General features: G+C 71.2%; 47 protein-coding genes. 26 read left to right on the forward strand and 21 right to left on the reverse strand.

All coding sequences use genetic code 11. The features are described from left to right. Positions 1-50: 50 nt before the first annotated feature. A complete protein-coding gene (locus H9657_RS16555) occupies positions 51-686 on the reverse strand; it encodes a fasciclin domain-containing protein (protein WP_191784538.1) in 636 nt (211 codons plus the stop codon). Positions 687-1,123: 437 nt separating this feature from the next. On the opposite strand from H9657_RS16555, the gene H9657_RS16560 reads away from it, so the two are divergent. Beyond that, the gene (locus H9657_RS16560) at positions 1,124-3,307 is read left to right on the forward strand and encodes a hypothetical protein (RefSeq protein WP_191784539.1); all 2,184 of its coding nucleotides are present in this window, start codon (positions 1,124-1,126) and stop codon (positions 3,305-3,307) included. A gap of 102 nt (positions 3,308-3,409) precedes the next feature. Here the strand turns inward: H9657_RS16560 and H9657_RS16565 are convergent, their stop codons facing one another. The 5 genes from H9657_RS16565 to H9657_RS16585 form a co-directional block, all read right to left on the reverse strand. Continuing rightward, positions 3,410-3,889: a GNAT family N-acetyltransferase gene (locus tag H9657_RS16565; protein ID WP_225215520.1), complete on the reverse strand. Its 480-nt coding sequence runs from the start codon at positions 3,887-3,889 to the stop codon at positions 3,410-3,412. A 175-nt stretch (positions 3,890-4,064) separates the two neighbouring features. Then, entirely contained in the window at positions 4,065-4,415 is a 351-nt protein-coding gene (locus H9657_RS16570; RefSeq protein ID WP_191784541.1) for a Rieske (2Fe-2S) protein, read from the reverse strand. A gap of 89 nt (positions 4,416-4,504) precedes the next feature. Continuing rightward, positions 4,505-7,009, reverse strand: coding sequence for a nitrite reductase large subunit NirB (nirB, locus tag H9657_RS16575; protein WP_191784542.1), 2,505 nt, complete (start codon positions 7,007-7,009; stop codon positions 4,505-4,507). Between the two features lies 1 nt (position 7,010). After that, positions 7,011-9,599, reverse strand: coding sequence for a molybdopterin oxidoreductase family protein (locus tag H9657_RS16580; RefSeq protein WP_191784543.1), 2,589 nt, complete (start codon positions 9,597-9,599; stop codon positions 7,011-7,013). Between the two features lie 108 nt (positions 9,600-9,707). Further along, on the reverse strand, positions 9,708-10,931 hold the full coding sequence (locus H9657_RS16585; protein ID WP_191784544.1) for an RICIN domain-containing protein: 1,224 nt from the start codon (positions 10,929-10,931) through the stop codon (positions 9,708-9,710). A 232-nt stretch (positions 10,932-11,163) separates the two neighbouring features. Between H9657_RS16585 and H9657_RS16590 the strand changes: the two genes are divergently transcribed. The 3 genes from H9657_RS16590 to H9657_RS16600 are packed head-to-tail and all read left to right on the forward strand — an operon-like array spanning position 11,164 to position 13,863. After that, on the forward strand, positions 11,164-12,306 hold the full coding sequence (locus tag H9657_RS16590) for a 3-oxoacyl-[acyl-carrier-protein] synthase III C-terminal domain-containing protein (protein ID WP_191784545.1): 1,143 nt from the start codon (positions 11,164-11,166) through the stop codon (positions 12,304-12,306). Further along, a complete protein-coding gene (locus H9657_RS16595) occupies positions 12,303-13,010 on the forward strand; it encodes an iron-containing redox enzyme family protein (RefSeq protein ID WP_191784546.1) in 708 nt (235 codons plus the stop codon). Before H9657_RS16590 ends, H9657_RS16595 begins: the two co-directional genes overlap by 4 nt. A 1-nt stretch (position 13,011) precedes the next feature. Further along, on the forward strand, positions 13,012-13,863 hold the full coding sequence (locus H9657_RS16600; RefSeq protein ID WP_191784547.1) for a DUF6999 family protein: 852 nt from the start codon (positions 13,012-13,014) through the stop codon (positions 13,861-13,863). 420 nt (positions 13,864-14,283) lie between these two features. On the opposite strand, the gene H9657_RS16605 is transcribed toward H9657_RS16600, so the two are convergent. Beyond that, positions 14,284-14,505, reverse strand: coding sequence for a hypothetical protein (locus H9657_RS16605; RefSeq protein WP_089800112.1), 222 nt, complete (start codon positions 14,503-14,505; stop codon positions 14,284-14,286). 11 nt (positions 14,506-14,516) lie between these two features. Further along, positions 14,517-15,497: a DUF2599 domain-containing protein gene (locus H9657_RS16610; RefSeq protein WP_143082791.1), complete on the reverse strand. Its 981-nt coding sequence runs from the start codon at positions 15,495-15,497 to the stop codon at positions 14,517-14,519. A 159-nt stretch (positions 15,498-15,656) separates the two neighbouring features. On the opposite strand from H9657_RS16610, the gene H9657_RS16615 reads away from it, so the two are divergent. Then, entirely contained in the window at positions 15,657-16,340 is a 684-nt protein-coding gene (locus tag H9657_RS16615) for an MOSC domain-containing protein (RefSeq protein WP_089800116.1), read from the forward strand. 38 nt (positions 16,341-16,378) lie between these two features. Here the strand turns inward: H9657_RS16615 and H9657_RS16620 are convergent, their stop codons facing one another. Together H9657_RS16620 and H9657_RS19455 are read right to left on the reverse strand one after the other, a co-directional pair. Continuing rightward, positions 16,379-16,816: a GH25 family lysozyme gene (locus H9657_RS16620; protein WP_255366550.1), complete on the reverse strand. Its 438-nt coding sequence runs from the start codon at positions 16,814-16,816 to the stop codon at positions 16,379-16,381. Positions 16,817-16,823: 7 nt separating this feature from the next. Then, on the reverse strand, positions 16,824-16,964 hold the full coding sequence (locus H9657_RS19455; protein ID WP_255366551.1) for a hypothetical protein: 141 nt from the start codon (positions 16,962-16,964) through the stop codon (positions 16,824-16,826). A gap of 293 nt (positions 16,965-17,257) precedes the next feature. On the opposite strand from H9657_RS19455, the gene H9657_RS19770 reads away from it, so the two are divergent. Next, the gene (locus H9657_RS19770; protein WP_318241564.1) at positions 17,258-19,015 is read left to right on the forward strand and encodes a cellulose binding domain-containing protein; all 1,758 of its coding nucleotides are present in this window, start codon (positions 17,258-17,260) and stop codon (positions 19,013-19,015) included. A 200-nt stretch (positions 19,016-19,215) separates the two neighbouring features. Here the strand turns inward: H9657_RS19770 and H9657_RS16630 are convergent, their stop codons facing one another. Further along, the gene (locus tag H9657_RS16630) at positions 19,216-20,694 is read right to left on the reverse strand and encodes an NAD(P)-binding protein (protein ID WP_191784548.1); all 1,479 of its coding nucleotides are present in this window, start codon (positions 20,692-20,694) and stop codon (positions 19,216-19,218) included. Between the two features lie 241 nt (positions 20,695-20,935). Continuing rightward, positions 20,936-21,673 (reverse strand): GH25 family lysozyme, encoded by a 738-nt coding sequence (locus tag H9657_RS16635; RefSeq protein WP_318241565.1) that lies wholly within the window; start codon positions 21,671-21,673, stop codon positions 20,936-20,938. Positions 21,674-22,064: 391 nt separating this feature from the next. Between H9657_RS16635 and H9657_RS16640 the strand changes: the two genes are divergently transcribed. The 4 genes from H9657_RS16640 to H9657_RS16655 all read left to right on the forward strand — a co-directional run bounded on the left by H9657_RS16640 (position 22,065) and on the right by H9657_RS16655 (position 26,981). Further along, positions 22,065-23,171 carry a DUF3644 domain-containing protein gene (locus H9657_RS16640; protein WP_191784549.1) on the forward strand — a complete coding sequence of 369 codons (1,107 nt, stop codon included), beginning with the start codon at positions 22,065-22,067 and terminating at the stop codon, positions 23,169-23,171. Between the two features lie 443 nt (positions 23,172-23,614). Next, entirely contained in the window at positions 23,615-24,640 is a 1,026-nt protein-coding gene (locus H9657_RS16645; RefSeq protein WP_191784550.1) for an ABC-three component system protein, read from the forward strand. Beyond that, complete coding sequence (locus H9657_RS16650) at positions 24,637-25,113, forward strand: ABC-three component system middle component 2 (RefSeq protein WP_191784551.1); 477 nt, start codon at positions 24,637-24,639, stop codon at positions 25,111-25,113. The genes H9657_RS16645 and H9657_RS16650 overlap by 4 nt, the downstream gene beginning before the upstream one ends. Continuing rightward, on the forward strand, positions 25,110-26,981 hold the full coding sequence (locus H9657_RS16655; protein WP_191784552.1) for an ATP-binding protein: 1,872 nt from the start codon (positions 25,110-25,112) through the stop codon (positions 26,979-26,981). Before H9657_RS16650 ends, H9657_RS16655 begins: the two co-directional genes overlap by 4 nt. Before the next feature lie 933 nt (positions 26,982-27,914). Here the strand turns inward: H9657_RS16655 and H9657_RS16660 are convergent. Next, on the reverse strand, positions 27,915-29,525 hold the full coding sequence (locus H9657_RS16660) for a TniQ family protein (protein ID WP_191784553.1): 1,611 nt from the start codon (positions 29,523-29,525) through the stop codon (positions 27,915-27,917). A 148-nt stretch (positions 29,526-29,673) separates the two neighbouring features. Between H9657_RS16660 and dnaK the strand changes: the two genes are divergently transcribed. The 4 genes from dnaK (at position 29,674) to H9657_RS16680 (ending at position 33,773) form a co-directional block, all read left to right on the forward strand. Further along, positions 29,674-31,533 (forward strand): molecular chaperone DnaK, encoded by a 1,860-nt coding sequence (gene dnaK / locus H9657_RS16665; protein WP_191784554.1) that lies wholly within the window; start codon positions 29,674-29,676, stop codon positions 31,531-31,533. Continuing rightward, the gene (gene grpE, locus H9657_RS16670; protein ID WP_191784555.1) at positions 31,530-32,159 is read left to right on the forward strand and encodes a nucleotide exchange factor GrpE; all 630 of its coding nucleotides are present in this window, start codon (positions 31,530-31,532) and stop codon (positions 32,157-32,159) included. The genes dnaK and grpE overlap by 4 nt, the downstream gene beginning before the upstream one ends. A 130-nt stretch (positions 32,160-32,289) precedes the next feature. Beyond that, on the forward strand, positions 32,290-33,276 hold the full coding sequence (locus H9657_RS16675; RefSeq protein WP_191784556.1) for a DnaJ C-terminal domain-containing protein: 987 nt from the start codon (positions 32,290-32,292) through the stop codon (positions 33,274-33,276). 71 nt (positions 33,277-33,347) lie between these two features. Beyond that, a complete protein-coding gene (locus H9657_RS16680; RefSeq protein ID WP_191784557.1) occupies positions 33,348-33,773 on the forward strand; it encodes a heat shock protein transcriptional repressor HspR in 426 nt (141 codons plus the stop codon). Between the two features lie 24 nt (positions 33,774-33,797). Here the strand turns inward: H9657_RS16680 and H9657_RS16685 are convergent, their stop codons facing one another. Then, entirely contained in the window at positions 33,798-34,241 is a 444-nt protein-coding gene (locus H9657_RS16685) for a hypothetical protein (protein WP_191784558.1), read from the reverse strand. A gap of 217 nt (positions 34,242-34,458) precedes the next feature. Here H9657_RS16685 and H9657_RS16690 point away from each other — a divergent pair, with 217 nt between their 5' ends. The 8 genes from H9657_RS16690 to H9657_RS16725 all read left to right on the forward strand — a co-directional run bounded on the left by H9657_RS16690 (position 34,459) and on the right by H9657_RS16725 (position 44,386). After that, on the forward strand, positions 34,459-36,312 hold the full coding sequence (locus H9657_RS16690; RefSeq protein ID WP_191784559.1) for an AAA family ATPase: 1,854 nt from the start codon (positions 34,459-34,461) through the stop codon (positions 36,310-36,312). A gap of 139 nt (positions 36,313-36,451) precedes the next feature. Then, complete coding sequence (locus H9657_RS16695; RefSeq protein ID WP_191784560.1) at positions 36,452-36,679, forward strand: chemotaxis protein CheW; 228 nt, start codon at positions 36,452-36,454, stop codon at positions 36,677-36,679. 562 nt (positions 36,680-37,241) lie between these two features. Continuing rightward, positions 37,242-37,487 carry a glutaredoxin-like protein NrdH gene (gene nrdH / locus H9657_RS16700; protein ID WP_191784561.1) on the forward strand — a complete coding sequence of 82 codons (246 nt, stop codon included), beginning with the start codon at positions 37,242-37,244 and terminating at the stop codon, positions 37,485-37,487. A gap of 199 nt (positions 37,488-37,686) precedes the next feature. After that, complete coding sequence (gene nrdI / locus H9657_RS16705; protein ID WP_191784562.1) at positions 37,687-38,103, forward strand: class Ib ribonucleoside-diphosphate reductase assembly flavoprotein NrdI; 417 nt, start codon at positions 37,687-37,689, stop codon at positions 38,101-38,103. Beyond that, positions 38,073-40,220: a class 1b ribonucleoside-diphosphate reductase subunit alpha gene (nrdE, locus tag H9657_RS16710; RefSeq protein ID WP_191784563.1), complete on the forward strand. Its 2,148-nt coding sequence runs from the start codon at positions 38,073-38,075 to the stop codon at positions 40,218-40,220. Before nrdI ends, nrdE begins: the two co-directional genes overlap by 31 nt. 51 nt (positions 40,221-40,271) lie before the next feature. Further along, positions 40,272-41,252: a class 1b ribonucleoside-diphosphate reductase subunit beta gene (gene nrdF / locus H9657_RS16715; RefSeq protein ID WP_191784592.1), complete on the forward strand. Its 981-nt coding sequence runs from the start codon at positions 40,272-40,274 to the stop codon at positions 41,250-41,252. Between the two features lie 386 nt (positions 41,253-41,638). Further along, a complete protein-coding gene (locus tag H9657_RS16720) occupies positions 41,639-43,273 on the forward strand; it encodes an FAD-binding protein (RefSeq protein WP_191784564.1) in 1,635 nt (544 codons plus the stop codon). A gap of 216 nt (positions 43,274-43,489) precedes the next feature. Beyond that, positions 43,490-44,386, forward strand: coding sequence for a sulfurtransferase (locus tag H9657_RS16725; protein ID WP_191784565.1), 897 nt, complete (start codon positions 43,490-43,492; stop codon positions 44,384-44,386). Here H9657_RS16725 and H9657_RS16730 read toward each other — a convergent pair. Both H9657_RS16730 and H9657_RS16735 read right to left on the reverse strand, forming a co-directional pair. After that, entirely contained in the window at positions 44,326-44,691 is a 366-nt protein-coding gene (locus H9657_RS16730) for a carboxymuconolactone decarboxylase family protein (protein ID WP_191784566.1), read from the reverse strand. The genes H9657_RS16725 and H9657_RS16730 overlap by 61 nt on opposite strands. Positions 44,692-44,785: 94 nt before the next feature. Continuing rightward, complete coding sequence (locus H9657_RS16735; protein ID WP_191784567.1) at positions 44,786-45,592, reverse strand: SDR family NAD(P)-dependent oxidoreductase; 807 nt, start codon at positions 45,590-45,592, stop codon at positions 44,786-44,788. Between the two features lie 99 nt (positions 45,593-45,691). Here H9657_RS16735 and H9657_RS16740 point away from each other — a divergent pair, with 99 nt between their 5' ends. Beyond that, entirely contained in the window at positions 45,692-46,234 is a 543-nt protein-coding gene (locus tag H9657_RS16740; RefSeq protein ID WP_191784568.1) for a TetR/AcrR family transcriptional regulator, read from the forward strand. 63 nt (positions 46,235-46,297) lie between these two features. Here H9657_RS16740 and H9657_RS16745 read toward each other — a convergent pair whose 3' ends face one another. Beyond that, positions 46,298-47,152: an SDR family oxidoreductase gene (locus H9657_RS16745; protein ID WP_191784569.1), complete on the reverse strand. Its 855-nt coding sequence runs from the start codon at positions 47,150-47,152 to the stop codon at positions 46,298-46,300. Positions 47,153-47,304: 152 nt separating this feature from the next. Between H9657_RS16745 and H9657_RS16750 the strand changes: the two genes are divergently transcribed. Both H9657_RS16750 and H9657_RS16755 read left to right on the forward strand, forming a co-directional pair. Further along, positions 47,305-48,165 carry a helix-turn-helix transcriptional regulator gene (locus tag H9657_RS16750; RefSeq protein WP_191784570.1) on the forward strand — a complete coding sequence of 287 codons (861 nt, stop codon included), beginning with the start codon at positions 47,305-47,307 and terminating at the stop codon, positions 48,163-48,165. A gap of 101 nt (positions 48,166-48,266) precedes the next feature. Then, positions 48,267-49,412, forward strand: coding sequence for an FUSC family protein (locus H9657_RS16755; protein WP_191784571.1), 1,146 nt, complete (start codon positions 48,267-48,269; stop codon positions 49,410-49,412). Positions 49,413-49,457: 45 nt separating this feature from the next. Here H9657_RS16755 and H9657_RS16760 read toward each other — a convergent pair whose 3' ends face one another. The 4 genes from H9657_RS16760 to H9657_RS16775 form a co-directional block, all read right to left on the reverse strand. Continuing rightward, on the reverse strand, positions 49,458-49,835 hold the full coding sequence (locus H9657_RS16760) for a cupin domain-containing protein (protein ID WP_191784572.1): 378 nt from the start codon (positions 49,833-49,835) through the stop codon (positions 49,458-49,460). Between the two features lie 148 nt (positions 49,836-49,983). After that, the gene (locus H9657_RS16765) at positions 49,984-51,807 is read right to left on the reverse strand and encodes a family 43 glycosylhydrolase (RefSeq protein WP_191784573.1); all 1,824 of its coding nucleotides are present in this window, start codon (positions 51,805-51,807) and stop codon (positions 49,984-49,986) included. Then, complete coding sequence (locus tag H9657_RS16770) at positions 51,804-53,486, reverse strand: glycoside hydrolase family 27 protein (RefSeq protein ID WP_191784574.1); 1,683 nt, start codon at positions 53,484-53,486, stop codon at positions 51,804-51,806. Before H9657_RS16770 ends, H9657_RS16765 begins: the two co-directional genes overlap by 4 nt. 276 nt (positions 53,487-53,762) lie before the next feature. Beyond that, the gene (locus H9657_RS16775) at positions 53,763-54,311 is read right to left on the reverse strand and encodes a TetR/AcrR family transcriptional regulator (protein ID WP_191784575.1); all 549 of its coding nucleotides are present in this window, start codon (positions 54,309-54,311) and stop codon (positions 53,763-53,765) included. 112 nt (positions 54,312-54,423) lie between these two features. Here H9657_RS16775 and H9657_RS16780 point away from each other — a divergent pair, with 112 nt between their 5' ends. Next, complete coding sequence (locus H9657_RS16780) at positions 54,424-56,349, forward strand: oxidoreductase (RefSeq protein WP_191784576.1); 1,926 nt, start codon at positions 54,424-54,426, stop codon at positions 56,347-56,349. Positions 56,350-56,402: the final 53 nt, after the last annotated feature.

The raw sequence follows: 56,402 nt of genomic DNA on the forward strand, positions 1-56,402 counted from the left end.
CCCGCGCTGCGACGGCGCCCGCCCGGCCGGCACCGGGCGGCGCCGGTGTGTCACAGGTCGAGCGGGCGCAGCACGAACGAGATCCCGTGCGCGATCTGCGCGTTGCCGGCGTTGATGTCGAGCTGGCTGCGCACCAGCAGCGGGTTCAGGTCGTTGCGGTCGGCGTCGCGCAGCACGACGATCGGGATCCGCTTGGACAGGACGTCGACCGTGAAGGTGCCGCCCTGGGCAGTGGTCAGCGCGGCCCCGTCGGAGGCCAGCGCGGTCGCGGAGTCGATCGTGGCGCCGGGGACGACGTGGTACAGCAGCACCTGCTCGATCGCGTCGATGCCCACCGCCTGCGCGAGGGCTCCGAACACCTTCTCCTCCGAGCCGTACCAGCGGTGCGTCAGGTCCTGGGTGAGCACCTGGAACGCGCGGTCGTTCGGCAGGAACGCGGTGAGCGGGACCGTGCCGTCGGCGAGCACGGCGACCGGGCTGTCGGGCTTGGCGGCGAGCACGGCGTTCACCGCGTTGTCGACGATGTCGTAGTCGTACCAGTTGCGGTCGAAGCCCGCGCCGTCGGCGGCGAGCACCGAGGCGAGGCTGGTGGTGCCGGCGGCGGACGCGGCGGGTGCGAGCCCGACGACCGCACCGCCGACGAGGGCGGTGGTGGCCAGGGATGCTGCGAGACGGCGGATCCTCATGGGACGACTCCTTGCGGGAGGTCGGGCGGCACGCGGTGCGCACCGCAGGGCCTCGTCGTCGACGCCCTGAACCTTCTTCCCCTCGAGGAGCGTTCTTGGATGCACCTGAGGTCGTGCGATCGCGCCGACGACGCGCCGCGGCCGTATCTGTCGGGGTGCTGGTCGTTCCGCCGGTAGCCGATCAGTCGCAGGGGCACGGTCCTCTCGTGCTCGATCCGCACACCCGCAGCGTCGTACTCCGCTGACCCGGTCGTGTCCACCGACTGGGGGGTGGCAGGCGCGGAGACGAGTAACGAGCTGCCGTCACCCGTGCGGCGGAAGCACGGTCCGCGTGGCGCGCGCCGCGGTGGGGTGGCCCCTAGGCTCTGGCGCGACCTCAGCGGGACGGCCACGCGTGCCCTGCCGCCCGGCAGCAGCACGGACCCCGGAAGGACCCGATGCGCAGCACACCTACGGACGGCCCCCACGCCCCCGCGGGTGACCCCGCTGCCCTGACGACCGGTGCCGGGGTGGACCGTGCCGACGCCGACGGCTCGTCGCCCGTCACACCGAGCCTGCTGTTCGGCTCGGTGGTCGACGGGAGCGTCGGGGAGGTCCGTCGGCGTCCGGTGCTCCTGCTGCCGGTGGCGCTGGCCTTCGTCGCCGCAGCGCTCGCGGGCGCGGTCGGCGCCGTCGTCCGCGCCTGGACGACGCCGACGTTGCTGAAGGACGGCGTCCTGGTGCACGCGGGGGAGTCGGGCGCGGCGGGCCTGACGTCGCTGCTGCTCGGTGTCGTCACGGGCGTGCTCACGGTCGCGGCACTGGGTGGTGTCGTCCTGGCGGCGCCGGCCGTCCTGTTCGGCCGCGACCTGCGCGTGCGGGACGTCGTGCGTGAGCTCGCCCGCCGGTGGGCCGTGCTGCTGGTGAGCCTGGTCGGGCTCTCCCTGGCGACGTTCGTCCCGGTGCTCCTGGCCGTGCGGGTGCCGTGGCCGCTGGCAGCGTTCGTCGCGGTCCCCGCGATGGTGGCGGCGGTGCTGCTCGTCGCCGGCGGCGCCCACGTGGCCGTGGCCGCCCTGCTGCACGGGGTCGGCCTGCGCACCGGCGTGCGTCGGGTCCGCGAGCTGCGCCGCTGCGACGGCGCCCGCGTGCCGCTCCGTCGTGGGCGTGTCCTGGTCGTGGTGGTGATGGCGGTCGCGGCAGCCCTGGTCGTGGCAGTGCGGTGGCTCGTCCCCGACGCCGACGGCCCGTTGTGGCCGGCGGCACGGGACCTGCTGCAGGCCGTGGTCGGCTCGCTCGCCCTGACGGTGGCGGCTGCGGGACTGACGTGGGCCCATGTCAGCGCGACGTCCGTCGCCGAGCGGCAGGGGGTGCCGCCGCTCGCCTGGCGCGGTCTGGCACGCGTGACGGACGCGCCCGGACGTGGGGAGCAGGGACGCGCAGCCGGGCCGGGGAGGTCCGCGGCAGCCGGCTGGGCGAGCGCGGCCGCGGCCTGGGCGCTGGTGCCGTTGCTCGCCGTCGCCCCGACGCTGCCCCAGGTCACACCCGCCCTGCGCCCGCAGATCCTCGCGCTGCCCGGCTCCGTGACTGCCCCGACGATCACCGGCACCGCGGACGGGTTCCTCCTCCTCGACCACGTCGACCGCGGCATGGACGCGTTCCTCTGCTCACCGGAGGAGGGCTGCGAGCACGGTGAGGGCATGGCCGAGGGCGGCAGGTTCCAGTACGCCGCGGTCGCCGCGGACCCCGACGGTCCCGGCGTCGTCATCCTCGCCGGGGTGTTCCCCGACGACGGGGCGAACGCGCGGTACGACCTCGTCACCTGTGCGCCGACCGACTGCGCGGGCCCGGGGCTGCGGACGACCCAGGTGGGGATCGCGGAGGAGTCGGCGAGCCACAACCCCGCGCTCCACGCGGTGGCGGCACGCGACGGCGCCTACGCGGCCGTCCACCCGGTCGGTGGCCCCCGCGACCGCGAGCTGGCGCTGACCCTGTGCGCGACCGCCCGGTGTCCCGAACCCGTCACCGTCCCGCTCGGGTCGACCTCCGGGGACGACGTCGTGGACGTCGCGATCGCGCCCGACGGCACCGTGTGGGTGCTGCGCTCACAGGGGGCGGTGCTCCACCTCGCCCGGGTCGAGCCGGGGAGCAGCGCCCTCACGGACGTGCAGGTGCTGGAGCCGGACACCGAGCACGACTCCCTCTACTACGGGCAGGGAGGTGACTACGGGTACTCGCGCGTGCTCGCGCTCGCGCTGCGCGACGACGGCAGTCCCGTCGTCCTGCACCGTGACCTGTCGGACGGTGGGATCGAGCTGCTGGGCTGCGTCGACGCCGCGTGCTCGACGACGACGTCGACGCGACTGCCCGGTGGCGACGCCCGGGGCGCGCAGCTCGTCGTCGACGGCACCGGGTGGCCGCTGGTCGCGACAGCGGGGCAGGGCGTGCAGCTGCACGCCTGCACGGACAGCGCCTGCTCGGACGTGCGGTCCGCTCTGCTGTCCACGTGGACCCCACCGACGTCGTCCAGCGAGTACGTGCCGTTCCTGGCGACCGACGCGCAGGACCGTCCCGCGGTCCTCGTCCAGCGGCAGTACGGGGACGCCGTGATGGTCTTCTGTAGGGAGCCGCGCTGCGTGTCGTAGTCGGCACCCGTGCAACGAGGGGCCATCAGCGAGCGTCCAGGGTCTAAGGGCGACGGGCATCGCCGCGATCCTGCGATGCGTGCAGGGCGGGTTCCGCGGTGCTCAGAGCTCGCGCAGCATCGTGTCGGAGTCGCCGTTGCGCCCCACCGTCACGAAGCCGTGCCGGGCGTAGAGCGCGCGAGCGGCGGCGTTCCCGTCCTCGACGCTGAGGCTCACGGCCCGCCACCCGAGGTCGCGGGCCTGCTCGAGATGGCCGGCAAGGAGTGCGGATCCCACGCCCCGGCCGTGGTGGGGACGGGCGACGGCCATGCCGAGCTCGGGGACGTCGTCCGCCACGTAGCCGTAGCCGGGCGTGGCCGCGGGCAGGGCGCGCGCCCAGACGGCTCCGAGCGGGGAGCCGTCGTCGTCGGTCGCGACGAGCCCGAAGTCGTCCGGGCGCTTCCACCCGGCGAGGTACCGCTCGGTGTGGGGGTCCGCGACGACCTCGGCGCGGGTGAACCGCGGCGTCCCGTCCCAGTTGAACGCCTCGAGGAGCAGGTCGAGCAGCAGGTCGAGGTCGTCGCCGGTCGCGTCGCGGAGCATCACGCCCGCGATCGTCGCACGGCGCCCCGGATGCGGCGACAAGCATTCTGAGCGTCCAGCACGTGCCAGTGCTCGGACCTGCGTGGCCGAGCTCAGTGATCCGTGCGCTCGTCGATCGCGCCGTCCGTGAGGTCGGGCCGCTCGAGGAGCTCACCGAGCCCCTGTCGGACGAGGTCTAGCCGGGCAGCACCACGACCACCTGGTCCTCCTCGAGGTGGACCGCGTAGGACGCCACGTCGCCCTGCCCGGAGCGGCATGCACCGCTGCCCAGGTCGAACACGTGCGCGTGCAGGGGGCAGACGACGACCTCGGCGTCGATCTGCCCGTCGGCCAGCGGACCTCCCCGGTGCGGGCACACCGCGTCGAGCGCGCGCAGGGCGCCGCTGCGCAGCCGGAAGACCGCCACCTGCCGGCCGCCGACCGCGTAGGCGCGGCCCTCGCCGACCGGGATCTCGGACAGTGGTCCCACCACGTGCGGCCCGCCGCCGCCGGCGGTCGTGACGCGTGGGGCGGGGGGTCCCGCCACGGTGTCGAGCGGACCCGCACCGGGCTCGCCGCCGACGGCCCGTGCGTCCGTCCCTGCACTCGTCGGACCTGCGCTCGTCGGACCTGCACTCATCGGACCGGGACCTGCGGCAGGACGGTCAGCGGCAGCGCGGTGCGGAACTGGCCGGGTTCGGCGGGGTCGTCGCGCTCCTTCCACGGGTCGCTGTAGGCCTCCACGGAGGCCTGCACGGCGGCGTCGAGCTCCGCGGCGTTCCCCTCGCTGTCGTCCACCACGACGGCACGGACGTGCTCGATCCCGAGCCGGGGCACCCACGCGTAGGTCCGCTCGAGCCAGTTCGCCGTCTCGCGGTAGTACTGGATGAAGCGGCCGGTGAGCGTCATGACCTCGTCCGGGGTGTCGACCGTCGTGAGCAGGTCACCCTTGCGGATGTGCGCACCGGCGGCGCCGCCCACCCAGATCTCCCAGCGACCACCGTCGACGGCCACGACGCCGACGTCCTTGACGTAGGACTCCGCGCAGTTGCGCGGGCACCCCGACACCGCGAGCTTGAGCTTGGCCGGGCTCTCCAGGCCCTGGTACCGGGTCTCGATCGCGATGCCGAGCGCGGTCGAGTCACCTAGCCCGAACCGGCAGAAGTCGCTGCCGACGCACGTCTTGACCGTCCGGAAGGACTTGCCGTACGCGTACCCGGACGGCATGTCGAGGTCCGCCCAGACCTTCGGCAGGTCCTCCTTGGGCACGCCGAGCAGGTCGATCCGCTGGCCACCGGTGAGCTTGATCAGCGGGATCTGGTGCTTGTCCGCGACGTCGGCGATGCGGCGCAGCTGGTCGGCCGAGGTGACCCCGCCCTTCATCTGCGGCACCACCGAGAACGTGCCGTCACGCTGGATGTTGGCGTGCACCCGGTCGTTGATGAAGCGCCCGTCGCGCTCGTCGACGACCGCCGCGCCCCAGAGGGTGCGCAGCAACGAGTTGAGCCCCATCTTCGACTTCGCGTCCTCGACGCCGCCGGGAGCGAGCGCCGCGAACACGGCCGAGACCGAGCGCAGCTCCTGCTCGCGGATCAGCGCCACCAGCTCGGCCTTGGCGTAGGGGATCCCGGGGACGTACCAGGAGGCGGACTCGTCGACCTCGAGCGTGCCGCCCGCCGCCCACTCGACCACCTGCCCGACGAGCGTCTTGCACGACCCGCAGCCCTTGCCCGCACGGGTCGCGTCCATGACACCCGTGACGGAGGTGACGCCGCCGCGGACGCACGCGGCGATCGTCCCCTTGCTCACGCCGTTGCAGTTGCACACGGTGGTCTCGTCGGGGAGCTCGGCCACGCCCACCGCGGCGGGCGCCGTGCCCAGGTCGAACAGCAGCGCGATCCGGTCCTCGGGCAGCGGCGAACCGCGGTCGAACGCCTGGATGAGGGGAGCGACCTTCTCGAGGTCGCCGACGAGCGTCGCACCGACGAGCCGGTCGTCGCGCACCACCACGCTCTTGTACAGCCCGCGGCGCGGCTCGGAGATGACGATGTGGTCGTCGTCGGGACGCTCGGGCGTCGTGATGCCCATCGACGCGACGTCGATGCCCGCGACCTTCAGCTTCGTGGCGGTGCGGGAGCCGTGGTACTGCGCCGACGGGTCGGCGCCCGTGAGCACGTCCGCGAGGACGCGCGCCTGCTCCCACAGCGGCGCGACGAGACCGTAGACCTGGTCCCGGTGCTGCACGCACTCACCGACGGCGAACACCGTCGGGTCGGGCGTGCCCTGGTCGTCGAGCGCGTGCATCTGGTCGTCGACGACGATGCCGCGCTCCACGAGGAACCCGCTGGCGGCCGCGATCGACGAGTTGGCCCGGATGCCGGCCGCCACCACGACGATGTCGCACGGCAGGACGCGCCCGTCGCCCAGCTGCACGCCCGTGATCTCCGTGTCCCCGAGCACCCGGACCGTCCGGCCCGACGTCACCACCGAGATCCCGAGTGCCTCGACGCCTCGCCGCAGGACGTACCCGCCCGCGGCGTCGAGCTGCTGGTTCATCAGGTGCCCGGGACCGTGAACGACCGTGACGTCGACCCCGTGGGTCTGCAGCCCGCGGGCCGCCTCGAGTCCGAGCAGGCCGCCGCCGATGACGACCGCCTGCTTGTGGGTGCGCGCGTACCGGATCATCGCGCGGGTGTCGTCCAGGGTGCGGAACCGGAACGCCCCCTGGTGGAAGCCGCGCCCGGCCGTGCGCATGCCAGGGATGTCGGGGACGAACGCGCTGCTGCCGGTCGCCATGACGAGCGCGTCGTAGGGCGTGCGGCTGCCGTCGTCGGCGCGGACGGTGCGGGCGTGCCGGTCGATGCGCGCCACCCGCACGCCGGCGTGCAGCGTGATCTCGTTCTCGTCGTACCAGGCCATCGAGTTGAGGAAGATGGCCTCCTCGCTCTCGAGGCCGGCCAGGACGTTCGAGAGCATGATCCGGTTGTAGTTGCCGTACGGCTCCTCGCCGAACATCGTGATCCGGAACTGCGCGGCGCCGCCGCGCTCGAGGATCTCCTCGACGGTGCGCGCACCCGCCATGCCGTTGCCCACGACGACGAGGTCGCGCCGGCCGTCGTCCCCCTGCCGGCGCCGGGCCACCTCACACCTCCACGAGGCCGAGGTCGATGACGACGACGCCGGAGACCCCCGCGGCGCCGGCCGCGTGCAGCTCGATCGTCGTACCCGGCTCGAGGTCCTCCACGACGCGCAGCGGCACGTGCACGTCGCTCTTGGCGCCGATGGGGAAGTACCGCATCGGCTCCCCGTCGCGGACCAGCACGACGACGACGAGCTCGTCAGCGCTGTTGCCGCCCCGGAAGTACACCGTCTGGGCCACCGCGCCGTCCGGCACGGTGTACGACAGGCTCGGGTCGATCAGGGTCGGTGCGGCGAGTCCTTTCCCGGTCAGCGCGTAGACGCCCTGCAGGAAGGTCGGGTGACTGTCCAAGGCGAGCCCCTTCGGTCGGGCCGGCGGCCACGGCGCACGGACGTGCTCCGCAGGCGAACCGGTCGGTGGTGTGGCGGGTACGGCGACGGGGGTGACGGCCACGGCGCACGCCTTGAACGCCGGCATGCGGGAGATCGGGTCGAGGGCGTCGTCGGTCAGCGTGTTGGCGCGGGACCCACCGCCCCAGTGGAAGGGCGCGAACACGGTGTCGGTGCGGATGCCCGTGGTGAGCCGCGCCCGGAACACCGCGGTGCCCCGGCGGGTCCGCAGCCGGACCGCCTCGCCGTCGACGACGCCGCACAGGCGCGCCAGGTCGGGGTGCAGCTCGGCGTGCGGCACGACGGACCCGTCGGGACCCACCTCGTCGCCGGCGAGCGCCGCGACCCGGCGGGTCTGCGTGCCGCTCTGGTACTGCCGCATCAGCCTCCCGGTGGTCAGCACCCAGGGGAACTCGGCGTCGGTGCGCTCGGCCGTGTCGCGGTACTCGGCGCGGAAGAACCGGGCCAGCCCGTCGGGGTGGGCGAACCGCGTCTCGAACAGCCGGGGCGTGCCCGGGTGCTCGGCGTCGGTGCACGGCCAGAACACGCCCTGCTCGTCCTCGATGCGCTCGTAGGTGATGCCGCCGTAGTCCGCCACGCCGCCGGAGCTGGCGCGGCCCAGCTCGTCGAAGGCGGCCGCCGCGTCGGTCGTCATGAGGTCCCCGTGCCCGAGCCGCTCGGCGACGCCCGTCAGGACGTCCAGGTCGGTGCGCACGCCGGGCGGCGGCTCGAGCGCCCGGTGACGTCGCAGCACCCGTCCCTCCAGGTTGGTCACCGTGCCGTCCTCCTCGGCCCACATCGCGACGGGCAGCACCACGTCCGCCCGGGCCGCCGACTCGGAGAGGAACAGGTCCGCGACGACGAGGAAGTCGAGGGCGTCGAGCCGGTCGGTGACCCGGCCCGCGTCGGGCGCGGAGACGCTGACGTTCGACGCGAGCAGCAGCAGCGTCCGCACCCCGCCGGGGGTTCCGAGGGCACGCAGCATCTCGGTGGCGGACACCCCCGGACCCGGCAGGCGCGTCGGGTCGACGCCCCACACGCCCGCGACGTGGGCGCGGTCGGCGAGGTCGGTGATCTTGCGGTACCCGGGCAGCTGGTCCGCCTTCTGCCCGTGCTCGCGCCCGCCCTGCCCGTTGCCCTGACCCGTGAGGGTCCCGTAGCCCGAACCCGGCCGGCCGGGCAGTCCGAGCGCGAGGGCGAGGTTGATGAACGCCTGTGCCGTGGCCGTCCCCGACGCGTGCTGCTCGGCGCCGCGTGCCGTGAGCACCATCGCCGTCGCCGCCGTCCCGAGCAGCTCCGCGACGGTCTCCAGGTCGCGGGCGGGGACGCCGGTGATCCGCTCGACGCGGTCCGGCCAGTAGCCGGTCACCGCCTCGCGGACCGTCTCGAACCCCGCCGTCCTCGTCGCGACGTAGTCCTCGTCCACCCAGCCCCTGCGCGCCACCACGTGCAGCAGACCGTTGGCCAGGGCGGCATCCGTCCCGGGGCGGGGCTGCAGGTGCAGGTGCGCCGTGCGCGCCGTCGCCGTGGTGCGCGGGTCGACGACCACGTGCCGGGCACCGCGCTCGCGGCCTGCCTCGAGGTGCTGCATGAGCGGTGGCATGGTCTCCGCCGGGTTGGCGCCCACGAGGAGCAGCACGTCGGCCAGGGCCAGGTCCGCGACGGGGAACGGCAGCCCGCGGTCGATCCCGAACGTGCGGGTCGCGGCAGCCGCGGCCGACGACATGCACCAGCGGCCGTTGTAGTCGATCGAGCGCGTCCGCAGCACCGTCCGGGCGAACTTGCCCAGCAGGTAGGCCTTCTCGTTGGTCAGCCCGCCGCCGCCGAAGCACCCGACCGCGTCCCGGCCGTACCGTCGCTGCGTCGCCCGGACGGCCGCGGCCACGGCGTCGAGCGCCTCGTCCCACGTCGCCGGCCGCAGCGGCGAGGAGCGGTCACCGGCGATCGTGCGGACCAGCGGGGTCGTGAGCCGCTCGGGATGCGCGAGCAGGTCGGCCGCCGACCAGCCCTTGGCGCACAGGCCGCCCCGGTTCGTCGGGAAGTCCGACGGCGTGAGCCGCACGTCGGGCCGCTCGTGCCCCGCGCGGTGCGTGACGTGCAGCTGCATGCCGCACTGCAGTGCGCAGTAGGGGCAGTGCGTCGCGACGGTCCGGGCCGTGTCGGAGCCCGGCACGGCCGTCGGCGACGCGAGCTCTGGCCCCATCACTCGATGGTGTGATGTCCCGGTTACGCACGATCTGCCGCCGGGTAACCGCCTCGTTTCGAGGAGCGCACAGGGCTGACGGACGGCGGCCCGGGACGAGCCCAGACCTCAGCCCGTCGGGACCAGCTGCCACTGCTGGTTGGAGCCGTTCCAGTCGGAGTACTGGACGATGTTGCCGCCGTCGGTGGTGGAGGCGCCCTGCACCTCGACCGCCTTGCCGCTGTGCCGGGCGATCAGCTGGACGTAGCCGTCGATCGTCTGGATGCTGAACTGCTGGTTGTTGCCGCCGTGGGAGCCGTACTGCTGGATCGCCGCGCCGTCGGCGGTCGAGTTCCCGCTGACGTCGAGGACCTTGCCCGACAGTCGCGACTTCAGCTGGTAGTAGCCGTTGCCGGTGCTGACGAACTGCCACTGCTGCTGGTTGCCGCCGTTGCGGGACCACTGGGTGATGCGGGCGCCGTCCGCGGTGGACAGGTTGTACACGTCGATGGCCTTGCCGCTGTTGCGGTTGACGAGCGAGTACCAGGCCGAGGTGTCCACCGGGCCGTTGCCGGGGGTGGAGGTCGGGCTGGGCGTCGGGGTGGGGGTCGGCGTGGGAGTGGGGCTCGTGCCCCCGGACGGGTTGCCGATGCTCCCCGGCACGGCGCGCAGCGCGGCGTACCAGACGGCCGCCATCTTGTCGTAGCCGTTCGCGTTGGGGTGCACGCCGTCGGGCAGGTCGGAGAGGCTGACCGCCCGGTACATGTCGACGAGGTGCACGCGCTTGCCGGCGGCGGCCCTGCTCGACACGATGCCGGGGATGGCGGAGTTGTAGGACTGCACCTGCGAGTTCGCGTACGAGACCGGGATGAGGGTCGCGACGAAGACGTCGGTCTGCGGCGACGTGCTGGTGATCTTGTCGATGACCCCCGCGAGCCGGTTCGGCGCGTTCGCCAGGTCGCGGTTCTGGCTGATGTCGTTGGTGCCGATGTGCAGCAGCACGGTGCGCGGCTGGTACGTCCGCACCCAGTTGACGACGTTGGCGTCGATCTGGTCGATCCTCCAGCCGGAGTGCCCCTCGTGGTCGTGGTCCCACAGGCTCGACGGCCCGTTGAAGCCCGAACCCACGAAGTCCGTGGTGTAGCCGCCCTGGGCGAGGCGCTGCCAGAGGCCGACGCGGTAGCCGCCGCCTCCGGACATGCCGATGCCCTCCGTGATCGAGTCGCCCAGGGGCATGACGCGGGTGCCCCCGTTGCTCTCGGCGGAGGCGGGCGCGGACTGGGTCACGACCCCTCCGGCCAGTGCGAGGCAGAGCGTGACGGCGAGCAGCAGCCGTCGGGCCGTTCGGTGCATGTCGTCAGCCTCCTGGAGCTGGCCGCGCGGCGCGACTCCACGTCGTTGTGAACGTTCACGCGGCGCGTTCAAGGTCAGCCTGGCACGGAGGCCGGGCAACTGCGACGGCACAAACGATTAGGTGGGTGCCTGGCACCGCAGGTCGGTCGCGGACGCGCGGCGCGCCACGACGCAGTCAGTCGTCACCCGGGCAGCGGGCCCCGGAGCGGTGCGTCGCACCTAGGCTCCCGCCATGACGACGACCGCGCGCGCGTACCTGACGGGCTTCGGTCGCTACCTGCCCGGCCCTCCGGTGGACAACGACGGCATGGCGGCTCGGCTCGGCGGAGACGATGCCGTCACCGCACGCATCCGCGGCAGCATCCTGCAGTCCAACGGCATCAAGCAGCGGCACTACGCCCTCGACGAGCAGGGCGAACCCACCGAGCTCAACGAGGAGCTCGCGGTCAAGGCGCTCAACGCGGCGCTCGGTGATCGCGGCATCCAGGCATCAGACCTGAGGATGCTGGCGACCGCGACGACCATGGGCGACGTGCTCGTGCCCGGCTTCGCCAACATGGTGCACGGCCGGCTCGGTGGCGGGCCGATGCAGCTGCTGTCCGCGTCGGGCGTCTGCGCCTCGAGCATGGCGGCGCTGGACGCGGTGGTCAGCAAGGTGCGGCTCGGCGACCACCCGCGCGGGGCGGTCGTGGCCTCCGAGCTGCCGAGCCGCAGCCTGCGGCAGCGTCGGTACGAGGGGTTCCGCGCCGGCATGGACGCGCACTTCCTGCGGTGGATGCTCTCCGACGGGGCTGGGGCCGTCGTCGTCGAGTTCCAGCCGCACCCCACGAGGCTCTCGTTGCGGGTCGACTGGATCCGGCAGGTGTCGCTCGCCCACGACCACGCCGTGTGCATGCGCGCCGGCATGAGCGGTGACGAGACCCGCGTCGGCGGCACCTGGCAGGACGTCGCCGTCCCGGACGCGCAGGCCGCGGGGATGTTCGTCCTGCGGCAGGACGTCGGCATGCTCGACGACCTCGCGCAGGCCGGGATCGCGCAGTTCGAGGAGCTCGTGGACATCGGGCTGGTCGACGTCCGCCACCTCGACCACGTCATCTGCCACTACAGCACCAACGTCTTCCGGGACGTCGCGTTCGACGCGCTCCGCCGTCGCATCCCCTCCCTCGACACCGACCGGTGGTTCTCCAACCTCGAGACCCGCGGCAACACCGGGTCGGCCAGCATCTTCATCGCACTGGAGGAGGCGGTGCGCACGGGTCGGTTCCAGCCGGGGGAGACCGTCCTGCTCGCCGTGCCGGAGTCCGGCCGCTTCTCGTTCGCCTTCGCCCAGCTCACCGTCGTCGCCCCGACCCGCCCGCAAGGAGCATCGTCATGACCAGTGCCACCTCGACCGTCCCCTCGACGGCCGACGGGACCGACCCCACGGGCGCCTCGCTCCTCGAGCGCCTCGGCGAGGTCTGGCTCGAGCTCGAGGACCACCTGGCCAAGGTGCCCGTGCTGCAGCGCCTCGACGACGGCACCGTCACGCTCGAGGACTACATGCGGCTGCTGTTCAACCTGCGCCAGCAGGTCATCGACGGCTCGCTGTGGATCGCGCGTGCGGCGTCCAGCTTCGACATCGACCACTTCGAGCTGCGCGCGGCGGCCATCAAGCACGCCGAGGAGGAGCACCGGGACCACTTCCTGCTCGAGGCCGACTACGTCGCGCTCGGTGGGTCGCGCCAGGAGCTGCGTGACGGTCGCAAGAACGTCGGCTCGGAGGCCCTCTCGGGCTACCTCTTCACCTACGCCAGCAAGCCGAACCCGGCGGGTCTGCTCGGCGCGATGTTCGTCATCGAGGGCCTGGGCGCCCGCCGCGCGGCGCAGTGGGCGGCCCGGTTCCAGGAGGTGCTGGGCCTCGCCGACAACCAGGTCCACTTCATGACGTACCACCAGGAGGCGGACGGCGCGCACACCGGCGACATGGAGGCGATCCTGACGTCCGGCCTGATCGACGACGCGACCGCCGACGAGATCGTGCGGTGCGCGCAGGTCGTCGCCCGGCTCTACGCGCTGCAGCTCGAAGAGCTGGATCGCTGACGTGGCGGAGTTCGTCCGCTCCGACCCGAGCATGTGGGAGGCGATCTTCGCCGACCCCTCGGTCCCGCTCGACCGGTCCGTGGTCCGGCAGATCATCGACGACCAGCGACGTCCGTCCCGGCGCTGGCTCTACCCGATCGCGATGGTGCTCTCGCGGGTGCTCGTCACGATCATCCGCGTGCTGAAGCGCGTCCTGCCCTTCCGGTGGATGCCGCTGGGGACGATGGACTTCCTCTGCGTCTGGTTCCTGCGGCGGTGCGTGTCACCCGACGCCGTGGACCTGCTGCTGCGCCACTTCGTCATCGAGACGAACCTGGTGAACTTCATCATCCGCAACACCCCGGTGGGCATCGAGCCCGTCACGCTGCGTCCCGAGTCGTTGTCCGAGCTGGGCGACCAGGCCGTCGTCGAGCACGACGTCAACGTGTACGACGTGCTCATCGCGCTGGACGTCGTGCCGCTCGTCGCCCGTGACCCGCTCGACTTCCGTCAGCTGGACATCCCGCCGCTCGACGCCGAGCGGCATCGCCGGCGACTGGTCCGCCTCGACATCCAGACGGCGCTGTGCTTCATGAACATCCCGTTCTCGCTGGCGCTCAGCTCGGAGGAGTACCGCCGAGCGGTGCACTCGATGCGGTTCGACGACTCCTTCCTCGAGATCCTCGCCGTCATCACCGGCGACGACACCTTCCGGCACTGGAAGCTCGCCGGCATGAGCCTGTGGATGGACTCGAACGTCGACGTGCCGCGCATGGTGTACCGCCATGCTCTCGTCTGCGAGTACGCGCACGCGCAGCTGGTGAAGCTCGCCGGCGGCCAGTACCCGCGGGACACGGCGGTGGAGTTCGACTGATCCGACCGGAGCTTCAGTGACGGGCTCGTCGGATCTCGGCGACGCACTGCGCCACGACCGTCTCGACCTCGAACCCGCCCGGGGCGCTTCCCTCCCACAGGGCGTCCGGGCCCGGCTTCGACTCGGTCGCCCGCCACGCCCGCCGTCCTGGGACGCGCGTGGCGCTACGCGACCCCTACCCACCACGGCGCAGGAGAGGTGAGATCGTTCGGGACCGCCGCGACCGTGAAACCGTCCGCCCGAGCTCGGAACCTGCACCGGGGCGGGCATCAACACCAGGGAGGCCCTGTGGCGGACGTTCGGATGATCGTCGTCGCAGCCGGCACCGGCGCTGAAGAGCGATCGCGACCCGGCGCCGATGAGGGATCTCAGCGGCGCCGGATCGGATGTGTCGAGCTCGACGGGGGTACGGAGGTCAGGTCAGGCCGTGCCCGCAGCGGCACGACGGATCGCGGCCACGCCGCCCAGCACGATCGAGACGACACCGAGGCCGCCCAGGACGAGCTGGAGGGGACTGGGCGAGTAGGGCAGGTCGAGGGTCTCTTCCGCCGCACTGAAACCGAAGTAGAAGAGCGAACCCGCGGTCAGTAGCAGGGCGGCTCCGAGGAGAGTGAGGGCCAACGGGATATGACGAGCGGACATGTCGACAGCTCCTAGTTGCAGCCTGAGGCGATGAAGCCCAGATAGCCCTTGTCAGCGCGGTTCGTCTCCAGGTTCCATGTGGACTTGAACGGGGCGCCCGCGACGTGGCAGATGTACTGGTTCCGCGCGGAAGACCCGAGCCGGTTGCGGTACGTGCTCGACGTCTGCTTGGCGCGCAGCTCGTCGAAGCCGGGGTTCCCCGCAATCGGGGCTCCGGCGACGTTGCCCGGGTAGACGGCTCTGGCCCAGGCGGTGGGCGTCACGAGGATGCGCGTGCTGGTCTCCCAACGGTAGGACGACACCATCGCCACCCCCAGGAACGGGTCAGCGACGACAGGATAGGTCGTCTCCGAAGCGAGGTGCTCGACCACCTGGGTGAAGGAGGTCCCTTCGATCTCGAAGCGCGTGGGCACGGGCGCCCCGGTCGCGTCGTAGGCCCACGGCGGTGCCACACCGCCGACGAGCGCGCCTGCCGCTGTGAGGACGACGATGGCGCCGCTGGCCTCCTGCTGAAGTCGCGACCCGACCGGAACGTCGAGCTCGTACCTGTACCTCTCGGGAGCGGTCGCGTCGTGGACGATCGTCAGGATCTGCACGGATGCGTCGTCCTTCACGATGGGGACTGTCGTAGAACCGTCGTTGTTGTCGAACGCGACGACGCCGTCCGTTACCGTCTGCGCGGCGTCGGCCGTCTCGCCCGACGGAAGGCCTACCGCCAGAGTCGGGCCCGACGCGTGGCTGAGCACGACGTCGCGGGCGGCGTCCTGGGGCACCGAGGCGCTGCCGTGCCGGCCCACGTGCGCGGCCGCAACGCCAGGGCGGGCACGTGTCGATGCGACGTCGCTCAGCGCAGCCTCGACCGCCGGAACGTCGAGGGCGTCGGTGAGTATGTCGAGGACGGGGTCGGGGGTGGCCGCGTGCGCGGCGGAGGCTGGGGCGGCGATCACGGCGAGCATCACTGCGTACGCGAAGCAGCGCATGGTTCGGGGCATCGAAGTTCCTTGTGTCGGGGGAGGGTGCCAGCCGACCGTAGCGGCCCGTTTGGCACGATACGCACCAGTTCATCCGGTTTTCCCTCGTGTGTGCGACCGCTTCCGCCGGACGGGTGATGCCGGGCTCGCGGCTCTGTCCCGCCCGCTGTCCGGGCACGTGTGCCGCACCCCTCCCTGCGCCGCTACCCGGTCAAGTCGATGGGTGGAGAGGCGCTGGCCTCAGCCGAGCTGGACCATCGCGGGTTCCACGGGGACCGCTGGTACGCCGTCGTGGACGGCGACGGCAGGTTCGCGTCGGTCAAGGACACCCGCCGGTTCCGCCGGCGGGACGCCGTGGTGCGCTACACGGCGTCGACGACGGCGGACGGCCAGGTCGAGGTTCGCTCGGACGACACGAGCTGGCTCGTGGGCGACCCGCTGCTCGACCGGCACCTCACCACCGCCATGGGGAGCGATCAGCGCATCCTGCCCGAGGCTGCCGTCTCGCACCAGGACGCCGGTGCCGTCTCCCTCGTCGGCACCGCGACGATCGCATGGTGCGCGGCCCGGTGGGGCGGCAGCGACGACCCTCGGCGGCTGCGCGTCAACATCGTCGTGGAGACGCAGACGCCGTTCGTCGAGGAGACGTGGGTCGGCCACCAGATCGCCCTCGGGTCCGCCGCGCTGACGGTCGTGGAGCGGATCCCACGGTGCCGCATGATCGATGTCGAGCAGGACGGGACCAGCCCGCGTGCCCCATGGCTCCGGTCGCTCGGCTCCGAGCGAGATCTGTACCTCGCGGTCTACGCCGACGTCAGCCGACCGGGTGTGATCACCCTCGGCGACGAGATCTCTGTGCTCTGAGCCGAGGACGGGCCGCAACATCCACCGGACAGGGTGCGTCAGGCGGCCTCAGCCCAGTGCGGGCGCCGCGGTGCTGTGACCTGCGATGGGACTCGCTCGATGCCCAGCAGGTCGGCGGCCGGACATGCTGACGCGACGCGGACGGGCTCGATGCGAACCCTCAGCAGCGGCTGTAGGAACTCATCCGAGTGGCTCCACGAGATCTGCGGTCGGGCATGCCAGGTGGGTCCGTACGCGCTGGAGGTCGCGTAGACGACCGGCTCGACGCCGTGGTCGCGCAGGGTCTCGATGAGCGCGGTCAGCTCCGGGCGGACCTGGGAGGAGTCCGGGGGGTCGGCGTGGAACGTCCCGTAGTACTCGACGTCGATGGCGAGAGGCAGCAGGTCCTCGTCGTCCGGCACCGTCGCGAGCACGTGCTCCGCCTGCGCCCTGCCGCTGCTCTCGAAGCTGAAGAAGTGGTACGCACCGACCAGCAATCCGGCCTCACGCGCCCCGCGCAGGTTCGCCGATCGACGCGGCGCGGCGCAGTGGCTGCTCGGCCAGGTCGGGCAGATGCTCGGTGAGCGGGGCGCGCACGAGGTCGGCGTCGACCGCGAGCTCGTCGTCATGCATCCGCGTCGTCACCGCGCGACGGTGGCACGGCGGCGCGTGGCGTCGCCACGGGATGAGCCGGCCGCTCTGTCCGCACGCGATCGAGATGGATGCGCCTGGGCGGCCCCGCAGCACCTAATCGTTTGGGCGATCGCGTGCCTCTCGAGGCCCGTGCGAGAGTTCGCGGTGCCGGACTGTGATCGTTCACAACTGGCTTTGGACAGGACGGATCCCGCCTCGACACAGTCACGCAGACCGGCGGATCCGGGTCTTGTCTGCCGACTGTCAGCGGGGACGGTCGCGCGCACATCGGACGACCAACGACGATGGGACGGATCATGCGGAGATCTCCAAGATCGCGCCGGACATGGGCGGTCACTCTGGCGGCGGCGACGCTGATCACGGGTGTGACGGTCGCCGAGGCGCCCGTGGCGTCCGCCGCGAGCGGCTGCCGGGTGGACTACGCCGTCGCCTCGCAGTGGAACAGCGGGTTCACGGCCGGCGTCAAGGTCACCAACCTCGGTGACGCGGTCAGCAGCTGGCTGCTCACCTGGACCTTCCCCGCAGGTCAGACCGTGAGCCAGGCCTGGAGCGCCGACGTCACCCAGAGCGGCGCCGCCGTCTCCGCACGGAACGCCTCGTACAACGGGTCGCTCGGTACCGGGGCGTCGGCGGAGTTCGGCTTCAACGGGACGTACGGCGGCGCCAACCCGGTGCCCACCTCCTTCGCGCTCAACGGCACCACCTGCACGGGGTCGGCCAGCGGCACCCCCACGCCGACACCGACGCCGACGGTGGCACCGACCCCCACGCCGTCGGCCACCCGGACGCCGACGCCGACCCCGCCGGCGGGCGGACCCGCGGACATCACGGTGAACACGGGCACGAAGTACCAGACGATCGACGGCTTCGGTGCCGCCGTGTCGATCTGGGGCGGTGCGTGGTCGACCGCGGACACGCAGACGCTCGTCGGGATGGGCGACAACCAGCTCGGCCTGTCGATCGTCCGCACCGGGATCTCGCCGGTGTCGAGCGAGTGGGGCACGCAGGTCAGCGCGCTGCGGACGGCGAAGTCGTACGGCTCGGAGGTCAAGATCCTCGCCTCGCCGTGGACGGCGCCGGCCGCGTGGAAGTCGAACAACAGCCGGGTCAACGGCGGCACCCTGCTGACCTCGCGCTACGGCGACTACGCCAACCACCTCAACAGCTACGTGCAGTACATGAAGGGCCAGGGCGTGACGATCGACGTCACGTCCGTCCAGAACGAGCCCGACTGGCACCCCGACTACGACTCGATGGCGTGGACGGGTGACACCCTCCGCAACTTCGTGCGCGACCACGGCACGAAGATCAAGGACACGAAGCTGATGGTCGCCGAGTCGCTGGGCACGAACCGGGCCTACACCGACCCCACCCTCAACGACGCGACCGCCCGCAACAACATCGGGTACATCGGCGGTCACATCTACGGCCAGGAGAACGGGCCGAACCTCTCCCGGTACCCGCTCGCCGCCCAGTACGGCAAGAACCAGTGGATGACCGAGTGGAACTACCACCAGGCCGACGGCAACGGGTCGAACATCTGGGGAGACCCGTCGAACGCCGCCGTCTGGAACGAGACCCTCGACGTGATCATGCCGTCGGTCAACCGCACGATGGAGGCGAACTGGAGCGCGTACGTCTGGTGGTACGGACGGCGCTACTACTCCTTCATCGGTGACGGGGAGTCCGCGTTCGGGACGACCGGCGGCGCGGTCCTCAAGCGCGGCTGGGCGTTCTCGCAGTACTCCAGGTACGTCCGTCCGGGAGACCAGCGCATCGGCGTGACCGAGAGCTCGAAGGCGTCGCCGCTGGACATCACGGCCTACCAGGGCGACGGCAAGATCACCCTGGTCATCCTCAACCGCTCGACCAGCGCGGTGAACGGCGCCGTCGTCCAGGCGCCGCAGGCGGTCAGGTCGGCGCTCCACACGATGACGTCGCAGTACTCCAGCCGGGCACCTCGGACCACGGCCGTCAACGGCAGCCAGGTGACGGTCGACGTCCCCGCGCGGAGCATCTCCACGGTCGTCCTCACGCTCTGAGCGCCTGAGCGGGTCCGGCGCGACTGCCGACGGGCGGTGCTCCACGTCGAGCGGGCGTGGAGCACCGTCGCCGTCCGGCCTACCGCAGGGCGCGCAGGTCGTCGAGGTCGCCGTCGAAGACGTTCATGTCGATGAACGACTCCTCGCCGTCGTACCCGTCGAGGCGGTCGCGGCCCCAGGGAAAGAGCGCAGTCGCCCTGTCAGCGGCGGATGCCCAGCACCTGGGTGTCGAGCTGGATGTTCATGCCGCACTTCTCGACCATCTGGTCCCAGACGTCCTCCCAGCCCTTCGCCCAGGCCGTGACGCCGCTCGTCGAGCCGAACGGCCACGCCATGTCCGGCGTGATCCAGACGAGGCCGTAGTACGCGGGGATCTTGTCGAGGTCGCCGTACCCCTGCACCTGGTACGCGTACACCAGGTAGCCCGTGAGGACGCCCATGTCGTGGGCGTCCAGGAACTGCTGGAAGGTCGTCGAGAAGATGCGGTACGGGTCGCGTGTCGGTCTCGAGGGCGGCATGACACCGTCGAGGCTGCGGAAGATCTCCGTGCGCAGCGCGAGGTAGATCCCGACGGCCACCACGAGCGCGGCGTAGGCGGCGTCGCGTCCCGCGTCGGTGCACGGCCACGTGAGTCCGAGGCGCCGGCACGCGACCATCAGCCCGTAGTCGCCGAAGGTCATGACCTCCTCGCGCATGTCCGGCGGGACGCGGGCGACGATGCCGCGCCCGGGCCCGTGCGCGACGGGCACGCGGCAGTTCCCGGCGGTGAACTCGGCGAGCGCCTGCACCATGTCGTCGTACGCGGAGGACAGGTAGCAGGTGCCGAGCTCGGCGATCGTCGTCGCGTTCTGGTCGGGCACCTGCAGCGAGTGCGTCTTGCCGGCGTACCGGTTCGTCCGCTCCAGCAGCCTGACGTCCGTGAACCCCGCGCCGAGGAAGCGCTGCGCGACGAGCAGCCCGCTCACGCCGGCGCCGATGACGACGATCGGCTTGCTCTTGTCACCCTCCAGGAGCGCCGGCTTCGCGGCGAGCAGCATGTTGAGGTACGACCAGCAGTGCAGGACGGACTCGAAGCACGTCGACGCGTGGACGTACACCGTGTCGTTCTCGCCCTGGATGTCGAGCCACGCCCACGGGGCACCGTCCGCGAGGGCGGTCGCGGGGAACTGGTTGAAGTACGGCGTCAGCAGCGGGTTGACTGCCGGACGGAGCGCGCCGTTCTGGTCCTCGTCGACCTGCACGATCTCGTGGACGCCGGGCTCGAACGGCCACCACCACGGCGGGTCGTCCAGGAACCTGGTCCGCTGGGCGGCGAGGCCCGCGGGATCCGACGCGCCGCCGATCCCGACCATCTGGTACGTCGTGACGACGTTCGTCGCGGCACCGTTCGCGGCCGGCAGGCCCCACTGCTTCGCCGTCTCGTTGCGGTACCCCTGCACGAGGCCCGTCTGGGGCTCCACGAGGTCGGGGGCGAGGATGACGGTCCGGTCCTGCTCGCGACGCGGACGCACGCGCAGGCACGTCGTGTAGAACGTGAAGTTGCGCAGGGAGCCCAGCAGCCACCGCTCCTGGGGCGTGAAGCTCATGACCGGTCCGAGCGTGCGCGGGTCGCACGCGATCACGAGCAGCGCGGGGTCGACCGTGAGCTGCTTCCCGCCGGTCAGGTAGGTCACTTCCATCGTGTGCCTCCGCGCTCGTCCGTCACCTCCCAGAGTGGGGTCCGGGCGGAGGGGTGGACAGGGCCGCGGCGTGCGGCTGCCCGTTGGTGCGGAGCGTCCGCGGGCGGCGGCGCGTCAAGGAGGGCGGTGCTCACGTACGACGACGCCGGGCTCGTGCTCGACCACCCGGGCATCGCGGTCGGCTTCGTCCAGGGCGAGCGGGAGGCGGACCGGCCCGCTTCGTGACCTGGCTCCGCCTGGCCTACCGCAGGGCGCGCAGGTCGTCGAGGTCGCCGTCGAAGACGTTCATGTCGATGAAGGACTCCTCGCCGTCGTACCCGTCGAGGCGGTCCCGGTTCGAGTACTGCCAGAAGGTCCACGCCCGGTCGTCCGACAGGGTGGGCGGCACGGCCACCGACCGGATCCAGATGGGCGTGCCCGGGTAGTGGCCGGCGACGTACCGGTCGTACGCGCTGCCGGTCGCGTAGATGATCGGCTCGATGCCGTGCTCGCGCAGGGTCGCGATGAGCGCGGTCAGCTCGGGGCGGACCTGCGACGCGTCCGGGGGGTCGGCGAAAAACGTGCCGTAGTACTCGACGTCGATCGCGACGGGCAGCAGGTCCTCCTCGTCCGGCACCGTCGCGAGCACGTGCTCCGCCTGCGCCTCGCCGCTGCTCTCGAAGCTGAAGAAGTGGTACGCACCGACCAGCAGCCCGGCCTCACGCGCCCCGCGCAGGTTCGCCTCGAACTCCCGGTCGACGAACGACGAGCCCTCGGTGGCCTTCACGTACGCGAAGTCGACGTCCTGCCGGGCGATCGTCGGCCAGTCGACGCTTCCCTGCCACGCCGAGACGTCGACCCCCCGCACGTCGTAGCGCGCTGCGAACAGACGGTTCGGCCACACCAGGCCGCGTTCGACGAGCACGGCCCCGAGCGAGAGGACGACGATCGTCCCCGTCAGGACGATCAGCAGGACACGGACGCGACGGCGGCTCGGCACCGCGCCAGTCTGGCGTCGTCGCGCGCGCGGCGCGCGCAGCGTCCACCCGACCGGTCGTCGTCGCCTGTCGCGACGGACCGCGCTGACGGTGGGCGTCGCCCTCCTAGACCCCGTGACCCGGGACGAGTCTCCCGGGCGGCGGCGGGAGGGGCAGGGGTCGTGTAGGAACTCACCGGACTTGTCCGCCGCGTGGCGCTCTGACCTGCGCCCTGACAGGAGCGGGAGGCGGCCGCTGTCTCACCTTCGTGTCCGGATCCTCAGCGGTGGGCGCGAGGGCGAGCCGATCTACCGCTCAAGACCGCGGCGGAGCGGACACCCAGTCCTCGCGCATCCGGGCGTTCAGCTCATCGCGACCTGCCCCGGCGTCGGGCGCCACCCATAATGGGGGGTCATGCGGATGCGGCGGCAGGCGGCGATGTACCTCGACACCGCGATCGAGTCGCTGACGTTGGCGATCGAGCTGTTCAACCGGCCCTCACCGACAGCACGCGATCACGCTGTGCCGATGTTGCTGGGACACTCCTTCGAGATGCTGCTCAAGAGCATCATCTTTCAGGCTCGTGGCACCGTGCGCGACAAGGGTGACGAGCTGACGCACTCCCTCGGACGCTGCATCGGTATCGCCGCCGATGACCTCCACGTCCTGAGCAGTGACGAGCGGGCACTACTGTCCGCCTTGAAGCAGGACCGTGACTGTGCCACCCATGACTCGATTGTCATGAGCGAGCAACTGCTATGGGTGCACATGCGATCCGGTATCACGGTGGCCCGTCGGCTCCTGCGTGACCAGTTGCACCTGGACCTCAGCGAACTCCTACCTGGGCGAGTCATCCCGGTCAGCACCGAGCCGCCGCACCAGTTGCAGGCCCTCGTCGAGGAGGAACTGGCGACTGTGGCGGCCCTCCTCGCGCCTGGCACGAGACGGGGTCCTGACGCACGCGCTCGACTCCGTCCTTTGCTCAGCCTCGACGGCGCAGCGACAGGGCGAGTCGACCCTCCGACCGAAAACGAGGTTGCCCGAGCGGAGGCTGCCCTGCGCAAGGGAGCGGAGTGGCAGCGGATCTTGCCTGGCCTCGCCACCTTGAGCATCAGCCCGGTGGCTCCAGGAGGTGACGCACAGGAGGTCGTGCTCCGCGTCGGCAAGGCCGCCGAGGCCATCCCGGTCCGCAAGGCGCGCCGCGACGAGGAGGCGTTGGCGTACCGGTCCATGGACCCCTTCGAGGAGTACGCCGGCAAGCTCACCAAGTTCGGAGAGAAGCTCGGGCTGACGCAGCAACAGGGGTACGCGCTCATCGAGCACCTCGCGATCAAGGATGACGACGCGGCCTACTTCTGCCGTCGGACCAAGAACGGCAATGTGCAGTACCAGGGGCTCAGTGCGCGCGCCTACGACCTCGGTCGTAAGGCACTCGAGGGAGGTGTCGACGTCGCAGACATTACTCGTCGCTACCACGAGTCCCGGTCGCGTAAGGGGGCTGCGCGGCGAGCGATGCCGTGAGACTGCGCGTCGACTGTGTTGGTTGCTGACACGGGCAACGCCGGCGGTCCGAAGCGGCGGCGAGAGCGTCACGCCGCATCGAGAACCCGTAGCGACGGGACATCGGCGGTCGCGCCTATTCTCCGTCCGAAGCCTCGACCGGTGTTGGCGCCAGTCGGAGCTGGGCCGTCCATGCCGTCGGCTGGGCGCGCAGGGCGGCTGGCGGCGTCCAGCTGATGATCGAGCCAGTCGGGCGTGCCGTGTGCCGCTGAGCTATGTGCGTACGTCGCAGTAGGGTGAGCCGGACTCAGCGGCGACGCCGATCCGAGCCGTGCGGGTGCTCGGCTGACGCAGTTCCGGGAGGGGGCAGCAACTTGGCAGACACCCAAGTCACGGCAGCTTCTCACGAAGGGGATCACCCGCCGCTCAGTGAACTGGAGCCGCCCGCGCCGCCGGTTGCACCGGTGTCGATCTCGGGCCCGCCCGTTACACCTGCACAACGCATCGCGTTCTATTCACCGGAGGAGTGGGAACACTTCATCCGCGAGTGGGCAACAGCTATCAGGCCGTCGTATATCCAAATAAAACGGCTCGGTGGGTCGAACGACAAGGGTGCCGATGTGGCTGCATTCAAGACTGACCAGGGCTTCGAGGGCGCTTGGGATTGCTTCCAGGGGAAGCACTATGCGAAGCCGCTTGGCTGGGCAGACGCATTTCCGGAGATGGTTAAGATTCTCAATGGCGTCGTGAGTGGTCACTATATACTTCCGGATTCCTACGCATTCTTGGCGCCCAAGGGGTGTGGTACAGGTCTTAATCGCCTCCTGAGCAAGCCGACGGAACTCCGTGAGAAATTCCTCGAAGAGCTCGACAACGCGAAGCCGGCCACCGCGGGGCTCGGAAGGGCGCAGAACGCCAAGGTGCGCGATTTTGCTGCGGCGACGGACTTCACCGTGTTCAAGTCCATCGAGCTCGTCGATGCTATCGAAACGCATCGAGCCACGCCATACCATGTCGCTCGATTCGGAGGGCCGCTTCCGCCGCGGCCGGCGGTAACAGGCGCGCCGGGAACTATTCATCGGTCAGAGGCTCGATACGTCGCACAACTCATGGAGGTCTACCGCGAGGCTTGGCCCGCGGAAGGTCTGACTCTGGATACGCTTCAGAGTCAACCTCGCCTAGCGGCACATTTCCAGCGGCAGCGCGAGTCGTTCTACTCTGCAGAATCGCTGAGACTTCATGCGCGTGACGCCGTGCCCCCGGGAACCTTCGAGGCATTGCAGGACGATGTACACTCCGGCGTCGTCGAAATCGCCGAAGCCGATCACACGAGTTCGATGGAACGCCTGACGCAGGTGCTGCAAACTTCTACATACATCAATCTGAGCGCACATGCGCTTACGACGATTTCTCAGACTGATGACCGAAAAGGAATTTGCCACCAGTTGGCGAACGAGGACAGGTTGACGTGGCTGCTGGCTCAGTCATGAGCAGTCCGCTCAATGGACCTCTAGAGGTGGCGGTTCGCGTATTGACGCTTCTTGCCGAGGCGTTCCCGCGCAGCCTCGGCCTGAATCAACTTGTCTTGCTGGATCACGGCCTGTTGCACAGCGAAGACCTCGGCGGCCCCTCGAGTCTCCATCCACCGGTCCCGATTCGCTCCAGTGAACTAGGCGTGAAGCGAGGTCAACTAACGCTCGGCCTGGAGGTGCTCACTCGGGTGGGCCTGGCGGAGATTTGCGTAGTCCGAGACGGCATCGATTTCATCGCAGCCGAGGGTGCGCATCCCTTTCTCAGCCTGCTGGAGACCCCATACGCGCGCGGACTTTCCGAGCGAGCGCGATGGGTCATCAACCGTTTCGGCGACTTGTCGGATGCTGACCTTCGGGCGGCGATCCGGGACGTGTCAGGGCGATGGGCAGAGGAGTTCGAGAATTTGCCTGCCGAGGAGAGACTGGGATGAGTCGACTGCGACTGCTCCACATCACGCTGTGGGGACCGAATGTGCCCCTCTCGACTGTCGAATTCGGGGCCGGTCTAACTCTCATTCGGGGGCCGTCGGACACCGGCAAGTCCTTCATGGTTGAGGCGATCGATTTCATGCTCGGCGGTAAGTCTCTTAAGGAGATTCCCGAGCGTACCAGTTACTCCACCGTCCTTTTGGGTGTCCAGCTGCCGACGGGTGAGGTTGTGACAATTTCGCGTAGTGTCGCTGGGGGCGCCTTCTCTCTATATCGCTCCGACCTGCGCAGTGGGCCGCTTCCCGTATCAGATGAGAACTTGGCGGCCAAGCACAACCCGAAGAACGACAAGAATCTGTCGATGTTCCTGCTCAAGCATTTGGACCTTGATAAAGCTCTCATCCGCAAAAATGCGCAGGGAGCCACGGTCTCGCTGAGCTTCCGCGACCTCGTCCACTTGTGCATCATCGATGAAACTAAGATGCAGTCCGACGTGGCGCCCGCGATCACAGGGCAGTACACAACAAAGACGAAGGAGATCTCGACACTCAAGCTACTCCTCGAGGCAGAGGACGATTCGTCGATCGTTGCAGCCCAGGACGCACCGACGAGCGCGCGGACCACGGGAGCGAAAATTGAGGTGATCGACCACCTCCTCAGCGATCTCGAAGCACAACTTGCCGATGCACCAGAGGAGGGGCAACTTCGTGATCAATTGGCTCGACTGAACGGAGCGATTGAGGATCAGACGTCGGCGGTCGAGGGGCTTCTCGCCGAACGTGCCGCTCTCGCCGAGCAGACCCGCGAAGTTCAGCAGGCGGCACAAGGTGCCAGGAGGGAACTCGCGGAGGTCGGTGCACTGCAAGGCCGGTTCGGTCTACTGAGCGAGCAGTACGACTCGGATCTCGAGCGACTGGCCACCATCAAAGAGGCGGGCGTACTCCTTGGCTTCTTCACCCCGGGAGCTTGCCAATTTTGCGGTGCGGAAGTTGCAGACCAACGGTACAACCATTCGCACAGCGTCGATGGAACGGCGTTCGAGGATTCGGTGGACGCTGAGATCGCTAGAACCAACGAGCTTCGCTCCGACCTGGCACTCACACTGGAGGAATTGGCGCGGCGCGGTGAGGAAACCCGCGGGTCGTGGCGCAATGCTGCGGTTCGAGCCAATGCTCTGGCCGCACGGCTTCAGTCCCTGGATGAGGATTTGAGCCCCGGAGACACGACACTGCGCGAATTGATGGCGATAAAGAGCGGCGTTGAAATGTCGCTGCAATTGTATGTACAGATCGCAGACTTGAACCGGTTGAAAGCGGAGATCGCTGACGTGACGCAAGCCGACGTCGCGGTCGTGTCCAATGGATTGAATCTCACTGCGCTCAGTGAGTTCTCAGCCGAGATCGCAAAGCGACTCGCAGCGTGGGGGTATCCAGATTCATCCTCGGTTCGATATGACCGCTCAGCTCAAGATATTGTGGCCGACGATCAGTACCGTTCCGCCCATGGCAAGGGTGTTCGTGCGATCCTTCACGCTGCGTTTACCTTGGGCTTGGCCCAATACTGCCTTGACCGAGACATCGCGCACCCGGGCTTCGTCGTTCTCGACTCGCCCCTCGTCACGTACCGGCCCCCCGAGTCGGGCTCACCCGCGCTACTCGATGAATCGCTTCCAGCAGGGATCGTTCGGGATTTCTACCGCGATATACAACGCAGTTTTGACGGTCAGGTCATCGTGATGGAGAACCTCGATCCGACCGAGCCGCTCGGACCCGACGCGGTCGACGTCGTCTTCACCAAGACGAACGGGCTCGGCCGATACGGGTTTCTGCCGCCGAAGCGCTCGACGGGTGGCCTTGTTGTCCGAGACTAGTTGTCCTGGTCCGCGGCATTGGTGACACGGGCGGGGTGGGAAGGGGCAGGGCCGGCGGCTGGATGGAAGTGCGACAACCGTCCCGCTGCCGAAGAGGGTCGGCGGGGGCTAATGCCGCGGAGGCTGACGGAGGTACTCCGACTGCTCTTCGGTGCGGGATGCCGTGCGCGATTCTGCTCGAGCAGAATCCGCTTGCTCGAGCTCGCGTGCGCTCGACCGGCGCGCTCTGAGAGCAGGTCTATAGCCACGTCGGCGTCGCCGTAGTGCGTGCGCTTCGCTGGGTCGCTGCCGACGAAACGCTCGCTGCGGTCGCCTTCCCCGACAATCCGGATCACCGCCCGGAGGTGAGCGCGATGCAGCCGGTCTTGGCGCAGTTGGCGATCACGGTCGTCGGGTTCGCACACGACCGGTCCGTGCGGGTGGACCGCTTCTCGCGCCGGGAGCATAGGGCGGGAGTTGCCCGCGGAGCTCGCCGTCAGAAGTCCAGGTTCCACTGCTCGAGCCTGCGGGCCTTCGAGCCGATTCTGCGATGCAACATGGTGTGGCGAATCGCCGTACCGAGTGGACCGGGCGTTCGCTCGGTAGTCCGGCTCGTTTCCGGGTTGGTCAGGACGTCAAAGTCTGCCGAGCATCGCTGAATCAGACCCGCCGGGATGCGTGAGGAGTCGTCACTGAGAGCCAGCCGAAGGTGGTCGGCGAACCCTCGCCTGGTGCGGTGTGGATCGCGGAGCGTACGCAGCTCGGCCCACTGGAGGGTTGCAACGGCCGCGCGGAGCTCGATGCGCGCACAGAGGTTAGCGGTCAGCTCTGCGTCGCCCAGCCTCGCAACCGGCTCGACCCCCAAGCCTCGTGCTGTGTCGGGCAGTCAAGTCGGGTACCAAGTGAAGGGACCGTCATCATCGGCGGCGCTCGAGCGTAGGCCGGATCGGACCGTTAGCAGACCTGCGGCGTCGTCGTGCCCGAGTGGCGGCCTGGCCGTTCGGACCGAAGCGGAGGGTGCGCCATCGTGAGGCACCCTCCGGTGTACTTGGCCCAGAAGACTCGCGCGACTGCGATCGCCGTCTCCGGACCTCGACCCTCGGGCAACTCGGCCAGGACCTTCTGAGCGATCGCGCGAAGGCCCAGACCGTCTCCGCAGGCGAGCCGCCGGCGCTCATAGTCGATCGGAGGCGGCTCCTCGTGGAGCCGGTTGAAGAGGCCGTCGACAGCGCGCAGGTACTCCGGCCAGCGCCCACTGTCGTGGATCCTCTTCCAGTGGCGGTGGTAGGCGGGTGCGGAGTGCGCGGGCAAGCCGAGGTTCGTCGCGATGACCGCCCACGGCCGCGTCGTGCCGTAGCGAGCGAGTGCGATGGACGCAAAGGTGCGTCCGGTCGGTGAGTCGATGCCGAAGTCGTCGGGCGCGTCGAACGCCAGCGCCCCCGACCAGATCTGCTGAGGAATCCACGCCATGGGCAGGGCCGGTCGCCGATCGATCTCCTGCAGCGTGCGATCGGACGTGTTCCAGTCGTCGGGATACCTCGGTCGCTCGGATCCCAGCCGGAACCGCAGCTCGTAGCCGAGCGAGACACGTTCATGCAGGTCTCGAAGGCGAACTGCGGTGAGGAGGGGATTTCGCGGTCGAGCGCGGACGGACGCCCTCGGTCCCATCGGTATGAGCTCGTCGTCGCCACCAAGGGCCCCGTGCTTGATCGCCAGGGCGTACGCGTGAGCCGCGTCCGGCTGGCGGAGAACCGTCGCTGCGACGTTCCGTGCGTAACGCTCCAGCTCGGCGTCTCCCTCGAAGTCCTTGCCGAGGCGACCGGCGGTCAGGGCTCCAGCCATCTCGAACGCTGCCTCGATGACCGTCTCCGCCTCGCCTTCGACGCCGCACGCGAGCACGAGACTGGTCGGTTCGGCGTGCGCCAAGAGCGCGAGGTCGAACAGGTACGCCTGAGCTTCGAGTCCACCCGTGGGCGCCGGTCCGGTAGGCATGGTGCGGAGGTCGACGTGGCATCCGTGTCGATATCTGCCGTAGGAGTCGGTCCCTGTGACGAAGCTGGGGCACAGGTGTGGCTCGTCCGTACTCGTCAGCCAGGCGGGTTCAGCGAACGGCTTCGTGTAGCAGCCCGCACAGCGGTCACCGAGGCGGACACCATGGACCGCGCAGTCGAGGTGCCACGGGTCGGTCCAACTGTCCCTCCAGACGCCGTCATCGGAGAGGCAGAGCGGACACCAGCGCGACCCGGCGCTCGTTCGGCGAGGGCTCGCCTTCAGAAACTCGGAGCGGTACCTGGTGCGTGTTCCCGCTAGGGCAGTCGCGACCGGCGATCGGAACTCGACGAGGTGCAGAGGCTGCATGCCGAGAGCGGTGGCGACGCGTTCGCCGGGCTCGCCGAGCAAGAGTTCCGGCAGGCGCGCCTGAGCCTGTGGCGTGATGCGGACCCCGCACTCCTCCAGCAGGGCACGCGGATGTACCCCATACCGGTGGGCTGCTCGCGCGAGCCACGCGTTCAGCTGCTCGTCGGGTCTGCTGCGCGGTTCGGTGACACCCGGGAACAAACCCACCGCCTCCAAGGTTGAGCCTCAGAGACTCAACTTCCGCCGTCTCCAGTTGCCCCGGGACCCCGTCCCACCGCAGACTTGAGCCCGGTGGACTCAAGACGTCCCGAACGACCGCAGTCGGAGCCCTTGGCTCCAGGAAGAAGGCACACACATGGCACGAGCAGTCGGCATCGACCTCGGCACCACCAACTCCGTGGTCGCCACCCTCGAGGGCGGCGAGCCCACGGTCATCGCGAACGCGGAGGGGTCGCGCACGACTCCGTCCGTGGTCGCGTTCTCCAAGACCGGCGAGGTGCTCGTCGGTGAGGTCGCCAAGCGGCAGGCCGTCACCAACGTCGACCGCACGATCACGTCCGTCAAGCGTCACATGGGCACGGACTGGTCGGTCACGATCGACGACAAGAAGTACACGCCGCAGGAGATCAGCGCGCGCATCCTCGGCAAGCTCAAGCGTGACGCGGAGGCGTACCTGGGCGAGCCGGTGACGGACGCCGTCATCACCGTCCCCGCGTACTTCAACGACGCCGAGCGTCAGGCCACGAAGGACGCGGGCGCGATCGCCGGCCTCAACGTCCTGCGCATCATCAACGAGCCGACCGCTGCGGCGCTCGCCTACGGGCTCGAGCGCGGCAAGGAGGACGAGAACATCCTCGTCTTCGACCTGGGTGGTGGCACGTTCGACGTGTCCCTGCTGGAGGTCGGCAAGGACGACGACGGCTTCTCGACGATCGAGGTCCGCGCGACCGCCGGTGACAACCGCCTCGGTGGTGACGACTGGGACGCCGCGATCGTGGCGCACCTGGTCTCCGAGGTGAAGAACACCACGGGCGTCGACCTGTCGAAGGACAAGATCGCTCTGCAGCGTCTGCGTGAGGCGGCGGAGCAGGCCAAGAAGGAGCTGTCGTCCGCGACGAGCACCAACATCTCGCTGCAGTACCTCTCGATGAGCGAGAACGGCCCCATCCACCTGGACACCAAGCTGACGCGCGCGCAGTTCCAGCAGATGACGCAGTCGCTGCTCGACCGCGTGAAGGCGCCGTTCCAGCAGGTCATCCGCGACGCGGGCATCTCCGTCAAGGACATCGACCACGTCGTGCTCGTCGGTGGCTCGACCCGCATGCCCGCGGTGTTCGACGTCGTCACGGAGCTCACGGGCGGCAAGGAGCCCAACAAGGGCGTCAACCCGGACGAGGTCGTGGCCGTCGGTGCCGCGCTGCAGGCCGGCGTCATGAAGGGCGACCGCAAGGACGTCCTGCTCATCGACGTGACCCCGCTGTCCCTCGGCATCGAGACCAAGGGTGGCGTGATGACCAAGCTCATCGAGCGCAACACGGCCATCCCCACCAAGCGGTCGGAGATCTTCTCCACGGCCGAGGACAACCAGCCGTCCGTCCTCATCCAGGTGTTCCAGGGTGAGCGCGAGTTCGCGCGCGACAACAAGCCGCTCGGCACGTTCGAGCTGACGGGTATCGCGCCGGCCCCGCGCGGCATGCCGCAGATCGAGGTCACGTTCGACATCGACGCGAACGGCATCGTGCACGTGTCCGCCAAGGACCGCGGCACGGGCAAGGAGCAGTCGATGACGATCACCGGCGGCTCGGCCCTCCCCAAGGAGGACATCGAGCGCATGGTGCGCGACGCCGAGGAGCACGCGGCCGAGGACAAGCGCCGCCGCGAGGAGGCCGAGACCCGCAACACCGCGGAGCAGCTCGTCTACCAGACGGAGAAGCTGCTGGCCGACAACGGCGACAAGCTGTCGGACGACATCAAGGGCGAGGTCGGCGGCGCCGTCACGGAGCTGAAGACCGCGCTCGAGGGCACCGACGTCGAGGCCGTCAAGGCCAAGCACGCCGCCCTGCTCACGGCGAGCCAGAAGATCGGTGAGGCGCTCTACGCCAACCAGGCCGCCCCGGCCGCTGACGGCGCCCCCGCCGGCGATGCGGGCTCGACGACCTCCGACGAGGACGTCGTCGACGCCGAGATCGTGGACGACGAGGACGACAAGAAGTGACCGACGAGCGACCCCAGGCGGGGACCCCCGAGCCCGAGGAGACGCCGCGCTTCACCGACAAGCGCCGCGTCGACCCGGAGACGGGCGACGTGCGCGAGCCGACGCCCGAGGAGGCCGTGCTGGCCGAGGCCGAGCAGGTCACGACGGAGGCCGAGGAGGCAGTCGTCCTCGAGGGCCTGGTCGAGGCCGAGAAGCTCGCGGCGGAGCGGCTCGAGGATCTGCAGCGCGCCCAGGCGGCGCACTACAACCTCGAGCAGCAGTACAACGCGTACGTGAAGCGGTCCAAGGCCGAGGCCCTGGCCGCTCACGACCGCGGTGTCGCCACGGTCGGCGAGGCGCTCATCCCGGTCCTCGACGACATCGAGCTCGCACGCCGGCACGGTGACCTCACGGGCCCGTTCGCGTCGATCGCCGAGAAACTGGAGTCCACGCTCCAGCGGCTCGGGATCGAGCGGTACGGCGAGGCCGGGGAGGCGTTCGACCCGGCCGTGCACGAGGCGCTCATGCACGGGCACTCGTCCGACGTCACCGAGCCCACGGTGCGTGAGGTGCTGCAGCCCGGCTACCGCACGCCCGCACGGATCCTGCGCGCCGCGCGCGTCGCGGTCGTGGACCCGGAGGCCTGAGGACCAGCATCATCAGCACCACGCACGCCCGCAGGCGGCGGCCGGGCACCGGCCGCCGCCTCTGCGGCACCCGCATCGTTGGGAGCACGACCACGGACACGCACAGCACGACGAACCGGAGGGAGGCGCCGTGACCGGACAGGACTGGCTGGAGAAGGACTTCTACGCCGTGCTCGGCGTCACCAAGGACGCCGACGCGGCCACGATCAAGAAGGCTTACCGCAAGCTCGCGCGCCAGCTGCACCCGGACCAGAACCCGGGCGACGCGGCCGCCGAGGCGCGGTTCAAGGACATCGGCGAGGCGTACGCGGTCCTCTCGGACCCCGAGCAGCGCCAGCAGTACGACCAGCTGCGCGCCATGGCCGGCGGCGCCCGCTTCACCGCGGGTGGCCGGGGCGGCGGCACGGCCGGCTTCGAGGACGTCTTCGGCGGCATGTTCGGCGGCGGCGCCAACGGCCCCGGCGGGCGCGTCCGCTACTCGACGACCGGCGCCGGCGGCGCGGGCTTCGAGGACATCCTCGGCGGCCTGTTCGGCGGTGGCCCCGGGTTCGGGGCGGCACGCGGGCCGCAGCCCGGCGCCGACCTGACGGCGACGACGACGCTGCCGTTCCGCACCGCGGTCGAGGGCTCGACGATCTCGCTGTCCGTCGAGGGGCGCACCGTCAACGCGCGCATCCCCGCCGGGGTGCGCGACGGGCAGAAGATCCGGCTGCGCGGCAAGGGCCGCCCCGGCGACCAGGGTGCGCCGGCCGGCGACCTGGTCATCACGGTGCACGTGGAGCCGCACCCCGTGTTCACGCTCGACGGCACCAACCTGCGCGTGACCGTGCCGATCGCCTTCGACGAGGCCGCGCTCGGCGCGACCATCGAGGTGCCCGCGCTCGACGGCTCCACCGTGCGGGTCAAGGTGCCCGCGGGCACGCCGTCCGGGCGCACGCTGCGCGTCAAGGGCAAGGGCGTCGTCACGCCCAAGGGCACCGGCGACCTGCTCGTGAGCGTGCAGGTCGTCGTCCCGCAGAAGCTGTCGCACGCGGCCAAAGAGGCCGTGCAGGCATTCGGCATCGCGACGTCCGGCGAGGACGTGCGCGCCGACCTCATGGCGCAGGCGCGGCGCTGACGGACGGCAGGCCCGGCACCACGCACGGCAGGTGACACCAGACCACAGGGGGGAGCAGGAAAGGAGGACCGATGGACGAGGACGCGAAGGTCTACGTGATCTCCGTCGCCGCGCAGCTGGCGGGCATGCACCCGCAGACGCTGCGCCAGTACGACCGCCTCGGACTGGTCCGGCCCGCCCGCACGCGCGGCCGCGGCCGCCGGTACTCCATGCGTGACATCCAGGTGCTGCGCGAGGTGCAGCGGCTCTCGCAGGACGAGGGCGTCAACCTCGCGGGGATCAAGCGGATCCTCGAGCTCGAGGAGGAGGTCCGGGCGACGCGCCGGCAGGTCGAGTTCCTGCGGACGCTCGTCGACCCGCGCGGCCGCGTGTTCCGCGCGGACCCGACCGGCAACGTCGTGGCCGACCGCCTGCACCCGTTAGCGGAGCCGGCTCCCGAGCGTCGCCCGCGCTGGACGCCCCGCCAGCTCACCTCGGGCAGCGGCCCGCGCGACTGACGCTCGGGGCCGGCCGGTGCGCCGTCAGATCCAGCGCCAGCGCATCCGCGCCGGACCGCCACCATTCAGCTCCCGCACGCGGCGCGTCGCGTGCGGCAGCCAGCGGTACCGCTCGAAGGTCCCGCGCCCGGTGTCCACGACCCAGGGCAGCAGCCCAGCGAACCGCGCGAGGACGAGCGCGAGGGCGACCAGGGCGACGATCCACAGCTCGAGCAGCACGACCGCGAGCGACACGAGGAACACGAGCACGACCAGCGCGCCGACGATCGCGACGACGGTCGAGACCACCACCCCCAGCAGGTCGGCGCCGCCGCCGAGGGACACGAGGTCCACGCCGAGGTCCTTGACCCGCCGCTTCGGCCGCCAGGGCAGCACCCGCACGTCGACGACCGCTGCGCCCTGCCCCGTCGCGCCCCGCCCTCTCGCGCCCTGCCGCGCTGCGCCCTGCCCGGTGGTGCCGTCGGTCATCCCTGAGCCGTCCTCTCGTCGCGTGTCGGTGGCACGCTACCCAGCCAGGCCGCGCGCACCGGTCACGGCGACCTCGTCGGGCTGCGAGGTCTGGGCCGGACGGGTGACAGTCGTCCGCAGCGGTTGTTCGAATCGGACAATCCGGACGACGATGGCGGGACCACCGCGGATGCGGCACCGGACCCCCGCCGGTCGCCGCCTGACGAAGGGTCCGCCCGTGACCGACGCCCCCGTACGCTCCTCGCTCGGCTCGCACGACATCGCCGTCGACCGTGAGCGGGTGCGTCGCCGGCGCGTGATCCGGCTGTGCCTCGTCGTGCTCATCCTCGAGGCGTACGTGGTGTGGTCGGCGCTGACCGGTCGCCCGCTCGTCGTGCTGCCGGACGTGGACCCGCTGGTCATCGCGCCCGTGCTGTTCTTCGTGGCGCTCATCGCGCTGCTCGTGGGGACGCAGGTGGGCGCCGGGCGCTCGCCGCACGTCACCTACCGGCCGGAGCAGGTCGACGTCACGCTCGACGACGTCGTGGGCATCGACCCGATCGTCGACGACGTGCGCCGGTCCATCGACCTGTTCCAGACGCACCGCCGGTTCGCCGACCAGATGGGCGGCACGCCGCGCCGCGGCATCCTGTTCGAAGGCCCTCCCGGGACGGGCAAGACGCTGACGGCCAAGGCGATGGCCGCCGAGGCCGGCGTGCCGTTCCTCTTCGTCTCGGCGACGAGCTTCCAGTCCATGTACTACGGCGCGACGGCCCGCAAGATCCGCACCTACTTCAAGGCGCTGCGCACCGCGGCCCGCAAGGAGGGCGGCGCGATCGGGTTCATCGAGGAGATCGACGCGATCGCGCTGCGTCGCGGCGGCGTGCTGGGGTCGGACCCGACGGCGGCGTTCGTGGCGCTCCCGTCGCCGTCGGCGATGCTGGCCGGCCAGGGCACGGGCGTCGTGCGCAACGCGATGATCTCCGAGGGCACGGGCGGCGTGGTCAACGAGCTGCTGGTGCAGATGCAGTCGTTCGACGAGCCCGTGGGTGCCGACAAGATCTACAACCGGCTCGTCGCGGCGGTGAACCTGCTGCTGCCGTCGCACCGCCAGCTCATGCAGCGCCGGCCCACGCGCGCGCCGATCCTGCTCATCGCCGCGACCAACCGCGCCGACCACCTCGACCCGGCGCTGCTGCGCCCGGGCCGCTTCGACCGGCGCCTCACGTTCAACCCGCCGGACGCGCACGGGCGCCGCGCGCTCGTCGACCACTTCCTGGCCCGGCGCTCGCACCACCCCGAGCTCGACGAGCCCGCCGTGCGCGACCGCGTCGCCGCCGCGACGAGCGGCTGGACGCCCGTGATGGTCGAGCACCTGCTCGACGAGGCGCTGGTCAACGCGCTGCGCCGCGGCGACGACGCCATGTCGTTCGTCGACGTGGAGCATGCGCGCATCACCGAGCTCGTCGGCCTGGGGCATCCGGTGACGTACACGCAGACGGAGCGCACCCTCATCGCGACGCACGAGGCCGGGCACGCGGTGACGGCCTGGCTCGTCGCACCCAACCGCAACCTCGAGGTCCTGACGATCGTCAAGCGCGGCTCGGCGCTGGGCCTGCTGGCCCACGGCGACTGCGAGGAGGTCTACACCCACACGCAGTACGACCTGCGGGCCCTCGTGCAGATCGCGATGGGCGGCTGGGTCGCCGAGGAGCTGTTCTTCGGCCAGACGACCACGGGTCCGGCCTCGGACCTCGCGGCGGCGACCCGCACGGCGGCGCAGATGGTCGGGGCGGCGGGCATGACGGGCTCGCTGGTGTCGTTCGCGGCGACCGACCGGGACCTGGTGTCCGCGGTGATCGCGGACCGGACGGCGCGGGGCCAGCTCGAGGAGGTCCTCGACAGCGCGCGCGGCACGGTACGCCGGCTGCTCGCGAGCAACCGGGACCTCGTCGAGGCGCTGCGCGACGCGCTCCTGGAGCGGCACGAGCTGGTCGGCGAGGAGATCACGTCGGTGCTGGAGAAGGCGGTCACGGCGCGTCCCGACGGTCTGCGTCCGGTGTCGCCGGGCGAGCACCTGCGGATCGCCTGACCGGGGGTCGCCCGGACGGGTGCGCTCAGGGCCGTGCCAGGGGCCGTTGGTCCTAGGCGTTCGTCCAGATCGTGAGACGATACGGGGGCCGGTGACCCCGGCCCTCGTATCGATCGCACTCACAAGGAGCGTTACCGCCGTGTCCGCCGTTACCTGGCATCGTCGCCCGACGACCGCCGCCCTTCCCCTGCGCACCCGTCTGCGCCACCTCAACGAGACCATCCGCTGGGCGCCCGCCCCGTACTTCGAGGGTTCTGCCCGGCAGCGCCTGCGCTACGTCGGCTACCTCCTGGGCTCCGTGCTCGCCTGGACCGTCGGTGGCCTGGTCGTCGTCGCGGCCCTCGGCCGCGCGCTCACGTCGTTCTGACCGACGTCCCGTACCGGGCGCGCAGCGACGCGCGCCCGGTACGGCCCGGCGGGCCACGGCCCGCCCGCACCCCCTTCGGGTGACATGAGGGTGTCGTCACACCCCTCGCCCCGGGGTGTCGTGGCACGACGCGCCGACGCCGCGGCGTGACCATCCGGACATCCCGTGCGAAGCGCCTGTGGACGGACGTGGGGACGACGCGCCGTCCCCTGTGCACACACGTGTGGGCAGCCCCGGCGTGTCGTGTGGCGCGACCGCGTCGTCGCACGTCAGAGGGTCCCGCAGGTGTCCACAGGGGGTGGGTGACTGAGCGCACAGGGTGAAGAACGACACGGCTGTAACACAACACTTAGTAGTGACTTGCGATGTCAGACCCCAGGTGTAGTGTCTACATCGACGGCTCGCCCCGAACTACACGGGTGTCACGCGGGCCTCGTCAGCAGGTCGGAAGGCTCCTCCCGGGGGCGTCCGGCGGGTCGACGAGGACGACGCGCGCACCCCACCCCCGGGTGACGCGGCCGCACGACGAACACTCACAGACCACGAGCTCGGGGGAGCAGACATGACCATCACGGTGTACAGCAAGCCGGCCTGCGTGCAGTGCACGGCGACGTACCGCGCCCTCGACAAGCTCGGCCACGACTACACGGTCGTCGACATCTCGCAGGACGCCGACGCGCGTGACTACGTGATGTCGCTCGGCCACCTCCAGGCGCCCGTCGTGGTCGTCGGCGGGGAGAACTGGTCGGGCTACCGTCCCGACCGCATCAAGGCACTCGCGGAGAAGCTGGCGACGCAGGTCGCCTGACGTCGGCGGGCCTATCAGGCCCGTCGCCCCGCACGCCCCGGGCCGACGCATGGCGCACGCCGCGGCGGCTCGGCGGGCATTCGAGAACAGGCCGACCGGCACCCCGCGGTGCCGGTCGGCCTGCACCCGGCAGTCGACCGGGGCTCCGGCGTGCCCGGGGTCCGGTCGTTCACCACAGGTCGCGGAGAAGGAGGCGGACGTGGCACAGCTCGTCTACTTCTCGTCCGCGTCCGACAACACCCACCGCTTCGTGCAGAAGCTCGGGCTGTCGGCGCAGCGCATCCCGCTGCGGCCGACCGACGGGTTCCTGCACGTCAGCGAGCCGTACGTGCTCGTCGTCCCCACCTACGGCGGGGGCAACGAGGGCGGCGCCGTGCCACGCCAGGTCGTCAAGTTCCTCAACGACGAGGACAACCGTGCGCTGATCCGCGGCGTCATCGCGGCCGGCAACACGAACTTCGGAGAGGCGTACTGCATCGCGGGCGACATCGTGGCCGGCAAGTGCCACGTGCCGTACCTGTACGCCTTCGAGCTCATGGGAACCACTGAGGACGTCAACCGCGTCCGCGAGGGATTGGGAAGATTTTGGCAGCGACAGTCGCAGATACCCGCGTAGACCTGACGGGGCTGGACTACCACGCCCTCAACGCGATGCTCAACCTCTACGACGCGGACGGGAAGATCCAGTTCGACGCCGACCGGCAGGCCGCGCGCGAGTTCTTCCTGCAGCACGTCAACCAGAACACGGTCTTCTTCCACGACCTCGAGGAGAAGCTCGACTACCTGGTCGAGAACAAGTACTACGACCCGGCCGTGCTCGCGCAGTACGACCGCGCGTTCGTCAAGTCGCTCTTCCAGCACGCGTACTCGAAGAAGTTCCGCTTCCAGACGTTCCTCGGCGCGTTCAAGTACTACACCTCGTACACGCTCAAGACGTTCGACGGCAAGCGGTACCTCGAGCGCTTCGAGGACCGCGTGACGATGGTCGCGCTGTCCCTGGCGGAGGGCGACGAGACGTTCGCGACGAACCTGGTCGACGAGATCGTCTCCGGGCGCTTCCAGCCGGCGACGCCGACGTTCCTCAACCTCGGCAAGGCGCAGCGCGGCGAGCCCGTCTCCTGCTTCCTGCTGCGCATCGAGGACAACATGGAGTCCATCGCGCGCGGCATCAACTCCGCGCTGCAGCTCTCCAAGCGCGGCGGCGGCGTGGCGCTGCTGCTGTCGAACATCCGCGAGCACGGTGCGCCGATCAAGCACATCGAGAACCAGTCGTCCGGCGTCATCCCCGTGATGAAGCTGCTCGAGGACTCGTTCAGCTACGCCAACCAGCTCGGTGCCCGCCAGGGCGCCGGTGCCGTGTACCTGCACGCGCACCACCCGGACATCTACCGCTTCCTCGACACCAAGCGCGAGAACGCGGACGAGAAGATCCGCATCAAGACCCTGTCGCTCGGCGTCGTCATCCCGGACATCACGTTCGACCTGGCGAAGAAGAACGAGCCCATGTACCTCTTCTCGCCGTACGACGTCGAGCGCGTCTACGGCGTGCCGTTCGCCGACGTGAACGTCACCGAGAAGTACTACGAGATGGTCGACGACGCGCGCATCCGCAAGACCAAGATCAACGCGCGCGAGTTCTTCCAGACGCTCGCGGAGATCCAGTTCGAGTCCGGCTACCCGTACGTCATGTTCGAGGACACGGTGAACCGGGCCAACCCGATCGAGGGCAAGATCACGCACTCGAACCTGTGCTCGGAGATCCTGCAGGTCTCGACGCCGTCGACGTACAACGAGGACCTGTCGTACGCCGAGGTCGGCCGCGACATCTCGTGCAACCTCGGGTCGATGAACATCGCGCTGTCGATGGACTCCCCGGACCTGGGCCAGACCGTCGAGACCGCGATCCGCGCGCTGACCGCGGTGTCCGACCAGACGAGCATCGAGTCGGTGCCGTCCATCAAGAAGGCGAACGCCGGCGGGCACGCCATCGGCCTCGGGCAGATGAACCTGCACGGGTACCTGGCGCGCGAGCGGGTCTTCTACGGCTCGGACGAGGGCCTGGACTTCACGAACATCTACTTCTACACGGTCGCCTACCACGCGATCCGCGCGTCGAACCTCATCGCCCAGGAGCGCGGCGAGAAGTTCTACGGGTTCGAGAAGTCGACGTACGCGACCGGCGAGTACTTCACCAAGTACGTCGAGAAGGAGTGGAAGCCGCGCACCGCGCGCGTCCAGGCGCTGTTCGACGAGGCCGGCGTCCGCATCCCCACGCAGGACGACTGGCGGCTGCTCGCCGCGCTCGTCGCCGAGCACGGTCTGTACAACCAGAACCTGCAGGCCGTCCCGCCGACCGGGTCGATCTCCTACATCAACCACTCGACGAGCTCGATCCACCCGATCGCCTCGAAGATCGAGATCCGCAAGGAGGGCAAGATCGGGCGCGTCTACTACCCGGCGCCCTTCATGACGAACGACAACCTGGAGTACTACCAGGACGCGTACGAGATCGGGTTCGAGAAGGTCATCGACACGTACGCCGAGGCGACGCAGCACGTCGACCAGGGCCTGTCGCTCACGCTCTTCTTCAAGGACACCGCCACCACGCGCGACCTCAACCGGGCGCAGATCTACGCGTGGAAGAAGGGCATCAAGACGATCTACTACATCCGCCTGCGGCAGATGGCGCTCGAGGGCACCGAGGTCGAGGGCTGCGTCAGCTGCATGCTGTGACGCTCTGACCTGCGACAACGCCTTCGACGAGACTGAGGAACGAACGACATGATGAGCCCCACAGGCAAGATCAAGCTGGTCGACCGCGTGTCGGCGATCAACTGGAACCGGCTGCAGGACGAGAAGGACGCGGAGGTCTGGGACCGCCTCGTCGGCAACTTCTGGCTCCCGGAGAAGGTGCCGGTCTCCAACGACATCCAGTCCTGGGCGACCCTCACCGAGGCCGAGAAGACGATGACGACCCGCGTCTTCACGGGCCTGACGCTGCTGGACACCATCCAGGGCACCGTCGGCGCGGTCAGCCTCATCCCCGACGCGCTGACCCCGCACGAGGAGGCCGTCTACACGAACATCGCGTTCATGGAGTCGGTGCACGCCAAGTCGTACTCGTCGATCTTCTCGACGCTCATCTCCACCAAGGAGATCGACGAGGCGTTCCGCTGGTCGGAGGAGAACCCGAACCTGCAGCGCAAGGCCGAGATCGTCCTCGACTACTACCGCGGCGACGACCCGCTCAAGCGCAAGGTCGCCTCGACGATGCTCGAGTCGTTCCTGTTCTACTCGGGCTTCTACGCGCCCATGTACTGGGCGTCGCGCGCCAAGCTGACGAACACGGCCGACCTCATCCGCCTGATCATCCGCGACGAGGCCGTGCACGGGTACTACATCGGCTACAAGTTCCAGAAGGGCCTGGAACTGGTGTCGCCGGCCGAGCGCGCCGAGCTCAAGGACTACACGTTCAACCTGCTCTTCGAGCTGTACGACAACGAGGTGGAGTACACGCAGGACCTCTACGACGAGCTCGGCCTGACCGAGGACGTCAAGAAGTTCCTGCGCTACAACGCCAACAAGGCCCTGATGAACCTGGGCTACGAGGCGCTGTTCCCGCGCGACGAGACGGACGTCAACCCGGCGATCCTCTCGGCGCTGAGCCCCAACGCCGACGAGAACCACGACTTCTTCTCCGGGTCGGGCTCGTCGTACGTCATCGGCAAGGCCGTCAACACCGAGGACGACGACTGGGACTTCTGAGTCCTGCTGCACGCCGCCGCGGCCCCGCCTCCGCTCCGCGAGACGCCGGCGCCGCTCCCGCCAGGCCGATCGTGAGGGGTTGCCGTCGTCCACCGACGGCAACCCCTCACACTCGTCCCACCCGGTCCGCCACCAGGGCGATCCCGCGTCGCCGGCTCGGGCGTCGATCGCGGCCGGCCGTCGTCGCGGCACCGCTCTGCGCCCGTCGCTTCGCAGGTGGCGGGCGTGAAGGCGGGCCTTTCGTCCCGCGGATCCACGTCGTGCGCTGCCGATGCCACTGGTGCGCGGCCCGCCCGTTCCCACCGGGACGCTCGTCGACCCCTGTCGGCGGCGCCGGCCGCGCACGGGTCGGGCACCGGCGCCCGGCCGCGCTCAGGAGGTGTGACGTGGAGTTCGACCACACGTACGACGTCGTCGTCGTCGGCACGGGAGGGGCGGGGCTCGCGACGGCCATGGGTGCCGTCGACGAGGGCCTGTCCGTGCTGCTGCTGGAGAGCACCGACAAGTGGGGTGGCTCGACAGCGATGTCGGGCGGTGGCATGTGGCTGCCGAACAACCCGCTGATGAGCCGTGCGGGTGCGGCCGACTCCCGCGAGGACGCGCTCGCGTACCTCGAGGCGACGGTCGGCGACGAGGGCCGTGCGACGTCCCGTGCCCGCAAGGAGGCGTTCGTCGACGGCGTCGAGGACCTGGTGACGACCGCGGAGAAGAACGGCGTGGTGTTCGCGCGGGCTGCGGACTACCCCGACTACTACCCGGAGCTGCCCGGCGGGCGGATCGGGCGGGCGATCGAGGTGAAGCCGCTGGACTCCAAGGTGCTCGGGTCGTGGTGGAAGTCGCTGCGCGGTGCGATCCCGCTGCCGGCCAAGACGGACGACGTGTGGCTGCTCGGCCGTGCCTGGTCGACCCCGAGCGGGATGGTCCGCGGTGCGCAGGTCGTGTTCCGGATCCTCGGTGGTGTGGTCACCGGCAAGCGGCTCGTGGGCATCGGCAACGCCTTCGCCACCGGGTTCGGGCACGCGGTCCTGGTCAAGCACCAGGTGCCGCTGTGGCTCGAGAGCCCCCTGGAGGACCTGGTCGTCGTGGACGGTCGCGTCACCGGTGTGCGGGTGTCCCGCGACGGCAAGGACGTCACCGTGGGTGCGCGCCGCGGCGTCATGATCGCGGCGGGCGGGTTCGACGCGAACGCGCAGTGGCGCCGGGAGCACCACGGCATCGAGCACGCGACGTCGGGCAACCCGGGGAACGTGGGCACGGCGATCGCGATCGCGCAGCGCAACGGCGCCGATCTGGAGCTCATGGACGACGCGTGGTGGGGTGCCTCGGTCGCGCCCGTGGCGGGCGGTGCGCCGTCGTTCATCGTGGGGGAGCGGTCGATGCCGTACTCGATCATGGTGGACAAGGCCGGTGCGCGGTTCGCCAACGAGTCCGAGTCCTACGTCGACCTCGGTCACCACATGCTCGAGCACGACAAGGGCGTCGGGCCGTACTGGCTCGTCGCGGACGCGCGCCACGCGCGGCGCTACCTGCGGACGTTCACGCTGGACCCGCGCGCGAACCGTGCGATGACCGAGCAGGGGATCATGGTGAAGGCGCGGACGCTCGCCGAGCTCGCGGAGGCCACCGGCATGGACCCCGAGACGCTGCGCGCCACCGTCGCCCGGTTCAACGGGTTCACCCGTGCCGGCATCGACGGGGACTTCGCCCGCGGGAACTCGGCGTACGACCGCTACTACGGTGACCCGACGGTCCACCCGAACCCGAACCTCGGCCCGATCGAGAAGGGCCCGTTCACGGCGTTCCGGGTGGTCCTGGGCGACCTGGGCACCAAGGGCGGCATCGTCACGGACGAGCGGGCGCGGGCGCTGCGCGCGGACGGCTCGGTGATCGACGGCCTGTACGCGGCGGGCAACGTGTCGGCCTCGGTGATGGGGCGCACCTATCCCGGTCCGGGGTCGACGATCGGTCCGGCAGCGGTGTTCGGCATGGTGGCCGCCCGGGACATGGCGACGCGCGGCTGATCTTGCGAGGGTGAGGGCGTGGGCCGGTCCGGCCCGCGCCCTCGCCTGCGTCGGTGGCGACCGCGCCGTGACGACGAGGGTGGTGCCTCGACCGCGACGCGGCAGCCTCGGCGACCCCTGATGCGGCGTCCGCCACGTGGTTCCTCCCTGTCGTCCCGATCGCCCGATGCGTAGCGTCGACCGGGACGCCCACATCTCCAGCCGTGAGGACGACCGATGGCACCCGCGCTTCCCGCACTCGTCACTCCCGAGGCCCTGCACGCCGCGCTGGCGGCGAGCACCGTGCCCCTGGTGGTCCTCGACGCCTCGACGGCGCTCGCCACGCACGGCGAGGCCGAGCCGTACACGGCCGAGCCGCTGCGCGAGCAGTACCTCGAGGCGCACGTGCCGGGTGCGGCGTTCGTCGACGTGACGCACGAGCTGTCCGACACGAGCGCCCCGCAGCTGTTCACGGTGCCGTCCCCGCAGGCGCTGGCAGCCGCGTTCGGCGCGCTCGGCATCGGCGACGACACGCACGTCGTGGTGTACGACGACGTCGGCTCGGCGTGGGCGACGCGCGTGTGGTGGCTGCTGCGCTGGCTCGGCCACGACCGGGTCTCCGTGCTGGACGGCGGGCTGGCCGCGTGGCAGGCGGCCGGGTTCACCGGCGCGTCGGGCGCGCAGGACGACGCGGCGGCACGTGCGACGCCCGCGACGCTGACTCCGCGCGAGCGCCCCGAGCTGCTGGCCACGCTGCCGCAGGTCGAACGGATCTCCTCAGGGTCCGCGTCCGGGCTGCTGGTGAACGCGCTCGACCCCGCGACGTTCCGCGGCGAGCAGGACGTCAGCCCGTACCCGCGGCGCGGCCGGATCCCCGGCAGCGTGAACGTCCCGCTGTTCACGCTGCTCGACCCGGGCACCGGCCGGTTCCTGCCCGCCGACGAGCTCCGCGAGCGCCTGCGGTCCGGCGGCCTGCTCGACGCCGACGGTGCCGTGACGTACTGCGGCGGCGGCATCGCCGCGACCGTGCCGGCCTTCGCGGCCTACGTGGCCACCGGCGCCGAGGTCGCGGTCTACGACGGGTCGCTGTCCGAGTGGACGTCCGACGACAGCCGACCGGTCGACGTCGGCTGACGGGCGTCGCAGGCCGCCACGACGAAGGGCAGCGCGGACGTCACGCGGTTGCCGGCCGCCGGCAGGCCGACGAGCACGGCGGACAGCACCTCGTCACGGGTCGCTCCCAGCTCGAGCGCGCGCCGCGTGTGGAAGTCCAGGCCGCTGTGCAGGCCGGTCGCCGCGAGGACCGCGAGGTAGGCGATCGACTGGGTGCGCTCGTCGAGGGCGCTGGCGTCACCGAGCTCCCCGACGGCCCGCAGCCAGGCGGCGTACTGCTGCGGCGTCTCACGTGCGAACGCCTCGAACGCCTCGGACACGCTCATCTGCGGGTTCCCTCCGTGCCGTCGGACCGACCCGACCGAACGTAGGGCGCACCGGCGCGGCGCCAGAGGGACGATCGTCCCGCGGGCGCCGCGGTCACGCCTTGTCGCGGGTCACCCGCTCGGCGACGCGCAGCAGCGCGCGTCGGGGCAGCAGGCGCGTCAGGACCGTCGCGGCCGTGCTCGTCGCCACGCCGTCCGTGACCGACGGCCTGGCGGTGCGCAACGCACGGAAGGTGGTGTCGACGACCTGCTCGGGGCGGCGCTTGCGGGTGGAGGCGCCGGTGTTCATGGGGGTGTCCGTGTCGCCGGGCGAGACGGCCAGGACGCGCACGCCGTGCCGGCGGTTCTCCTCGTACAGCGCCTCGGACAGCGCGAGAACGTACGCCTTGCTCGCCGAGTAGGCGGCCAGGTGCGGCATCGGCACCTGCGCGGCGACGCTGGCCACGTTGACGACCGCCCCGTGGCCCTGCGGGCGCATCCGGACCAGTGCGGCGCGGGTGAGGCGCGTGACGGCGACGACGTTGAGGTCCACCATGCGCCGCAGCTCGTCGTCGTCGGCGTCGACCAGGTCGCCCTCCGGTGAGACGCCCGCGCAGTTGACGAGGTGGTCGAGGCGGGGCAGGCCCGTCGCGAGCCGCTCGGCGAGGGCGGTGACGTCGTCGGGAGAGGTCAGGTCCGCGACCTGCACGTCGACGGCGACGCCGTGGCCGACGCTCAGCTCGGCGGCGAGGCGCTCCAGAGCGGGACGTGAGCGCGCCACGAGCACGAGGTCGTAGCCCTCGCGGGCGTAGCGCACGGCGTACTGCGCGCCGATGCCGGAGCTGGCGCCGGTGACCACCGCGACGGGGCGTGACGTGGTCGTCGAGGAGGGGCGGGTCGGGGTGAGAGGGCTCGTGGGCATGATGCGCCTTCCGTCGGGGGGCTCCGTAGCGGATACCGTATCCGATCGGATGGCACATCCGGGTGGGATCCGGATGACTCGTCCGGATAGGTTCGTGCCATGGACGGACTGCGCAAGGACGCCGCCCGCAACCGCGAGCGCATCGTCGACGCCGCGCGGCGCCTGCTCGCCGACGGCAAGCCCGTCGGGCTCAACGCGGTCGCGCGCGCCGCGGACGTCGGGGTGGGCACGGTCTACCGGCACTTCGCAGGCGTCGAGGAGCTCGAGGAGACGCTCGCCTGGGACAGGTTCGACGAGCTCGCCGACCTGCTCGACGAGGACGGGGACGACGTGCTCGGCCGCGCGATCGCGGCGCACGTGCGGCTGATGGTCGAGGATCCCGTCTTCGAGCGGGTGATGTCCCGGCCGCAGCCGCACCTGGAGGAGACGGCCCGCAAGCGGGACGCGCTGCTCGCGCGCGTGGACACCGCCATGGCGCGGGCGCGGGAGCGCGGTGACCTGCGGCCCGGGATGGGGGCGGGCGACGTCGTCCTGCTCGTCTGCGGCCTCGCGTACGCCGTGCGCCACGGCGGCCTGGGGGCCGACGACCCGCAGGCGCGGCTGGCCGTGCAGGTGGTGCTCGACGGGCTGCGCCCCGGGTGACGGACCGCGTCCCGTGCGAGGTGACGACGTGGTCCGACCCGGGGCGCACCGCCGGCGTGCTGGTCAGGCCACCTTGTCCGTCGACAGCGCCAGCTCCCGTCCCGCCGCGACCTCCGCGGCCAGGGCCGCGGCTCGGTCCGCCGCCATGCCGGACGAGTCCGACCCGAGCTGCTGACGCAGCGGCCCGTCACCCCGCTCGGCGACCGTGACGATCGCCGCGGCGGCGCGTGCCGGGTCCCCCGGCTGGCTCCCCGGCATCGCCAGGTGCGCCTCGACCATCGAGCGGATCGCCGGGTACGCGTCGCCGGCGTCGCCCGTGAGCGCGAGCGAGCCCTCGCGCAGGAAGTCCGTGTCGAAGTAGCCGGGCTCGACGATGGTCACGCGGATCCCGTGGTCGGCGACCTCCCCGGCCAGCGCCTCGGTCAGGCCCTCGACCGCGAACTTCGCCGCGGAGTACAGGCCCCAGCCGGGGAACGCGAGCAGGCCGAGGATCGACGACACGGTGATGACGTGCCCGGACCCGGCGGCGCGCATGACGGGCAGCACGGTCCGCAGGACGTTCCACGTGCCGTTGACCTGGACGTCGAGCATGCGGCGCACGTCGGCGTCGCTCGTCTCCTCGACCGCGCCCAGGTAGCCGTAGCCCGCGTTGTTGACGACGACGTCGACTCCGCCGAAGCGGTCGACGGTCGCCTCGACGGCGGCCCGGACCGACTGCTCGTCGGTCAGCGAGACCACCAGGGGGAGGAGGTCGGCCGTGGGGACGCCGTCGAGCGCCGCGAGCAGGCGGTCGGTCGAGCGCGTCGTGGCGGCGACCCGGTCGCCGCGGCCCAGCAGGTGGCGCACGAGCGCCAGGCCCAGGCCGCGGGACGTGCCGGTGACGAACCAGGTGGCGGGACGGTCGGTGGGGTGGCTCATGGTGGGTTCCTCTCGATCAGGGGGTGCGTCCAGCGTCGTCCGCGGGCCCGGGTCGTGGGGACGCACGACCGCCCCTGCGAGGGCCAGGACGCGCGTGACTGGGACGGACAGGGCCAGGCGCGCCGTGCCCCCTCTGCGGGAGGATCGGGCCCGTGACCGACGTGAACCGCGAGCTCGCCGACTTCCTGCGTCGCGCCCGCAGCCAGGTCGACCCCGAGCGGGCCGGGCTGCCCGCCGACGGCCGCGTCCGCCGCGTCAAGGGCCTGCGCCGCGAGGAGGTCGCGCTGCTCGCGCGCGTCTCGACCGACTACTACACACGCCTCGAGCAGGGACGCCGCATCGTGCCGTCCGCCGGCGTCGTCGACGCGATCGCGAGCGCCCTCGGCCTCGACGACGCCGGCCGCGCGCACCTCGTCCACCTCATCGGCGCCTCGCCCCGCCCCACCCGGCGGCCCACCCGCGCGCAGAGCGCCCGCCGCGGGCTGCACCAGCTGGTCGACGCCCTCGACGACGTCCCCGCGATGCTGCTGGGCCGCCGCACCGACGTCCTCGCCACCAACCGCCTCGCCCGCGCGCTGCTCACCGACTTCGACGCGCTGCCCGCCAAGGACCGCAACTACGCACGGTGGATGTTCCTCGACCCGCAGGCCCGCGAGCGGCTGGTCGACTGGGACGCGCAGGCCCGCACGGTCGTCGAGAATCTGCGCCTCGACGCGGGCCGCGACCCGCACGACTCCGCCACGCAGGCGCTCGTCGGCGAGCTGACCATCGCGAGCCCCCAGTTCGCGCGCTGGTGGGAGGAGCACCGCGTGCACCAGCGCACGTTCGGCGACAAGCACTTCCGCCACCCGGTCGTCGGGGAGCTCACGCTGCAGTACGAGACGCTGACGACGCCCGGCGACCCGGACCAGGCGCTGTTCCTGTTCACCGCCGAGCCGGGGTCGCCGTCGCACGAGGCGCTGGACCTCCTGATCGGCTGGACCCTCACGGGGTCACGCCGGCCAGCCTCCTGAGCGGGCCGCGGCGCGCTCGCCGACGCGTGAACCCGGTACCGCGACGCACACCCTGCCCCGGCCGCCTTGCCGGTGCACGCGCCCCGGGTTCGACTGGAGTGATGCGCACGGACCGTGGGACAGCGCGTCGGCTCCTGCGCCACCCGCGCGTGGAGCTGGCGCTGAAGGCGGCGTTGGCGGCGACCGTCGCGTGGGTGCTCGCGCGGCAGGTCCCGGGCGCGCAGGAGTACGCGTTCTACGCGCCCTTCGGCGCGGTGGCCACGACGTACTCGGCGGTCGTCCGGTCGGTGGCGGAGACCGTGCGGACGGTGGCCGCGATCCTGCTGGGTGGGGCCGTCGGGGTGCTGGCGGCTGCGGTGCTCGGCCACGGCGTCGCCGCAATCGCGCTGGTCGTGGGGCTCGGGATGCTGCTCGCCGGCGTGCCGTGGTTCGGTGACGCGCGCTCGTACGTGCCGGTCGCCGGGATGTTCGTGCTGCTCGTGGGGCAGGGGGAGGAGCTGGGCTACGTCGCGGCGTACGCCGGGCTGTTCCTGCTGGGTGCGGCGTGCACGGTGGCCGTCAGCACGGTGCGTCCGGCGCTGCCGCTGGAGCGGACCGACCGTGCGCTCGACGCGCTGCGCGAGGCGTGCGTCGAGCACCTGCGCTCGCTCGCCGCGGCGGTCGACCCGCGCGCCGACGACGACGTCGAGCTGCCGGACCGCGACGCGCTGAGCGGTCCGCTGAACCGCGCGCGGACGCAGGTCGACGAGCTGCGGCAGGCGGCGCGCGTGAACCGCAGGGCCCGGCGCCGGGCGCAGGACGTCGCGCGTCGTACCGACGACTTCCGCGCCCTCCAGCAGGCCGTGCTGCTCGTCGACGACCTGCAGGCGATGGTGGAGGACGAGCCGTGGGGCCTGCACGTGGCGCACCTGCCGGAGGAGCTGCGCACGCCCACCGCGGACGCCCTGCGCGAGCTGGCCGCCACGACTGCGGAGGCTGCGACGCGCGACGTGGAGCCCGGGCGCCGCCGGTCGGCCGACCGCGCGACGGCCGCGCTGGTCGCCGCGCTGCACCGGTACGGCGAGCACGGCGGGTCGGACGCCGTCACGCTCGTCGTCTCGGCGGTCGTCACCAGCCTGCGGCGGTCCCTGTCGGCGCTGACGCCGTGGGACCGCATCCAGCTGTCGACGAGCCCGGCCGAGGCTCTGGAGCCGGAGGACGAGGGGGAGGACGAGCGCGCGGACGAGGACGACCGCACGGTGCGCTGAGACGTCGGCGCGCACCGCGGTGGTGCGTCTGCGCGGCGGTGCGTCTCAGCGCGACGGGTCCTCCTCGGCGTCCTCCTGAATCATCACGGGTGACGCGTGGATGCAGATCATCCGCAGGTCGCCGGCGCCGGTGTTGGTGAAGCGGTGCCAGGTGTCGGGTGGGACCACGGCGGTGTCACCGGTGCGCGCGACGACCTCGTGCTCGCCGATCCGGATGGTCGCCTCACCGTCGAGCACCGACCACGTCTCGGAGTACGGGTGGCGGTGCAGGCCCGGCCCCTGCCCGGGGGCGTTGGTCACGAGGAAGAAGCTGACGCCCGACCCGTGCTGCACCCCCTCGAACCGCAGGGTCCGGCCGCCCGCCAGGCGCAGCCGGTCGGCGGGGATCACGCGGGGGACGGTGGGCTCGTCCTGTCCGGCCACGGTGACCACCTCTCTGTGCCGTGCCGCTCGCTGCCACCGTACGACCGCGCACCGACACTCCTCCAGCACACGACGTCGGCGGCCCCCGAGACCTCCGGGAGCCGCCGACGTCGTGGTGCCGCGGGCCGTGGTGCCGTGCGCCGTGGCGTCAGGCCGCGCGGCTCCACTGGAACGTGGCCGCCGACGTGCATGTGCGCTGCTCGAGCGCCGCACCGTCGGCCGTCGAGCCGCCGACCACGCCCACGCACTTCCCGCTGTTCCGCGTCACCAGCTGCTCGTAGCCGTCGCCCGTGGACCGCCACGTGAACTGCTGGTTGGTGCCGCCGTGGCAGGTGTACTGGATGAGGCGGGCGCCGTCCGCGCCCGACGCACCGCTGACGTCGAGGCACTTGCCGCTGTTGACGCTGCGCACGGAGACGTACCCGCCGCCGGCGTCGACCACCTGCCAGCGCTGCCAGGCCTGGCCGTTGCTCGTCCACTGGCCGACCACCGCGAGGTCGTCACGGTTGGGGGCCTGCACGTCCATGACCTTGCCGCTGGCGCGGTTGACGACCCGGGCGTCCCCGGGCGGAGGGGTGGGCGTCGGTGTCGGCGTCGGGTCGCCGCCCCCACCGCGCGTGAACTGCCAGGTCGTGACGTTGAACAGGCTGCCGCTGCCGCCGGTGAACCGCAGGACCAGGTCCCGCGTGCCGGTCGCCCCCGTCACCGGGCAGCTGGCGGTCGCCCACGTCTGCCAGCCGCCGGTGCCGGGCACGGTGCACGTGCCGACCAGCGGGCCGGACGCGCTGTCGAGGCGCACCTCGATCCGCCCGCCGCTGCCCGCCGACGCGACCCGCGCCGTGAACGTGGCCGCGCCCGTGCCGAACGCGACGCCCTTCACCCGCAGCCAGTCGCCGTTCTCGATCCACCCGACGTTCATGCCGCCCTCGGTGGCCCGCTCGGTCTCCAGGCCGCTGGCCCAGGCCATCGTCTCCGCCTGCTGCGTGACGTACGGGTCGAGCGGCTCGATCTGCGGCGGGCCCGCGGTCGTCATGCTCAGCTGGGGGATCGACCCGTCGCCCCCGTACGTGAACTGCTCGACGGCCACCGACCGCGTGAACCCGCCACCGCCCGGCAGCGCACCGTTGTGGTAGAAGAAGTACGACCTGCCCCGGTAGTCGACGACCCCCGGGTGGTTGGTGAAGCTGCCGCCCTGGCGTGGCATGACAGTGCCGCGGTACGTCCACGGGCCGGTCGGCGACGGCGACGTGGAGTAGCCGATGAACTCGCTGCAGCACTCGGCGGCGAACACGTTGTAGTACGTGCCGTTGCGCTTGAAGACCCACGGACCCTCCTCGTAGAGGGTGGGCCGGTTCGCGACGTTGCCCGGGCGGGTGCCGAACCCCGCCGTCGTCAGCTGGATACGGGTGGGGCTCCCGGCCAGCGACACCATGTCGCGGTTGAGGCGCGCGACCCAGAGGTTCGGGTTGCCGTAGTAGAGGTACGCCTGGCCGTCGTCGTCGATCATCACGCTCGGGTCGATCTCGGCGTTGTCGACCAGGGGCCGGCCGATCGCGTCGCGGAACGGGCCGGTGGGGCTGTCGGACACCCCGACGCCGATGGCGTTGCCGCCGCCGCGCTTGACGACCGGCACGTAGAAGTAGAACCGTCCGTCCCGCTCGACCACCTGCCCCGCCCAGGCGTCGGACTGCGCCCACGAGAACGTCGCCAGGCTCATGGGGGAGCCGTGGTCGGTCCAGTTCGCCATGTCGGTCGTGGAGTACACCCGCCAGTCCTTCATGGTGAACCAGGTCGAGCCGTCCTCGTCGTGGGTCGTGTAGACGTAGAGCCGCCCGTCGTGCACGAGTGGCGCAGGGTCGGCCGTGTAGATCGTCTGGACGATCGGGTTGTCCGCCTGCGCCGGGACGGCGAGGGCGACGGGCGCGAGCAGGGCTGCGGCCGCCAGCGCGGCGACCCGCCACCGGCGGCTCATCGCCGGCTCCACGTCTGGTTGGCGGAGCCGGAGCAGTGCCACAGCAGCACCCCGGTGCCGTTGGCGGTCAGGTTGCGGTCGACGTCGAGGCACAGGCCGGACGCGACGCCGCGGATGGTGCCGTTGCCCTCGAACGTCCACTGCTGGTTGCTTCCGCCGTGGCAGTCCCACAGCTGCACGGCCGTGCCGGCGGCGGCGCCGTTCGGTGCGTCCAGGCAGCGGCCCAGCACGCGCAGCTGGGCGCCGCTGACCTCCCAGCGCTGGTTGGCCCCGCCGTGGCAGTCCCAGATCACCGGCTTGGTGCCGTTGGTGGTTGCACCGTTCGGTGCGTCGAGGCAGCGGCCGGACGCGGCGCTGACCAGCGCGGACGTCGAGCTGGTCGGCGGCGGGTCGGTCGGCGGCGGGGTCGTCGTGCCCGGGGTGACGCGGTACAGCGCGACACCGTGCGCGGGGACGGTCGCGGTGATCCGGTCGGACGTCTGGCCCGTCGCGCCGGTCCACAGCTCGCGGTACGACGCGGTGCCGGCGGGCAGGCCGGCCTCGGCGAGCGTCGCGGAGATGCTGCGGGCGCTGTTGCCGCGGTTCAGCAGCGCGACCGCCGCCGACCCGTCGGCCAGGGGCTTGGCCCAGACCTCGGCGTCGCCGTCGTCCCGGACCCGGTCGGCCTGGCGCACCAGCGGGTCCTGGTCGATGGCCAGGACGTCGCGGTTGGTCAGCACGGCGCGGACGTCGGCGCTCATGTTCCGGATGTCGTTGCCCGCGATGAGCGGCGCTGCGAGCATCGCCCACATGCTCATGTGCGCGCGGTTCTCGGTCGGCGTGAGGGTGTTGCGCACGCCGACCATGAGCATGTCGGGGTCGTTGTACTGCCCCGGCCTCGTCCACTCCCGCATCGGCTCGATGACGTCGAGCGCCTCGGTGATGCCGACGAAGCACCACTGGTCCGACGGCGGGCAGCCGGTCGACCACGCGTCCTTGAGGTCCTCGGACGTGCGCCACATGTCGGCGAACCCGCCCCAGCCGGAGTACGTCGGGGCGGTGTTGTCGTGCGCGCTGTTCGGGTTGATCGAGTAGACGATCGGGCGGCCGGTGGCCTTGAGGGCGTCGCCGAACCGCTTGAACAGCGTCGCCTGCTCCTGCACGTTGCCGCGCGGGTCGCACCAGTCGTGCTTGACGTAGTCGACGCCCCACGACGCGAACAGCTGCGCGTCACGCGTCTCGTTGCCGTTGGAGGACGTGCCGGGGCGGTTGTTGAAGTACTGGTCGCACGTCTTCTCGCGGGGTGCGTGGTACAGCCCGAACTTCAGTCCCTTGGAGTGGATGTAGTCGCCGAGCGCCTTCATGCCGGACGGGAAGCGCGACGAGTTCGGCCGCAGGTTGCCGTCCGGGCCGCGGGTGTCCTGCATCCAGCAGTCGTCGACGACGACGTACTGGTAGCCGGCCGCGGCCATGCCGGAGCTCGCCATGGCGTCGGCCGCCTGGCGGATCATCTGCTCGTTGATGTTGCAGTAGAAGGTGTTCCAGCTGTTCCACCCCAGCGGCGGCAGCGGTGCGGGTTCGTCGACGGTCGGGGTGGGGGCTGCGGCGGCCGGTGCGGCGAGGCCGGCGGCGGGCGGTACCAGCAGGAGGAGCGCGAGCGCGAGCGTGCGCAGCCTGGGACGTGGACGGGTGCGGGACACGGAGGTCTCCTCGGTGGACGTGGCCCGTGGGCGGGCCGGACCGACCCGGCGGACGGCGGTGTCCGTCGGGGCGTCACGGCGGGTGCCCGGGCGTCGTCGACCCGGGGTGCCGGGGGCTGATCCGGCTACGCGCCGTGAACGTTCACAACATGCGACCGAGGCTACGCACGCGCGCGGCGGGGTCCAGCAGTGAAACGCTTCGACGGCCGCGCCGGGCCGCCGCTCCGTCGCGTGCGCCGCGGCCCCCGGTCCGGGCGCCAGGCGGGGCAGCCGGCCTCAGGGCCGCAGGCCCGCCAGCGCGATCGTCAGCCCGCGGTCGAGGGCGGCGTCGCGCACGTCGTCGTCGTGCGACGTCAGCAGGCCCTCGACCATGGTGAGGACGAGGTGCACGTCGGCGACCGTGACCTCGGGTGCCACCTCGCCGAGCGCGACGGCGTCGGCGAGCGGACCGGCGACGATGCTGCTGATGCGCTCGCCGAGCCCCTGCAGGGTGCCGGCGGCGTCGGGTGCCGAGCGCATGAGGGGGAACAGGCCGGTGAGCCGGCGCTGGCCCTCGGCGATGCGCCGCACGACGACCTCGAACGTGCCCGGCTGCCCGGCCCGCTCGCGCGCGAGAACCTCGGCGTCCTCGAGGTGCTGCGCGTACAGGCCGGCGGCCAGCGCGTAGCGGTCGGGGAAGTGGCGGTACACCGTGGCCCGGCCGACGCCGGCCTCGCGGGCGACCTCGGACAGCGGGGCGTCGAGCCCCTGGGACGCGAAGACGCGCTCGGCGGCGGCCACGACGGCGGCGCGGTTGCGCGCGGCGTCACGGCGCGCGGAGGTCACGCCGGGGAGTCTAGGACGTTCGCCCCGCGGGGCCCGCGCAGCGCGACGGAAGACTCGGTCACGGAAACGGACGCAGGCGTCCGTTTCCGTGACCTTCCTCGATCGGAGCGACGTGACCCGCCACCCCCGCATGATGGAGCCCGCCCGCTGGGGCTCCCTCCAGCTGCCCAACCGGACCTTCATGCCCCCGATGGGCACCCACACCGCGAACGCCGACGGCACCATCTCGCCCGCCGGCGTCGCGTACCTCGTCGCACGGGCCCGCGGCGGGGTCGGCCTGCTCATCACCGAGTCGATCCAGACCCAGGACGTCTACGACCTGCCGACCGGCTCCACCATCAGCCTCACCCACGACCGGCACGTCGCCCCGCTGCGCGACGCCGTCGCCGAGGTCCACCGCGCCGGCGGCCTCATCAGCGCCAACCTCACCCCGGGGCTCGGGCGGATCATGCCCGCCGGCCCCGACGGGGGCGCGCCGTACTCGGCGTCCGACTGCCCGACGCTCATGGACCCGAGCGTCCGCTGCCGAGCGCTGAGCACCGAGCAGGTCGAGGACGTCCTCGACCGGTTCCGCGCCGCCACGCGCCGCGCGCTGGAGTGCGGGTTCGACGCGATCGACCTGCACGGCCACACCGGCTACCTGACCGACCAGTTCCTGTCCGCCGCGTGGAACACCCGCACCGACCGGTTCGGCGGCGACGTGCGCGGACGGGCGACGTTCGCCACCGAGATGATCCGCATCGTGCGCGAGGAGGGCGGCGCCGACTTCCCGCTGTCCATGCGCATCAGCGTCCGGCAGGGGTTCCCCGGCGGGCGCACCCCCGAGGAGGCGCGCGAGCTGGCCGTCGTCCTGCAGGACGCGGGCCTCGACGTGCTCCTCGTCGACGCCGGGTCGTACGAGGCCATCGACTACTCCTTCCCGTCGTACTACATGGGCGACGGCGTGTACCTGCCCGACGCCGAGGTCGTGAAGCCGGTGCTGCGCATCCCCGTCGCGGTCAACGGCAACCTCACGCCCGACCTCGCCGAGCAGACGCTCGCCGACGGCACCGCGGACTTCGTCGGGTTCGGCCGCATGGTCATCGCCGACCCGGACCTCGTCCGCAAGGTCGCCGAGGGCCGGCCCGAGCAGGTGCGCCCCTGCATCCGCTGCAACGAGATGTGCATCGGCCACGTCGTGGCCGGCAAGGCGCTCGGCTGCTCCGTCAACCCGGAGGCGGCGCAGGAGGCGACCCGGGTGCTGCTGCCGACACCGGTGGTCCGCAAGGTGACCGTCGTCGGGGGTGGGCCCGCGGGGCTGGAGGCCGCGCGCGTCGCGGCCGAGCGCGGGCACACGGTCGACCTCTACGAGCGCGGGACGCGCCTCGGCGGCGTCCTGGAGCCCGCCGCCACCCCGGAGTTCAAGCGTGAGCTGCACCGGATGGTCGACTGGTGGGAGGTCGAGATGGCGCGCCTGGGGGTGCGGGTCCACCTCGACCACGAGGTCGCCGCGGACGCCGCCGAGGTCACCGGCGCCGACGCCGTCGTCGTCGCGACCGGGTCGACGCCGTGGGCGCCGCCCGTGCCCGGCGCGGACGGGCTGACCGCGGTCCAGGTGCTCGACTTCCACCGCGGTGCGCACGTCGGCCCGCGGGTCGTGGTGTGCGGCGGCGGGCTGTCCGGCGCGGACGCTGCCCTCGAGCTCGCCCTCGACGGGCACGACGTGACGATCGTCGAGGCCGCCCCGCAGATCGCTGCCGACATGGTGGTGCACAACCGCGTCGCGCTGCTGCGACGGCTGGCGGAGGTCGGTGCGCGCGTGCTGACCGGGCACCGCGTCACGCAGATCGGTGACGACGCGGTCGTGTGCGAGGGGCCGGACGGGCCGGTCGAGCTGGCCGCGGACACGGCCCTGCTCGCGTTCGGCGTCCGCCCGGACCGTGCGCTGCCCGACGCGCTCGCGGACGGCCCGGCCACGTACGTCGTGGGTGACTGCGTGCAGCCGTCGAAGGTCGGCGACGCCGTCCACGCCGGCTACGCCGCAGGCGCCGCGGTCTGACGCGACCCGCCGGGCGGCCCGCCCGCAGACCGTGAAGCGTTGCTGCCGTGATC

Source organism: Cellulomonas avistercoris (genome assembly GCF_014836445.1).
Taxonomy (GTDB): domain Bacteria; phylum Actinomycetota; class Actinomycetes; order Actinomycetales; family Cellulomonadaceae; genus Cellulomonas; species Cellulomonas avistercoris.

What these genes read in the sequence shown, in the direction of transcription:
- H9657_RS16590 (WP_191784545.1), top strand. Translation starts at nt 11,164, where the DNA reads ATGACGACGACCGCGCGCGCGTACCTGACGGGCTTCGGTCGCTACCTG.
- H9657_RS16630 (WP_191784548.1), bottom strand. Translation starts at nt 20,694, where the DNA reads ATGGAAGTGACCTACCTGACCGGCGGGAAGCAGCTCACGGTCGACCCC.
- H9657_RS16655 (WP_191784552.1), top strand. Translation starts at nt 25,110, where the DNA reads ATGAGTCGACTGCGACTGCTCCACATCACGCTGTGGGGACCGAATGTG.
- H9657_RS16680 (WP_191784557.1), top strand. Translation starts at nt 33,348, where the DNA reads ATGGACGAGGACGCGAAGGTCTACGTGATCTCCGTCGCCGCGCAGCTG.
- H9657_RS16740 (WP_191784568.1), top strand. Translation starts at nt 45,692, where the DNA reads ATGGACGGACTGCGCAAGGACGCCGCCCGCAACCGCGAGCGCATCGTC.
- dnaK (WP_191784554.1), top strand. Translation starts at nt 29,674, where the DNA reads ATGGCACGAGCAGTCGGCATCGACCTCGGCACCACCAACTCCGTGGTC.
- H9657_RS16580 (WP_191784543.1), bottom strand. Translation starts at nt 9,599, where the DNA reads ATGGGGCCAGAGCTCGCGTCGCCGACGGCCGTGCCGGGCTCCGACACG.
- H9657_RS16735 (WP_191784567.1), bottom strand. Translation starts at nt 45,592, where the DNA reads ATGCCCACGAGCCCTCTCACCCCGACCCGCCCCTCCTCGACGACCACG.
- H9657_RS16605 (WP_089800112.1), bottom strand. Translation starts at nt 14,505, where the DNA reads ATGTCCGCTCGTCATATCCCGTTGGCCCTCACTCTCCTCGGAGCCGCC.
- H9657_RS16725 (WP_191784565.1), top strand. Translation starts at nt 43,490, where the DNA reads ATGGCACCCGCGCTTCCCGCACTCGTCACTCCCGAGGCCCTGCACGCC.
- H9657_RS16560 (WP_191784539.1), top strand. Translation starts at nt 1,124, where the DNA reads ATGCGCAGCACACCTACGGACGGCCCCCACGCCCCCGCGGGTGACCCC.
- H9657_RS16585 (WP_191784544.1), bottom strand. Translation starts at nt 10,931, where the DNA reads ATGCACCGAACGGCCCGACGGCTGCTGCTCGCCGTCACGCTCTGCCTC.
- H9657_RS16555 (WP_191784538.1), bottom strand. Translation starts at nt 686, where the DNA reads ATGAGGATCCGCCGTCTCGCAGCATCCCTGGCCACCACCGCCCTCGTC.
- H9657_RS16745 (WP_191784569.1), bottom strand. Translation starts at nt 47,152, where the DNA reads ATGAGCCACCCCACCGACCGTCCCGCCACCTGGTTCGTCACCGGCACG.
- H9657_RS19770 (WP_318241564.1), top strand. Translation starts at nt 17,258, where the DNA reads ATGGGACGGATCATGCGGAGATCTCCAAGATCGCGCCGGACATGGGCG.
- H9657_RS16595 (WP_191784546.1), top strand. Translation starts at nt 12,303, where the DNA reads ATGACCAGTGCCACCTCGACCGTCCCCTCGACGGCCGACGGGACCGAC.
- H9657_RS16610 (WP_143082791.1), bottom strand. Translation starts at nt 15,497, where the DNA reads ATGCCCCGAACCATGCGCTGCTTCGCGTACGCAGTGATGCTCGCCGTG.
- H9657_RS16685 (WP_191784558.1), bottom strand. Translation starts at nt 34,241, where the DNA reads ATGACCGACGGCACCACCGGGCAGGGCGCAGCGCGGCAGGGCGCGAGA.
- nrdF (WP_191784592.1), top strand. Translation starts at nt 40,272, where the DNA reads ATGAGCCCCACAGGCAAGATCAAGCTGGTCGACCGCGTGTCGGCGATC.
- H9657_RS16755 (WP_191784571.1), top strand. Translation starts at nt 48,267, where the DNA reads ATGCGCACGGACCGTGGGACAGCGCGTCGGCTCCTGCGCCACCCGCGC.
- nrdH (WP_191784561.1), top strand. Translation starts at nt 37,242, where the DNA reads ATGACCATCACGGTGTACAGCAAGCCGGCCTGCGTGCAGTGCACGGCG.
- H9657_RS16565 (WP_225215520.1), bottom strand. Translation starts at nt 3,889, where the DNA reads ATGCTCCGCGACGCGACCGGCGACGACCTCGACCTGCTGCTCGACCTG.
- H9657_RS16765 (WP_191784573.1), bottom strand. Translation starts at nt 51,807, where the DNA reads ATGAGCCGCCGGTGGCGGGTCGCCGCGCTGGCGGCCGCAGCCCTGCTC.
- H9657_RS16640 (WP_191784549.1), top strand. Translation starts at nt 22,065, where the DNA reads ATGCGGATGCGGCGGCAGGCGGCGATGTACCTCGACACCGCGATCGAG.
- H9657_RS16730 (WP_191784566.1), bottom strand. Translation starts at nt 44,691, where the DNA reads ATGAGCGTGTCCGAGGCGTTCGAGGCGTTCGCACGTGAGACGCCGCAG.
- H9657_RS16650 (WP_191784551.1), top strand. Translation starts at nt 24,637, where the DNA reads ATGAGCAGTCCGCTCAATGGACCTCTAGAGGTGGCGGTTCGCGTATTG.